We start from the raw sequence: 57,671 nt of genomic DNA on the forward strand, positions 1-57,671 counted from the left end.
TTGAAAGCGCTTATCCAGAACTGGCTTCCGGGCTGCATTTGCCGAAACTCGCCAGGGTTGAAGCCCCAAGCGAAGATGTTTCTGGGGGTGACATCGCAGACCCATTCCGCCCGCGTTACGCCGTGGATTTGCAACTGCTGGATGAAGACGGCAACGCGGCAGCCAATACACCGGTTTATTCTGCTGTGCCGCTGCCGGTGCCTATGGCGGGCAGTGAGTCGGGAATGTTCCAGTTCCCCCCCCCTGGGACACTGGTAGAGGTTGGATTCGTGGAGGGGCGGCAGGATAAGCCGTTCATACGTCAGATCATGCCACAGGGGCATAACCTGCCAGCGGTGAAACCAGGTGAACAGTTACAGCAACAGCGCGATGGTGTATCGCAGCGGGTGACAGTCGCCGGGGACTGGGTGCGCCAGACTGACCAGACGATCAGCGAAACTTCCATGACGCGGGAAGTGACCGCCGATGATGAAAAGCGGAAGCTGGTTGCCCGCGAAACGACAGTCCAGGCGACGGATAAAACAACCGTGCTGGGAACGGTCACGTTACTGGCTGGCGCGGTTGTTCATATTAGCGAGGGCGATTACAGCATAGGCACGTCCGGCAATCTGACGGTGACATGCAGCAAGGATAATTCTGTCAGTGTTGGTCAGAATGTGAAGCGCGACGTCGGCGGCAAGCTGGAAGACAACATCCGGGGTAATGTCGATCTCACTATTGCCGGGGCGCTAACCGAGAAAATTAACGGCATCCGTAAGAGCGCGGCCGCTGCGCAGGAATTGATCGGCGCATCCGTTAAGCTGGGTAGCGAGGACATCAACGTCCTGACGTTATTGACCGATACGCTGGACGTAATGCGCGAACTGGCGCAGATATGCGCCAGCCACACCCACCCCAACACCGGGGCCAGCGGACAGGCATCACAGTTCACCGGAACTGCCGAGAAAACAAACGCTTTGAAGGCAAAATACAGCCCCCTGATTGCCTGACATAACACACGCGAAACCCATCACGTCACCAGACGCCACAGAACGCCCCACAGCAAGCGCAGAAACATAAGGCCGACACCGTTCGGCCTTTTTTGCGTTCGTTTAACCACGCCCCAGAGACGAAGCGACAGAGTGCAGACGGAAGCGGATCCGAGACGGAAACGGCGCTACACCGCACCCGCCTGCGGTATTTGGATCATAAAAATTTTGCAAAAGAATTTTTGCGCAAAGCAACCCGCCAGCCAGCGCCGTCGCTGGGCTTGTGCGGTCTGCTGGCTCTTGCACGCCGCGCAAGGATTTGCAGCACTTCGCAAAAGTTGCCGCGTCGACAGCGCCTAACCGATTGGTTAACATGATGTTTTTAAAAGGATCGTTTTACTTTCCGTCACGATCAAACATGTGGAGCGGTCGTTATGGCTCGTTTGGCTGGATGGTCTGGAAGCCTTGCGGGGCAAGGCTTTGAACAGGATTTGTCTTGCTGTGGTTTTTGCAAAAAGATGCGACAAAAGATCAATCGGGCAGGCGGCCTTTTGTAACTTCGAAATCAACCAGCTTGTTTGTTTTGGTGTCCAGCGTGCAGGTATAGGTCATGTTAACTTTGGCGTTAAAACCGTTAGTAAATTTCAGTTTGTCACCAACATAGATAATCTGATTCTTTTCAGGCTTGTTGATGTAGCGGCTGAATATGTTCTCAAATGCGCCGTTGGTCCATTCGAAGTCGTACTTTGAAGCTTTCTCAATCGGGCTTTTGCAAACCATTAAAGCGTCCACTAGATGCGCATCAAAAATACACTGGCCGTCGTTCTTATCGCACACCTTCGTTTTCACCGGTTCTTTTGATGCCGGTTCATCGTCGCCGCTGAAATACCAGTAACCAATCCCCGCCAGCACTAACAGGACGATAAAGCCCCCAAAGGCATCGCTGGCTTTGACCCCTGGGTTTTTGACACCACATTGCGGGCATGTCTTCGCTTTGCTGGAGATCTCCTTTTTGCACTCTTTGCACTTCACCATTGCCATAAATAAACCTTCCTTTTCATCTGGTCATTAAAGAGGCTGAAGTCTAACGAGGGATCGCATTCAGGAAAAGAAAAAAAGCCCCGCAGTGTTGCGAGGCTTTGTCTTTGTAATGTGGACACTTTTGTCGAAGTGTGGACGCTATGTGGACGCTGATTTTAAAAATCCCTTTCAATCAGCAATTTAAATGCTTGACCTTCCCCTTGATGGAAGGTTTAACCTTTATAACAGTTAGTCGAGAAGTGTTATAGAGGTCAACAGCTGACCAAATCATTACACGGGAGTTTTGTTATGTCTCACACAATAGACCTGACGCTAGACGGCCTCTCCTGCGGCCACTGCGTCAAACGCGTAAAAGAAAGCCTGGAACAGCGCCCCGACGTTGAAAGCGCTGAAGTGACTATTGAGCACGCAGCCATCACCGGCAGCGCCAGCGCCGACGCGCTGATCGATACCATTAAGCAGGCCGGTTACGGGGCAGCGTTAAGCCACCCAAAGGCTAAACCGCTGGCAGAGTCATCACTCCCGTCGGAAGCACTGACAGCGGCCACTCCTGAGCTTCCGGTAGCGGATGATATTGACGACAGCCAACAACTGCTGATCAACGGCATGAGCTGCGCCAGCTGCGTTTCCCGGGTACAGAATGCCTTGCAGGCAGTACCCGGCGTCGCACAGGCACGGGTGAACCTTGCGGAGCGTACTGCGCTTATTATGGGCAGTGCCTCTGCGGAAGATTTAGTCCAGGCGGTAGAAAAAGCGGGCTACGGCGCGGAGGCTATCGAAGATGACGCCAAACGTCGCGAGCGCCAGCAGGAAACCGCTGTCGCCACCATGAAACGTTTCCGCTGGCAGGCCATTGTGGCGCTGCTGGTCGGTATTCCGGTGATGGTGTGGGGCATGATGGGCGACAACATGATGGTCACCGACGACAACCGCACGCTGTGGCTGGTGATTGGGGTAATTACCCTTGCCGTGATGATCTTTGCCGGCGGCCACTTCTATGCCAGCGCCTGGAAGAGCCTCAAAAATCGCACGGCGACGATGGATACGCTGGTCGCGCTCGGCACTGGTGCGGCGTGGCTCTACTCGATGAGCGTTAACGTCTGGCCGCAGTGGTTCCCGATGGAAGCCCGTCATCTCTATTACGAAGCGAGCACGATGATTATCGGCCTGATTAACCTGGGCCATATGCTCGAAGCACGGGCCCGTCAGCGCTCCTCAAAAGCGCTGGAAAGATTGCTCGATCTCACCCCGCCAACGGCGCGAGTCGTGACGGAGGACGGTGAAAAGAGCGTACCGCTGGCAGAGGTTAAGCCCGGCATGACGCTGCGCCTGACGACGGGCGACCGCGTTCCCGTCGACGGGAAGATTACCCAGGGTGAGGCCTGGCTTGACGAAGCCATGCTGACCGGTGAACCCATTCCGCAGCAAAAATCATCAGGCGATGCCGTGCATGCCGGTACGGTGGTGCAGGACGGCAGCGTGCTGTTCAGCGCCAGCGCGGTGGGCAGCCATACCACGCTGTCTCGCATTATTCGCATGGTACGTCAGGCGCAGAGCAGTAAGCCTGAAATCGGCCAGCTTGCCGATAAAATTTCCGCCATTTTTGTTCCCGTCGTGGTCTGTATTGCGCTGTTCAGCGCCGCTATCTGGTACTTCTTTGGTCCGGCACCGCAGATTGTCTATACCCTGGTGATAGCCACCACGGTGCTGATTATCGCCTGCCCTTGCGCGCTCGGCCTGGCGACGCCAATGTCGATCATCTCCGGCGTGGGTCGTGCCGCCGAGTTTGGCGTGCTGGTTCGAGATGCCGATGCCCTGCAGCGCGCCAGCGCGCTCGACACTCTGGTCTTTGATAAAACCGGTACCCTGACGGAGGGGAAACCGCAGGTCGTGGCGGTGACTGGCGTTGGCGTCTCTGACACTGACGCGCTGCGTCTTGCCGCCGCGCTGGAGCAAGGCTCCAGCCACCCGCTGGCGCGCGCCATTCTCGATAAAGCGAGTGATTCAGCCCTGCCGCAGGTCAACAATTTTCGCACGCTGCGCGGGCTGGGCGTCAGCGGTGAAGCCGAGGGACGCAGCCTGCTGCTGGGGAATCAAGCCCTGCTGAATGAAAATGGGATAGACACCTCCGCGCTGGAAAGCGAGCTGAACGCGCAGGCGTCACAAGGCGCAACCCCGGTGCTGCTCGCCATAGACGGCAAAATTGCCGCACTGTTTGCCGTTCGCGACCCGTTACGCCAGGACAGCGTGGATGCCTTAACGCGCCTGCATCGCGCGGGTTACCGGCTGGTGATGTTGACCGGAGATAACCCAACCACCGCTCACGCCATCGCCAAAGAGGCAGGCATTGATGAGGTGATTGCTGGCGTGCTGCCGGACGGCAAAGCGGACGCCATCAAGGCGCTACAGCGTCAGGGGCGACAGGTCGCGATGGTCGGTGACGGTATCAACGATGCGCCGGCACTGGCGCAGGCAGAGGTCGGTATTGCTATGGGTGGCGGGAGTGACGTCGCCATCGAGACGGCAGCCATTACGCTAATGCGCCACAGCCTGATGGGCGTTGCGGATGCGCTGGCGATTTCGAAAGCCACGTTGCGCAACATGAAGCAGAACCTGTTGGGGGCATTTATCTACAACGCGTTTGGCATCCCTATTGCCGCCGGGATTTTGTGGCCGCTGACCGGCACGCTGCTGAATCCGGTGGTCGCGGGTGCCGCCATGGCGCTCTCGTCTATCACCGTGGTCAGCAACGCCAACAGGCTGTTGCGGTATAAACCGAAGGATTGAACCTTCGTCTCCTACGCGCTAGCATAAACGTTTCCGCTTATGGAGCGCGTATGAGTTTGTTTCATCGTCTAAAAGCATCGTTTCGCGCCCTTTTCCCCCGCCGTTATGCCTGGCCCGGCATGGATATCTCACTGCCCGGTGGACAGCATCTCCACCTGGTCGGCAGTATTCATATGGGGACGCAGGATATGGCCCCTCTGCCATCCGGCCTGTTAAAACGGCTCAGAAATGCCGATGCCCTGGTCGTGGAAGCGGATATCTCAGGACATGAGTCGCCGTTTGCCGGGCTCGACGACGCGCTTCCGCTGGCGGAACGCCTGACTGAAACACAGCTTGCTGAACTGACGCGCATCGCGGATGAAACGGGCGTATCGCTATACATGCTGGATACGCTCCCGCTGTGGCAAATTGCCATGGTGCTACAGGCAACGCAGGCACAACGGCTTGGACTGCGCGGTGATTACGGCATCGACTACCAGCTGTTAAATGCGGCAAGGGCGCGCAGTCTGCCCATCATTGAGCTGGAAGGTACGGACAGCCAGATTGCCCTGCTTCGCCAGCTTCCCGACGATGGAATGATTCTGCTGGACGACACCCTGACGCACTGGCATACCAACGCCCGCCTGCTGCAAACCATGATCGGCTGGTGGCTGGACGCACCGCCGACGGACAGTAAGCTGTCTTTACCGTCAACCTTCAGTGAATCCTTGTATGATGTGCTCATGAATGCCCGTAACGAAGCCTGGCGACATACGCTGCATGCGTTACCTGCTGGGTACTATGTTGTCGCGGTTGGCGCGCTGCATTTGTACGGAGAAGGGAATTTGCCGTCGCTGCTGAGGTAAAAAAATGGCCAATATTTCTATTGGCCCGTCAAAGAGGAATTTCATCGTTTTTATTATGCCGAAGGAGACCTTCGGTTGAGCCGATTGTCGCTCAAAGTGACCATCACTGCCAATACTATTGCGCAAGATGGTGCTATTTTTTAGACAAACGTCAGGCGTATGCTGTCAGCATGAATTGTCTGTCGTGAGAAGGATAGCTATGACTCCCGCCGTTAAATTACTCGAAAAAAACAAAATTTCTTTCCGGATCCATACTTACGAGCACGATCCGAACGAGACCAACTTTGGTGATGAAGTGGTGCGCAAGCTGGGGCTGAACGCTGACCAGGTCTATAAAACCCTGCTGGTGGCGATGAACGGGGATATGAAGCATCTCGCCGTCGCGGTCACGCCCGTTGCCGGACAGCTGGATCTGAAGAAAGTCGCCAAAGCGCTGGGGGCAAAAAAGGTCGATATGGCCGATCCGATGGTTGCGCAACGTACCACAGGCTACCTTGTTGGTGGGATCAGTCCGCTGGGTCAGAAAAAACGCCTGCCAACGCTGATTGATGCCCCTTCCCAGGACTTTGAGACCATCTTTATTTCGGGCGGCAAGCGCGGGCTGGATATTGAGCTGGCGGCGAGCGATCTGGCCAACATGCTGGATGCGAAATTTGCGGATATCGCGCGGCGGGATTGAGGAATTTGCCCGGTAAGCGCAAGGCCACCGGGCAAAATAACGCGCTACTGCCAGCTCACCTCGCCTTTCGGCTCATACGCATTCACGTCGATTGGTGAATTCTGCTGGATGAACTGCTTAAGCACTTCCGCATCAATAAAGCCGGTATTCACATACCCCGGTTTGTTATCAAGATGCGGATACCCATCCCCGCCGGTGGCGTTAAAGCTTAAGGTTGCCAGACGGTAAGTTTTCGCAGGATCGACCGGCTCGCCTTTGATTTTCAGATCGTTAAGCTTACCGTCTTTCGCCACAAAGCTGACGTTGGCAAACTGCGGATAAGCGCCAGAATCCGGCTTCATCTGCGCAACGGCAGTCAGGTACTCAATCACCTCTTTCCCGCTCATGTCGGCATAGACCACCAGGTTGCCGAACGGCTGCACCTTGAGCACATCTTTGTACGTGATATTCCCACCTTCAATGGAGTCACGAATGCCGCCGCCGCTCATCACGCCAAAATCTGCGCCGGTGCGCGCCATTTGTGCCGCCAGCACCAGATGGCCCATATTGGTCTGCACAAAGCGAACTTTGCTGCGATCCCCTTCCAGACGCCCATTCAGCGTGCCGATTTTCACATCCAGCTGCGCTTTGCCTTTATTCTGGAAAGGCGTCAGCAGGGAGAGCATCTGCGCGTTCTCAGCGATCTCTGGGGTGTAAAGTACGCGCTCACTTTTCCCGTCAGGGTAAGTTACCTTTTTCTTCAGGTTGACCGGAATGAGCTGATAGTGCACCAGCTTCATCTCACCGTTACGGAACTCAAAGTCCGCACGACCTACGTATTTACCCCATTCGTGGGCCTGCACAATCCAGATCCCATTCTGGCGGTCTGGCGCACAGGGCGTGCCTGGCACGTAATCCACCTGCTTTTTATTCTCCGACGCCATGCACACCGGATCTTGTGAGTGACCACCCACAATCATAGCCAGTGAGCCTGCTGGCAGGCTGCGCGCCATCTCCACGTCGCCCGGCGCGTTAGACCCATGGTCACCGTTGTCATAGTGCCCCATGTGCGTGGTGGCAATAATAACGTCAGGTTTTTCATTCTGCTGCAGTTCCTGAATCACCAGCTTCGCTTCATCGGCGGGTTTACGAAATTCGATATCGGTGAAAAATTCAGGGTTGCCAATTTTGGCCGTGTCGTCGGTGGTTAAGCCAATCACCGCAATCTTCAGATCCTGACGTTTAAATAACGCCCAAGGTTTAAACAAGCGCTCGCCGGTGCTTTTCTGATAAATATTGGCGGAGAGGAACGGGAATTTAGACCACTTCTCCTGCTGACGCAGAACGGTCAGCGGATTATCAAACTCATGATTCCCGACGGCCATCGCGTCGTAACCAATCAGGTTCATACCGCGAAAGTCCGGTTCGGCATCCTGTAAATCAGATTCCGGCACCCCGGTATTAATATCTCCGCCCGACAACAGCAGCACGCTGCCACCTTCTGCGGAAACCTCTTTGCGGATCCCGTCCACCAGCGTTTTTTGCGCCGACAGGCCATATTCACCGTATTCGCTGCGCCAGAAATGTCCGTGATGGTCGTTAGTATGCAAAATGGTGATTTTATACGTTTTGTCTTTTTCATACGCCTGAACGGGCAGGCTTGCCAGTCCCCAGGCGGCTATCAGCGCCAGTGCGACGCCCCGCTTCATTAACTTCATCTTCTCTCTCCCTGACCAATAGACAAACGCAAAAATTACAGTGACTAATAAGAATAGACAAATAAGTTTTCAGAATTGCGACTTTCTTCAAATGTCACAGACGGGTATGTTAGTCGGATAATAATTACATCCTGCATTTCTAATAACAAACGACGTGGTAGTGATATTTATGGCAATCAGTGAATCTACTCAGCCCGTCTCGGGCGTTCCGGCGTCGCCGCCAGCATCGCGCACTTCTTTTAAAGTATTAGGCGCAATCAGTCTTTCTCACCTGCTCAATGACATGATCCAGTCGTTGATCCTGGCAATCTACCCGCTGCTACAGGCTGAATTCTCATTAACCTTCGTGCAAATCGGGATGATTACCCTAACCTTCCAACTGGCCTCCTCTCTGCTGCAACCGGTGGTCGGTTACTGGACGGATAAATATCCGATGCCGTGGTCGCTGCCCATTGGCATGTGCTTTACCCTGAGCGGGCTGGTTCTGCTGGCGATGGCGGGAAGTTTTGAAGCGGTACTGGTTGCCGCCGCGCTTGTCGGAACCGGTTCATCGGTTTTCCACCCGGAATCGTCACGCGTGGCACGCATGGCGTCCGGTGGCCGTCATGGGCTCGCACAGTCACTCTTTCAGGTCGGCGGTAACTTTGGGAGCTCTCTCGGTCCCCTGCTGGCGGCGGTGATCATCGCCCCTTACGGCAAAGGCAACGTGGCGTGGTTCGTGCTCGCAGCCCTGTTGGCCATTGTGGTGCTCGTACAAATCAGCCGCTGGTATGCCGCACAGCATCGCGTCAATAAAGGCAAACCTGTAGCGAAGGTAATCAATCCACTTCCTCGCAATAAGGTTATTCTGGCGGTGAGCGTGCTGCTGGTGCTGATTTTTTCGAAATACTTCTATATGGCGAGTATCAGCAGCTATTACACTTTTTATCTGATGCAAAAATTCGGATTATCCGTTCAGAATGCCCAGTTCCACCTGTTTGCGTTCCTGTTTGCTGTGGCGGCAGGCACAGTCATTGGCGGGCCTGTTGGCGATAAAATCGGGCGTAAATATGTTATTTGGGGCTCGATCCTCGGAGTAGCCCCCTTTACCCTCGTTTTACCTTATGCAAGCCTTGAATGGACAGGGATTTTGACCGTAATTATTGGTTTTATCCTCGCATCCGCCTTTTCTGCCATCCTGGTCTACGCACAGGAGCTGTTACCCGGGCGTATCGGTATGGTTTCTGGGCTCTTCTTCGGTTTCGCTTTTGGTATGGGTGGCCTCGGCGCTGCGGTGCTGGGGATGGTTGCGGACCATACCAGCATCTTCCTGGTCTACAAAATCTGTGCTTTCCTGCCACTTCTGGGGATGTTGACCATATTCCTGCCTGACAACCGTCATAAAGCGTGATTTAAGGGCTGCCAAAGTTTAACTTTGGCAGCCTGACTCCCTGATGCCATAAGGGTTTCTCCTTCTCCTCGCCGTCAATTTTATCAAAACCTGCTTTTTTAGACGCATATTGGCGTTTTATTCAAACTTCAACAATTTTTCATAAACATAAGCGTGAAAATTGTCATAAACTATTACTCGGTTTTTTTGGTTTTTAGCCAAAAATGGAACACCCACCATGAAAGGAGACGGAATGCACCACGCCACACCGCTTATCACCACCATTGTTGGTGGACTTGTTCTCGCTTTTATCCTTGGCATGATTGCCAACAAACTGCGTATTTCACCTCTTGTAGGCTATTTGTTAGCGGGTGTTCTGGCGGGTCCTTTTACGCCAGGTTTTGTGGCAGATACCAAACTGGCACCAGAACTGGCGGAATTAGGCGTGATTCTGCTGATGTTTGGCGTCGGTCTGCATTTCTCACTGAAGGATCTGATGGCGGTAAAGTCTATCGCCATACCGGGCGCGATTGCTCAGATAGGTGTGGCAACGCTGCTGGGCATGGCGCTTTCAGCAATGCTGGGCTGGTCGCTGATGACCGGTATCGTTTTTGGACTGTGTCTTTCTACCGCCAGCACCGTGGTCCTGCTGCGTGCGCTTGAAGAGAGGCAGTTAATCGACAGCCAGCGCGGACAAATCGCAATAGGCTGGCTGATAGTTGAAGATCTGGTGATGGTTCTGACGCTGGTACTTCTGCCTGCCGTCGCCGGAATGATGGAAAAAGACAACGTCGGCTTTGCCTCGCTGGCGCTGGATATGAGCATCACCATCGGTAAAGTCGTGGCGTTTATTGCCATCATGATGCTGGTGGGCCGCCGTCTGGTGCCGTGGATTTTGTCCCGTAGTGCAGCGACCGGCTCCCGCGAGCTGTTTACCCTTTCCGTCCTCGCGCTGGCGCTGGGTATCGCCTTCGGTGCCGTTGAGCTGTTTGACGTCTCCTTTGCGCTGGGTGCGTTCTTCGCCGGGATGGTGCTGAACGAATCTGAGCTGAGCCACCGCGCCGCTCACGATACTCTGCCGCTGCGTGACGCCTTTGCCGTCTTGTTCTTCGTTTCCGTCGGGATGCTGTTTGACCCGCTGGTCCTCATTCAGCAGCCGCTGGCCGTACTGGGCACGCTGGCGATCATCCTCTTTGGTAAATCCGCTGCCGCCTACTTCCTGGTGCGCATGTTTGGTCACTCGCCGCGAACGGCACTGACCATCGCCGCCAGCCTGGCGCAGATTGGTGAGTTTGCCTTTATTCTGGCGGGTCTGGGCATGGCGCTGAACCTGCTGCCGCAGGCCGGGCAGAATCTGGTGCTGGCAGGGGCGATCCTCTCGATTATGCTCAACCCGGTGCTGTTTGCCCTGCTGGAAAAATACCTCGATAAAACCGAAACCCTCGAAGAGCTGACGCTGGAAGAGGCAACGGAAGAAGAGAAACAGATCCCGGTGGATATCTGCAACCACGCCCTGCTGGTCGGCTTTGGTCGTGTGGGCAGCCTGCTCGGCGAGAAGCTGATGGCGCAGGGCATTCCGCTGGTAGTGATTGAAACCTCGCGCACGCGCGTCGACGAGCTGCGCGAACGCGGCATCCGTGCGGTGTTGGGCAATGCGGCGAACGAGGAAATTATGAATCTGGCGCATCTGGACTGCGCCCGCTGGCTGCTGCTGACCATCCCTAACGGCTATGAAGCCGGTGAGATTGTCGCGACTGCACGCGAGAAATGCCCAACGATTGAGATTATCGCCCGCGCGCATTATGACGACGAGGTAGAGTACATTACCGAGCGTGGTGCGAATCAGGTGGTGATGGGTGAACGAGAGATCGCAAACACGATGCTGACGCTGCTGGAGAAGCCGCCGGTCGAAGAGGCGGTGACGGGCTAAGTTTTGAGCGGCCTGATGCTTTCACCCTGACCCCAGCGAACAAACACTAAAAACGGCAACCTGGGTTGCCGTTTGCTTTTACCTGTCCCAGTATGCCTCTTCGAGGCTATCTTCCCTTTCCGGCAGGCCACGCGTTAAGCGCGGGGAGTGCTGATTTAGCACCTGATAGCTCACGCGGTTCGCGTACTTACACACCTGCGCCAGCGACGAATAGGTCAGCCAGCTGAACTTATGCTTGCTGGAATTCGGTACGTTAGTTTTGTGGTAGGCATTCGCGGTAATATCGTGCAGCAACGCTGCCAGCGCGCCGTCTCCCGCGCCGTTGGTGTTCATTATCTTCTCAGGCCCGCCCATATATGGGGCGATGTGAGAATAGATACGCAACGGGTTAACGCAGTCTTTGTGGCGCATACCGCGGCTGAACTCGTACTGGTTGAATTCTGCAATCGCGCCTGGCAGCAGCGGATGCTGGGTTTTGCGTTTGCTCTCTTCTTCCGTGAAGCCCGCCATGTACAGTCCAACCGGCCCGGCGGTGCAGAGCACCAGATCCACCCAGTCCAGGGCTTTATCGGACGCCAGCAGCGGATCGCTTTCGCCGGTTAAGGCTTCGGCCTCTTCTTCGTTCATTGCCAGAATCGAAACGTGTTCCTTGAGGAACGCCTGCCACCACTCCGGGTTATCCGCAATGACAAACTTCGTCCCCAGCGTTAACACGACCGGAACATTGTATTTCTTCGCATACTCAATCGCCTTCATGGTGGCTTCCGGCATCGGCTCGCCCGGCTTACAGCGCACCAGGTATGACGTCAGCACCAGCGCAGAGGCGCCCGCGATCACCTCTTCCGGAATACTCTCGGCGCGCAGCTTGTTCATGTGGCCGGGGCTGATGGCAAAAGTGCGTTCGCCGGATTCACCAATCAGCGTAAAGCAGCGGCCAATCGGCCCGTCGACGCCTTGCAGATAGTTGAGGTCAGTACGACTTGAGGTGTTGCACAGATAGCGGTAGGCATAACCACCGATTTCAATATTGCTGCACATCACGCCGAGCAGGACCGAGCGGTCGTCTGCCAGTACGGAGTAGTTGTGCATGGTGTTGCCGATAGTGCCGCCGGCAAACTGATGGGTGATCAGATCTTCGCGCACCAGCTCCTGATAGAGCGCTTCGGCAACGTCGTCCTCAATCACCAGCGAGTGCCCGGCGCTCAGACCGTAACGTGCGACAAACGCATCATCCACTTTCGCTTCGATGTCCACCAGCGTCTGATCGATACCTACCACCCATGCGGCGCTGGTTTCATTTTCCGGCTGAATTTGTTGAAGCAGCGGATCGCGGGCATTAACGGGGAAGTAGTGTTTGGATTTACGTTTACCGGGAAATTTCATGGTCTGAACTGTGCAAGGAATAGAAGCCGGGAATGGTAGCACAAACCCGGCTCTGAGTGCGATCAGCGGCTGTTTGTCACCAGCGACACCATCATGTCGATGTGCTCAGGAGAGTCGTTAAGTGCCGGAATGTACTCGTACTTCGTCCCACCCGCTTCCAGGAAGAACTCTTTATTCTGCACGGCAATTTCTTCCAGCGTTTCGAGGCAGTCCGCCGAGAAGCCCGGTGACATCACCTGAATATGCTTCACGCCCTTCTCGCCCAGCATTTTCAGCGTCTCATCGGTGTATGGCGTGAGCCATGGTTCGCGCCCAAAGCGCGACTGAAAGGTCATCATCACTTTTTCCGGCGGCAGGCCGAGCGCGGACACCAGCTCGCGGGTGGTATCGCGACAGCGCTGCGGATAATCATCCCCTTCGTTGGCGAAACGCTGCGGGATCCCGTGATACGACAGCAGCAGCAGGTCCGGCTCACCATGTTTTTCAAACGAGGCGCGCGCGCTGCTGGCAAGGGCTTTGATGTAGAGATCGTTATCGGCGTAGTCGCGAATAAAGGTCACGCCCGGAATGCGACGGCGAGTCGCCAGAATGCGTGCCAGCTCGTCCCAGACGGCTGCCACCGTCGAGCAAGAGTATTGCGGATACAGCGCCAGTACCACGATGTGGTCAACATCCTGCGCCAGCAGCGTTTCGACAGCGCTCTCCAGCGAAGGTTTTCCGTAGCTCATGCCGAGCGCAACGGGCATATCCGGCAGGCGAGCGGCCAGCGCTTTTTCCTGACGACGGCTGTAAACCATCAACGGTGAGCCCTCTTCCATCCACACGGATTGATAGAGCTTCGCCACGCGCGGGGAACGGATCGGCAGAATAACGCCGCGCAGCAGCGGCCACCACAGCACTCTCGGGGTATCAACGACGCGGGTGTCGCTTAAAAATTGTCGCAGATAGCGTTTTACCGCCGCTGGAGTAGGTGCTTCTGGGGTACCCAGATTGGCAAGCAGGATGCCGATTTTCGCCTGACTCATTCACGCCTCTTAACCATTTGATAGGTTGCCAATTGTAGCGGAAATGCGTTTAAACGGAACCCATTGCTGTAATAGATAAAAATGAGAATTTTTCTCACCCGGAGGCCCGGGTGAGAACGGTGCGATTAGCCGAGGATTTTTTCCAGCTCTGCACGAACGTCAGCAACGGCTTTGGTGCCGTCCACTTTTGCGTATTTGGTGTTACCCGCCTGCGCTTCTTTCGAGTAGTAACCGATCAGCGGCGCGGTCATCTGATGGTATTCCACCAGGCGCTTACGCACGGTTTCTTCCTGATCGTCTTTGCGGGTAGTCAGCTCTTCACCGGTCACATCGTCTTTACCTTCAACCTTCGGCGGGTTGAATTTGATGTGATAAACGCGGCCAGAGGCAGCGTGCACGCGACGGCCAATGATACGGTCAACAATCAGATCGTCTGGAACATCGAATTCCAGAACGTAGTCCACGTTGATGCCCGCTTCTTTCATGGCATCAGCCTGTGGAATGGTGCGCGGGAAGCCGTCCAGCAGGAAACCGTTGCGGCAGTCTTCCTGAGTAATGCGCTCTTTGACCAGCGCGATAACCAGTTCGTCGGTAACCAGCTTGCCTGCGTCCATGATGTCTTTCGCTTGCTTGCCCAGCTCGGAGCCAGATTTAACAGCGGCACGCAGCATGTCACCGGTAGAGATTTGCGGAATACCGTATTTCTCCATGATGAACTGAGCCTGAGTTCCTTTACCCGCGCCCGGAGCGCCAAGCAGAATAATACGCATTGCGAAAATCCCCTCAAAAGTTGGTTCAATTTTTCAAAAGCGCTAAACAATACCATCAGAACGGACGTGGCTCAAGAAAGGCGGGAAGGCTGAAACGGTTAACGGGGGAGATAATTTGGGATAGTGCGGTAGATTCCCCCTCACTTTACCCCTCCCCCTTTGGGGAGAGGGGTAGGTGAGGGGTAGGTGTTTAATTACGCCAGCAGCAACGCATTCACGCGCTTAATGAACAGGTTAGGATCTTCCAGCGTGCCGCGCTCGGCCAGCAGGGATTGATCCAGCAGCAACTCAACCCACTCGGAGAAGCGAGCCTCGTCCTGAGTGTCTGCCGCGCGTTTCACCAATGGGTGATCCGGGTTCAGCTCAAAGATATATTTAACCTCAGGCATCGCCTGGCCCGCAGCGGCAAACAGTTTTGCCATCTGAGTGCCCATTTCATCGGCATCCGTGGTCACAATCGCCGGGGTATCGGTCAGGCGGTGAGTGAAGCGTACCTCTTTCACACGGTCACCCAGCAGGGTTTTCACGCGCTCAACAAATGGCTCCAGCGCCTTCTCGGCTTCTTTCGCGCTTTCATCGACGTCGTCCGCCAGCTTATCGATAGACTCGTCGGCTTTCGCAACAGACTGGAAGGTTTTACCGTCGAACTCGGTCAGGTAGTTCATCATCCATTCGTCGATGCGATCGGAAAGCAGCAGCACTTCAATGCCTTTCTTACGCAGCAGCTCCAGGTGCGGGCTGCTCTTCGCTGCAGCGTAGCTGTCGGCGGTGATGTAATAGATCTTCTCCTGCCCTTCTTTCATGCGGGAGAGGTAATCTTCCAGCGACACGTTCTGCTCGGAGGAGTCAGTATGCGTGGAGGCGAAACGCAGCAGTTTCGCAATCGTTTCGACGTTAGCGGTGTCCTCCGCCGGGCCTTCTTTCAGCACCAGGCCGAACTGTTTCCAGAAGGTCTGGTATTTCTCGGCGTCGTCTTTCGCCAGTTTGTCCAGCATCTGCAGCGTACGCTTGGTCAGCGCGTTACGCAGGTTACGGGTGACGGTGCTGTCCTGTAGGATCTCACGCGAGACGTTCAGCGGCAGATCGTTGGAGTCGATAAGGCCACGGGTAAAACGCAGATAATTTGGCATGAACTGCTCGGCGTCATCCATGATGAACACGCGCTGTACGTACAGCTTCAGACCATGCTTGTGATCGCGGTTCCACATGTCCCACGGTGCCTGTGCCGGGATATACAGCAGGCTGGTGTACTCCTGCTTACCTTCCACACGGTTGTGGCTCCAGGTCAGCGGGTCAGTAAAGTCGTGGGCAATATGCTTGTAGAACTCGTTGTATTCGTCGTCTTTAATTTCAGACTTGTTGCGCGTCCACAGCGCCTGCGCCTTGTTGATTTTCTCCCAGGAGACAACGGTCTCACCGTCCTGTTCTTCCTGTTTTTCAATCTCTACCGGCAGCGCGATGTGATCCGAGTATTTGCTGATGATCGAGCGCACGCGCCAGTCGTTGAGGAAATCATCTTCGCCTTCGCGCAGGTGAAGGGTGATCTCGGTGCCGCGATCCGCTTTGGTGATATCGTCAACGGTGTACTCGCCTTCGCCGTGGGATTCCCACAGCACACCGTTTTCAGCGCTGTCGCCCGCAGCGCGAGTGCGCACGGTGACTTTATCTGCCACGATGAATGCCGAGTAGAAGCCCACGCCAAACTGACCAATCAGCTGGCTGTCTTTCGCCTGATCGGAGCCCATGGATTCGAGGAAGGATTTGGTTCCGGATTTAGCGATAGTCCCGAGGTGGTCGATGACTTCATCACGGTTCATACCAATGCCGTTATCCGCGATGGTCAGTGTACGGTTCTCTTTGTTGAAAGAGACGCGCACGCGCAGCTCACCGTCGCCTTCATACAGATCCGGGTTAGACAGCGCGCGGAAACGCAGCTTGTCCGCCGCATCGGAGGCGTTGGAAATCAGCTCACGCAGAAAGATTTCTTTATTGGAATACAGGGAATGGATCATCAGGTGCAGAAGCTGTTTTACTTCTGACTGGAAACCACGGGTTTCTTGTCCTTTCATTTAAGTCGACCTCAACAATGCCATTTAATGGGGTTTTTACACGTTGAGTGAGAGATGGGGATACGGGGGGATATTTTCAAGCGGAGGCGGCGAATGCCCCCTCCGTTTGGTCAGAAAATAATCTTATGGCGCCCTGCCAGAGAGTGGGACAGCGTGGTGCCATCAACCATCTCCAGCTCGCCGCCAACCGGCACGCCATGCGCGATACGGCTGGCATCAACGCCATACTGTGAGCACAGTTCAGCGATATAGTTAGCCGTTGCCTCGCCTTCCACCGTGGGGTTGGTGGCCAGAATCACCTCTTTAATCGTTTCCGATTCAAGACGCTGCTCCAGTCGGTCAAGGCCGATATCGTCCGGGCCAATACCGTCCAGCGGCGAGAGATGCCCCATCAGCACAAAATAACGGCCAGAAAACTGCCCGGTTTGTTCGATGGCATAGATGTCCGCAGGACTCTCCACCACGCAAATCTGACCGTTTTCCTGACGCCGCGGGTTCGTACAGATATTGCATACGTCCTGCTCGGTGAACGTACGGCAATCCGCACAGTGACCAATTTCTGACATGGCGCGGGTCAATGCCTGCGCCAGGCGCATCCCGCCGCTGCGGTCGCGCTGCAGGAGCGTGAACGCCATGCGCTGCGCCGACTTCGGGCCAACGCCCGGCAGGCAGCGCAGTGCTTCCATTAACTGCGTGAGCAGCGGACTGGTTTGCATCAGAATGGCATCTTAAAGCCCGGCGGCAGTTGCATACCGCTGGAAACAGAGGCCATTTTCTCTTTCTGAGTTTCATCGATACGGCGAGCAGCATCGTTAAACGCGGCTGCAACCAGATCTTCCAGCATATCTTTGTCGTCTTCGAGCAGGCTTGGGTCGATCTCAACGCGGCGGCAGTTGTGCGCACCGTTGATGGTCACTTTGACCAGACCGGCACCGGATTCACCCGTGACTTCCAGCTGAGCGATCTCTTCCTGCATCTTCTGCATTTTTTCCTGCATCTGCTGAGCCTGCTTCATCAGGCCACCCAGACCGCCTTTTCCACCAAACATAGGCTTCTCTCTCTTTCACGTTTTACGATTAAAACCGCAAGTCAGACTCACGATCAAATGGGGCGAATACTCTCTTCATCCAGATCGGCGTCGAAGAACCGGCGCAGGGTCTGGATGTTGTTATCCGCAATAATCGACTCACGCGCCTGCGTGAGTTTTTCTTCATAAATGGCCTGTCGCCACTCAAGTGGCGTTCGCACCGTCGGATTATCATCTTCAATGATAGTCAATTCAACCGGCATCCCCTGTAATGCAGCGAGCGCTTCAGCCAGCGCCTTTTGTGCACCAGGGGAATTAAGATGCCGTTGACCCGGGCGAAGATGTAGCCGCACCTGATTACCGTCCTGCTCTTTCCAGGCGTTGAGTGCAACCTGCTCTACCAGCTTCGGCAACTGCAGCTTGCTGACCTCAGCGGCCCAAGCGTCCCGTTCAATGGACTCTTCCGCGAGTTTTGCGGAAAGCTCCGGCGTCTTTTCATGCTCCAGCGCCTTTTTCAGCGCTTTTGGCGTGGCAACCTCTTCCTTCACCTCTTCAACGAGAGTGGTTGCCTTCCAGCGGTAAGCCTCTTCTTTCACCGGGGCTTTTTGCTCGAGCGCGGACGGCGCAGGGCGCGACTGAACGCGCTCCGTAACCGAAGCCAGTCGTTCAAGCGCGGCGTTATTTACCGGCCGCGCTCTTCCTGGCGCTGCCGGTTCACTCTTTTTTGGTTTGGTTACTCCCTGCGCACGTTGCAACTGGCTTCGTGCGGCAAGCACCGAACTGGTGGTATCCGACAGCGGCACATTTTGCGGTGGCGGCGGAGTCGGCTGCGGTGGCACCTGCTGCGGCGACATGACAGCCGTAGGGGCGACAGGCGCGAAGGACTGCCGGGGCACCTCCGGCTCGGGCAGCGGCATTCGCGGGTGGAACGCCAGCGCGCGCAGCAGCGTCATTTCGACGCCCATTCTGCGATCCGGTGCGAACGGCAGCTCTTTGCGGCCAATCAGCAGCGTCTGGTAGTAAAGCTGAACGTCAGCAGGCGGCACGGTGCGGGCAAGTTCGCGCATCCGCTGTTCGATGGCCGCCATATCCGCACCGATGGCCGACGGCGAAAGCTGCAGCATCGCTACGCGGTGCAGCAGGCTGAGCATCTCAACCAGCAGCGCTTCCCATTCGACGCCGCGGGCAGCGGCCGCGTTGACCTGCGCCATCACCCGTTCGCCGTTGGCGGCAATCATCGCTTCAATCAGCGAAAGCGCCTGGTCATCATCCAGGGTACCGAGCATGGTGCTAACCGCGTCGGTCGAGAGTTTCCCATCACCGCTAGCAATCGCCTGATCGGTAAGGCTTAACGCATCACGCAGGCTACCGTCAGCCGCGCGCGCCAGCAGCTGCAGGGCACGCGGTTCGTGAACAATTTTCTCTTCATCGAGAATATGCTCGAGCTGAGCGCGGATCTGTTCAACGTCCAGCGCCTTCAGATGGAACTGCAGGCAGCGCGACAAAATCGTGACCGGCAGTTTTTGCGGATCGGTGGTCGCCAGCAAGAATTTCACATGCGAAGGCGGCTCTTCCAGGGTTTTCAGCAGGGCGTTGAAGCTGTGACGCGACAGCATGTGGACTTCATCGATCAGGTAGACCTTGAAGCGGCCACGCGCCGGGGCGTACTGCACGTTATCCAGCAGATCGCGGGTATCTTCAACTTTGGTACGCGAGGCAGCATCGATTTCGATCAGATCGACAAAACGCCCCTGTTCAATTTCTCGACAGTTATCACACACGCCGCAAGGGGTGGCGGTGATCCCGGTTTCGCAGTTCAACCCTTTTGCCAGCAAACGGGCAATAGAGGTTTTCCCGACGCCGCGGGTGCCGGAAAAAAGATAGGCGTGATGGATACGACCTAGCGACAAGCCGTTCGCCAGGGCCGTCAGCACATGTTCCTGACCGACAACGTCAGCAAAGGTTTGTGGTCGCCATTTACGGGCTAACACCTGATAACTCATGGGCAGGCTCTGCAACGCTGGAAGGTGAATTTATGGAGGGGAATGCTATCACAACCTCACCCATTGAGCGAGGTTGTGAAAACCGGGATTAATGACCCGGGAAAGGCACCAGGCTGTAGCTGGTGATGCCCTGTTTTGCCAGACGCTGTTCGCCACCCAGATCGAACAGGTTGATGATGAATGCCGCATCGGACACGTCACCACCCAAGCGACGGATCAGCTTCACGGTGGCTTCGATGGTGCCGCCGGTCGCCAGCAGATCGTCCACTACCAGTACTTTATCGCCAGGTTTAATGGCATCAACATGGATTTCCAGCTGATCGGTGCCGTATTCCAGCTCGTAGCTTTCGGCGATGGTTTCACGCGGCAGCTTGCGGGGTTTACGCACTGGCACAAAACCCACGCCCATTGCCAGCGCAACCGGCGCGCCGAACAGGAAGCCACGGGCTTCGGTACCTACTACTTTGGTGATCCCGGCGTTTTTATAACGATCTACCAGCAGTTCAATGCTGAGCGCGTACGCTTTCGGGTCTTCCAGCAAGCTGGTGACATCACGGAAAAGAATGCCAGGCTTTGGATAGTCCTGGATGCTTTTGATGCTGTTTTTCAGATATTCAAGCTGCTGTGCAGTTGCGGTCATCGGTTTGTGCCTAAATGAAACAGTGTTACTCACAGCGCGCAAAGAGTCGGCCAAGGCAACAATTGTTTAACCTTTGACCAGGCGCACCTGTGCTCGAAAACGGTCGAATTTACTGGCTGCGGACAATAATTGCAACCGTCATGATAAGGCTTCAGTGCTTTTGTTGCTTTTCATCAACCACGGGGATCCGCCACATAAAGATAAGCAGGCAGGAGAGGATCGCCAGCAGCAGGATGCGCACCCACATCATCTTCACCAGCCATAATGAAATGGCGAAGGTAACCAGGATAACGGCAATCGCGCGCGGCTTGGCCCCGGGGGGCATTGCCCGGTGTTTTTGCCAGTGGCGCAGGTAGCCGCCAAACCATGAGCGATACAGCAGCCAATGGTGAAAGCGCGGCGACGAGCGGGCAAAGCACCAGGCCGCCAGCAGGATAAACGGCGTGGTTGGCAATAAGGGTAAAACAACGCCTATTGTGCCAAGCACTACCGCGAGCCAGCCAATGATGATTAAAATAGTACGCTGCATAATGCGAATCGTTATCAAACTGAACGGCTACTTTACCACTGGAGAGTGTATTGAAAACAGCCTTGCTTCTGGAGACGCTGCAAAATCAGCTGATCGCCCTGCGGGCGCAGGCTACGCCGCTGATGGGGCACGCCACGCTGAAGCCCCGCTTTGATCGGCAGCTTTTTCGTACCCGCAGCACGCGCATACAGGATTATCTTGGTGAAGCGCAGGCAAACCTTGATGAGTTACGCCATGCGGTAGAGAACGAGCAGCAGGAACAGGCGGCGTGGCTTGCTGAGCATCTCACTGAGCAGATGACCGCCCTGCATCGCGAAATCATCGCCTGGCCACTGCGCGCCTGGGATACTGCGTCGCCCGGTCTCGGCAAATGGCAGCGCAAGCGGCTGGAGAATCAGGAGTTCGAACGCCGGCTGTTTGAGATGAAGCGTGAGCGAGAAGCGCGGCTGAAAAACAGCGAAACGCTGGAAGAACAGCAGTTATTGATGCGCGAAATTAGCGCGCTGGAAGGACGTATCGTTCGCTGCCGTCAGGCGCTGGACGAGATTGAGCGCGTAATTGAACGCCTGACCCGCTAAAAAAGGAGTCCCGTATGTCACTGGAAAATGCACCCGATGAGGTCAAGCTGGCCGTCGATTTGATTATGCTGTTGGAAAACCATGAACTCCCGGCGACGACGGTGCTGAAGGCGCTGGAAATTGTTAAGCGGGACTTTGAGGGAAAGGTGAAAGCCTGTTGCCCTCTCCCTAAGGGAGAGGGCAACTAGATTAGGCTGGCGTGGGATCGTCACCCTTAATCTCGCGCTTCACTTCCGTATGCTCTTCACCTTTCTCGTTTCTCAGGTGAACCTCAAGCTGGTTGAAGGCAATATTGATGTCGTTTTCGCGGCACAGACGATCGATAGCGCGGTTCAGCTCATCCACGGTGTAGCTGCGATCGCGTAATTCACGCACGTACAGGCGCAGCTCGTGATCCAGCGTGCTCGGGCCGAAGGTGGTGAAGAATACCGCCGGCGCCGGATCGTGCATCACTTTCGGATGTTCGGATGCCGCCTGCAGCAGCACCTCTTTCACCTTATCCAGATCGGATCCATAGGCCACACCGAGTCGGATCACGACGCGCGTCGTGGTATCAGAAAGCGACCAGTTGATTAAACGCTCGGTCACGAACGCTTTGTTCGGGATGATCACCTCTTTCCGATCGAAGTCGGTAATGGTGGTCGCGCGAATTCGGATCTTGCTGACGGTGCCGGAGAAGGTCCCGATGGTGACCGTATCGCCGATACGCACCGGACGTTCAAACAGGATAATCAGGCCGGAGACGAAGTTACCGAAGATCTCCTGCAAGCCAAAACCCAGACCGACGGAGAGCGCGGCCGCCAGCCACTGCAGTTTATCCCACGAAACGCCCAGCGAACCAAAGACCGTCATCGCGCCAACGATAATGATCACGTAGTTGAGGATGGTGGTAATCGCGTAGGATGCCCCCTGGCGAAGGTTCAGGCGGGACAGCACCAATACTTCCAGCAGGCCAGGCAAGTTACGTATCAGCGCCCAGGCGACCACCAGCGACACCAGAGCAAAGAGCAGGCTGCCCATGGTCACGCTTTTCATTACCGTCGCACCCGCTTCGGTGCCGCTGTACTGCCAGAGGGTAACGCTGTCGAGGTAGGCGAATACGGTGATCAGATCGGACCAAATGGCCCAGAACATCACCCCGAACAGCGCCACCATCACCAGCATAGTGATACGCATTGTTTGCTGGTTGACCTGCTCCAGGGCAATGGTCGGCTCTTCCTGCGGCTCGGCCCCTTCGGCCCCCTCTTTCACCTGATGTTGGCGACGGGCAATGGCGCGGCGGTAAGCAATACGACGCGCTGCCACGCTCAGACCACGCAGAACGGTCTGGAAAAGCAGGTTCCAGACAATCACCAGGTAAACCGTTTCAATCCAGCGGCCGGACAGACGCAGCGTGGTATAGAAGTAGCCCGTTGCGGTCAGCACCATCAGAGCCAGCGGAATGATCGCCAGCACCGTCACGGTGACCAGACGAAGATTATGCGATTCTTTATCGCGCCAGCTGTCGCGACACATCGGCCACATCAGGACGGCAATCAGCAGCAGGTTGAGCATGATAACCAGCTGTCCCAGCACGTCATCCATCAGATGAAGGGGAGAGAGTTCGGCAACCACCGACCAGAAGTGCAGCGGTAACAGCGCGAGGCTGATACGCACAATCTGGCGACGCCAGTGGCTGGTAATCTGCTCCGGCATATTGAAGTGGCGTACCGCAACGCCATCTTTTTCCAGCACTTTCCAGCACAGGCCAAAGACCAGCCAGAACAGCGCCAGCTTTTTACTGAATGCCCAAAGGAGATCGCTGATATTGAGTTGCATGGTCAGCAGGATCAGCCCGGCAGCCAGAATAAGCAGACAAACCGGCAGCGCGCGGATCAGATCAATCAGGATTGCTTTTGGCGTGTGGAGCTGGCTGTCGTTACGTAATTGCCCCACTTCACCTGCCAGCTTCGCCTGGTATTTCTTAAGCCAGCCCAGACGCCAGCGAATTAAGCCGGCAATCAGCAACAGCGGTAGCCCTGCCAGGAAGGCAATCATCACCGCAGGCCAAGCTTTCTCCCAGTTAACGGTGATTTTCATGCTTTTAATTTGGGTTTTTAGCGTTTCAGGGAAAGATTTGATCCAGTCCCAGTCCATCGGCTTGTTGCTGTTCACCCAGAAAATCTGCTGAGTCAGGATTTCCTGCAGGCTTTTAGAGACGCTTACAAGCTGCTGCTGGTTGATCTGCAGGTTAATCGCCATCATCAGCTGGTTACCCAGCTGTTTATTGAGCTGGTCAAGCAGCTCGCGGCGCATATCCACCACCTGCAGCAGCGCATCGTGAACTTCAGGGTTCACTTCACTGGAATGGCCCTCTTCCACCTTGGCAACAAAGTTATCGCTCTGGAAAAGGGCGTCGCGCTGCTGGTTTACATCAAATTGTTCGAGACGCAAATCGGCAATGCGGTTGGTCATGTCCTCCAGCTCATCGGCAGACGGCAGCGTCTGCTGTTGCTGATAGAGAATACGCGATAGCAGCAGGCTGCCTTTCAGAACCGCAATCTGCTCTTTAATGTTACGCTCGGACTGCAGCGCGCGATCCAACCAGTTTTTGACTTTGATGTTTTGCTGAACCAGCGAGTTGCCGCTTTCGGTTGCCTGAATTAAACGCTGGCTCAGCTGATGGTTAATCTCCAGCTCTTGTTTAACCAGCGGGTTGGCCTGAATGCGGGCGGTTTCATCTGGCGATACGGCCTCCTGAGCGGTTTTTTCCGTCAGGGTGAGGCGTTTGCTGTTCACCGCTTCCTGCAGCAGCTGAAGCTGGTGTTCCAGACGATTGATATTCGCGTTGACGTAATCACGCTGTTTTTGCAGCGTGTCCTGCAGCACCGTATTCCCTTCCAGGCTTTTACGCTGCTGTTCAATTTGCGCATTCAATAACGACTGCTGAACCAACAGCAGCGTTTGCTGGGTCGGGCGTAACGCGCCTTCCCCCACCGTCGTACCGTTAAGGCGATTACGGATCTGCTGGAGCTGCTGGGACGCCGCGTACATTGCGTTTTGCACGCGCTCGGGCTGGGTTTGCAGGGAGACGAGCTGGCTGTTATAGGTCGCCAGATCGGACTGGGCCGTTTGTAGGTCGTCCAGCAGCTGAGCGACACGCGACTCCAGCTGGCGCAGTGAGAGCGTGGCGAGCGTTTTGCGCGTTTCGTCATCGCTATCGACGTCGCTCAGCGCACTCAGCGCTTCCGTTGCCTTACGCATATTCTCTGGCGCTTGCGCGACCTTCTGGCGAAGCTGAGCCGTTTCGGCTTTAACACGCTCAATTTTATCAAGCGATTCCAGCGTTTCCATCAAATCCTGCTGGATAAACTTATCCTGAGGAGAGAGATCTTTTTGTTTGTTTAGGGTGTCAAGTTGCGACTGAACCTCGGCACGCGTGGGGATATCATTACTGCTATCGGCGCGCGCCCAGGAAAGCGGTGCTGTTGCAAAGAAAAACAGCATCGCAAAGAGCAATGCAAGAACAGGATGTTGCGAGCGATTGGAGTGCAGCATAGTTGTGAGTGATGTCAGAAGATGACCGAAAATAGTCCGGCGTGCAGGATATCACGCTCGCCTGAAGCAGAATAGCGAGAACATTCGTCTCTGAGATAATTCCTGGAACTGGTTCAGCGGCTTAGCGGAGTGACGTCGCTGCGCAGCGTCGGGCATAACTGAAACATTTCCAGCAGAATCGCCACATAGCTGCGCGCCTCCTCTCTGAGATCGAAAGATTGTGGCGCGAAAAGCCAGTTTTCCATCAGGCCAGAAATGTAGCTGCGCATAAGGATTGCCGCCCGGCGGGTCAGTAAATTTGCCGGCAACATATTTGCCTGCATGCACTGATTCAGGGTCAATTCGATGCGGTCATAGCTCTCCAGACTCAGGCTGCGCTGCGCTTCCTGGACCACCGCCATTTCCCCTACGAACTCGCATTTATGGAATATGATTTCCATCATTAACCTGCGACGTTCTTCAATTACCGTTGCTTCAAGGATATATACTAATATTTCTCTTAATACTGAGAGTGGATCGTCAGGGAATTTTGCCCGATACTCACTCTCAAGATCGCTAATGCTGGACTCTGATAATTGCCAGATTTCACTGAACAGATCTGACTTGTCTTTAAAATGCCAGTAAATCGCTCCCCGCGTGACGCCCGCGGCCTGAGCAATCTGCGCCAGCGAGGTTGACGACACACCTTGCTGAGAAAATAAACGCATTGCCACATCAAGGATGTGTTGACGGGTTTCCAGCGCTTGTTGTTTGGTTTTTCGTGCCATACGTCGGTGAATTTACAGGAGTCAGATTTACATACATTTATGAATGTATGTACCATAGCATGACGATAATATAAACGCAGCAATGGGTTTTTGGACTCAGGACCATTGATCAATTTGAAATCGGACACTCGAGGTTTACATATGAACAAAAACAGAGGGTTAACGCCTCTGGCGGTCGTTCTGATGCTCTCAGGCAGCTTAGCGCTTACAGGATGTGACGACAAACAGGCTCAGCAAGGCGCTCAGCAGATGCCAGAAGTTGGTGTCGTGACGCTCAAATCCGAACCTCTTCAAATCACCACGGAATTACCAGGTCGTACCAGCGCTTACCGCATTGCGGAAGTTCGTCCTCAGGTGAATGGGATCATCCTGAAACGTAACTTCACCGAGGGCGGTGACGTCAAAGCCGGTGAGTCTCTGTATCAGATTGATCCAGCAACCTATCAGGCCTCATATGAGAGCGCGAAAGGCGATCTGGCCAAAGCGGAAGCCGCAGCCAAAATTTCTCAGCTGACGCTTAACCGCTACAAAAAACTGCTCGGCACGCAGTACATCAGCCAACAGGATTACGATACCGCCCTGGCAGATGCACAGCAGGCTAACGCCGCCGTCGTGGCAGCAAAAGCAGCGGTTGAAACCGCCCGCATTAACCTGGCCTATACGAAAGTGACCTCACCTATCAGCGGTCGCATCGGTAAATCTTCCGTGACGGAAGGGGCGCTGGTACAAAACGGTCAGGCCACTGCGCTGGCCACCGTTCAGCAGCTGGATCCGATCTACGTTGACGTGACTCAGTCCAGCAATGATTTCCTGCGACTGAAACAAGAGTTAGCAAACGGCACGCTGAAGCAGGAAAACGGTAAAGCCAAAGTTGAGCTTGTGACGAATGACGGTATCAAGTTCCCGCAGGCAGGCACACTGGAATTTTCTGATGTGACGGTCGATCAGACTACCGGTTCCATCACCTTACGTGCCATTTTCCCGAACCCTGACAAAAATCTGCTGCCAGGTATGTTCGTTCGCGCGCGTCTGGAAGAAGGGACTAACCCAACCGCACTTCTGGTGCCTCAGCAGGGTGTGACCCGTACGCCGCGTGGCGATGCGAGCGCGCTGGTTGTGGGAGCTGATGATAAAGTCGAAATTCGCAATATCACCGCAACGCAGGCGATTGGCGATAAATGGCTGGTGACGGAAGGTCTGAAAGATGGCGATCGCGTAATTATTACTGGTTTGCAAAAAGTTCGTCCTGGCGCGCAGGTTAAAGCACAGGAAGTGAAATCTGACGAGAAACAACAAGCTTCGGCCGCGGGCCAGTCAGAACAAACCAAGTCTTAACTTAAACAGGAGCCGTTAAGACATGCCTAATTTCTTTATCGATCGCCCCATATTTGCGTGGGTGATCGCCATAATCATCATGTTAGCTGGGGGACTTGCGATCCTGAAGCTGCCTGTCGCGCAATATCCAACGATTGCGCCGCCGGCGGTGACGATCTCCGCAACCTACCCAGGGGCTGATGCAAAAACGGTGCAGGATACCGTTACACAGGTTATCGAACAGAACATGAACGGTATCGATAACCTGATGTACATGTCCTCAAACAGTGACTCCACCGGTACGGTTCAGATCACCCTGACCTTCCAGTCAGGTACTGATGCCGACATCGCGCAGGTTCAGGTGCAGAACAAACTGCAGCTGGCGATGCCTTTGCTGCCGCAGGAAGTCCAACAACAGGGCGTGAGCGTCGAGAAATCGTCCAGTAGCTTCCTGATGGTTGTCGGCGTTATCAACACCAACGGCACCATGACGCAGGAGGATATTTCCGACTACGTAGGCGCCAACATGAAGGACGCTATCAGCCGTACTTCCGGTGTGGGTGACGTGCAGCTGTTCGGTTCCCAATACGCCATGCGTATCTGGATGGATCCGAACAAACTGAACAACTTCCAGCTGACGCCGGTTGACGTCATCAGCGCCATCAAAGCCCAGAACGCCCAGGTTGCAGCCGGTCAGTTAGGGGGTACGCCACCGGTGAAAGGCCAGCAGCTTAACGCCTCGATCATCGCGCAGACCCGTCTGACCTCCGCCGATGAATTCAGCAAAATTCTGCTGAAGGTGAATCAGGACGGTTCTCAGGTTCGTCTGCGTGACGTCGCGAAAGTGGAACTGGGTGGTGAGAACTACGACATCATTGCGAAGTTTAACGGTAAACCCGCGTCCGGTTTGGGTATCAAACTGGCGACCGGCGCTAACGCCCTGGACACCGCCACGGCTATCCGTGCAGAGCTGAAGAAGATGGAACCGTTCTTCCCATCAGGTCTGAAAATCGTTTACCCGTACGACACCACGCCGTTCGTCAAAATCTCGATTCACGAAGTGGTTAAAACGCTGGTTGAGGCGATCATCCTCGTCTTCCTGGTGATGTACCTGTTCCTGCAAAACTTCCGTGCGACGCTGATTCCAACGATCGCGGTGCCGGTCGTGCTGCTCGGCACCTTTGCGATTCTGTCGATATTTGGTTACTCGATAAACACCCTGACGATGTTCGGGATGGTGCTCGCCATCGGCTTGCTGGTGGATGACGCCATCGTGGTGGTCGAAAACGTCGAGCGTGTGATGGCAGAAGAAGGCCTGCCGCCGAAGGAGGCGACCCGTAAGTCAATGGGTCAGATCCAGGGCGCGCTGGTCGGTATCGCGATGGTGCTGTCTGCGGTATTTATCCCAATGGCCTTCTTCGGCGGCTCTACGGGTGCGATATACCGTCAGTTCTCCATCACTATCGTTTCGGCGATGGCCCTGTCGGTGCTGGTTGCGTTGATTCTGACGCCAGCGCTGTGTGCAACCATGCTGAAGCCGATTCAGAAAGGTGGTCACGGCGAGCACAAAGGGTTCTTCGGCTGGTTTAACCGCATGTTTGATAAGAGCACGCACCACTACACCGACAGCGTGGGTAACATCCTGCGCAGCACCGGTCGTTACCTGCTGCTGTATATCATCATCGTGGTGGGCATGGCCTATCTGTTCGTTCGTCTGCCAAGCTCGTTCCTGCCGGATGAAGACCAGGGCGTGTTCCTGACAATGGCACAGCTTCCAGCGGGTGCATCGCAAGAGCGTACCCAGAAAGTGCTGGATGAAGTGACCGATTACTACCTCACCAAAGAAAAAGCGAACGTTGAATCCGTGTTTGCGGTTAACGGCTTTGGCTTTGCAGGTCGTGGTCAGAACACCGGTATCGCCTTCGTCTCTCTGAAGGACTGGGCAGATCGTCCGGGCGAGGAGAACAAAGTTGAAGCGATTACCGGCCGTGCGATGGGTACGTTCTCGCAGATTAAAGATGCGATGGTCTTCGCCTTTAACCTGCCAGCGATCGTTGAACTGGGTACGGCTACCGGCTTTGACTTCCAGCTGATCGACCAGGGCGGTCTGGGTCATGAAAAACTGACGCAGGCGCGTAACCAGCTATTCGGCGAAGTGGCAAAACACCCAGACCTGCTGGTGGGTGTACGTCCTAACGGCCTGGAAGATACCCCGCAGTACAAGATCGACATCGATCAGGAAAAAGCCCAGGCGCTGGGTGTTTCCATCAGTGACATCAATACCACGCTGGGTGCGGCCTGGGGCGGTAGCTACGTTAACGACTTCATCGACCGCGGTCGCGTGAAGAAAGTCTACGTAATGTCAGAGGCGCAATACCGTATGTTGCCGAACGATATCAACACCTGGTACGTTCGCGGCAGTAACGGGCAGATGGTGCCGTTCTCAGCCTTCTCTACGTCACGCTGGGAATACGGTTCACCGCGTCTGGAGCGCTATAACGGTCTGCCATCAATGGAAATCCTCGGTCAGGCTGCTCCGGGCCGAAGCACCGGTGAAGCCATGAACCTGATGGAAGAGCTGGCCGGGAAGCTGCCTGCAGGTATTGGTTACGACTGGACGGGGATGTCCTATCAGGAACGTCTGTCCGGTAACCAGGCCCCTGCCCTGTATGCCATCTCACTGATTGTGGTGTTCCTGTGTCTGGCAGCCTTGTACGAGAGTTGGTCGATTCCGTTCTCCGTTATGCTGGTGGTTCCATTGGGGGTTATCGGTGCGCTGCTTGCCGCAACCTTCCGTGGACTGACCAACGACGTTTACTTCCAGGTGGGCCTGCTGACAACCATTGGCTTGTCGGCGAAGAATGCGATACTTATCGTTGAATTCGCCAAAGATCTGATGGAGAAAGAGGGTAAAGGCCTGATTGAGGCGACGCTTGACGCGGTTCGTATGCGTTTACGCCCAATCCTGATGACGTCTCTGGCGTTTATCCTCGGGGTTATGCCGCTGGTTATCAGTACGGGCGCAGGTTCCGGTGCACAGAACGCAGTAGGTACGGGCGTAATGGGTGGGATGGTCACCGCGACCGTTCTCGCTATCTTCTTCGTCCCGGTATTCTTCGTGGTGGTTCGTCGCCGCTTCAGTCGCAAGAATGAAGATATTGAGCACAATCATTCGGTAGAACATCACTGATACCGGTTTCATCTGATAAAAAGGCCGCATTTGCGGCCTTTTTTATTACCTTAAAAATCATAAATTACGCTTATTGTCGTTTTCTTTATTTTCTGCCATCGTAATAAGGCATATCATAATTATCGTTAAACTTAATCCTCGAACTTATCCTTTTTTTAATTTCATATCCTCGCTTAAATGTTTAGGAATATTCCTAACCAAGGAACAGCAGGATAAGTTGTCTGAATCTGGACACCATTAGAACCTAAATGCTAACTCAATGAAATGTAAGGAAGGGGCAATGTGCAAGGCAGAATTAGGATTAAAATAGCCACCAAAGGATGAACCGTTGCGTAGCGGATCGCAGAGGGGCGTTTTAATTGTAATTTTTCGTAATAGCGCGGTGAAATCTTGATCAGAGTGGCTTATAGTTAGAGATATCAGGAACACAGCACCCGTGTGGCTAAGTAAGTTGTATCCATCCCGACAATGATGTTCGGTGAGTAAGAAATCACTCAAAAGGGGATGCGCTATGGACGAGTACTCGCCAAAAAGGCATGATATCGCGCAGTTGAAATTTCTCTGCGAATCCTTGTACCATGACTGCCTTGCCAATCTTGATGAAAGTAATCATGGCTGGGTGAACGATCCAACGTCTGCAATCAATTTACAGCTAAACGAGTTGATAGAGCATATCGCGACCTTCGCACTTAATTATAAAATTAAGTACAATGAAGATAATAAGCTGATTGAGCAAATTGACGAATACCTGGATGACACCTTTATGTTGTTCAGCAGTTACGGCATTAACGCGCAGGATTTGCAGAAATGGCGTAAATCAGGAAACCGTCTATTCCGCTGCTTTACCAACGTGAGCAGAGCTAATCCTGTTAGCCTTTCCTGTTAAAATTATTACAATTACTAAGGTGAATTTATGTCTGATAAACCATTAACCAAAATCGATTATTTGATGCGCTTGCGACGTTGTCAGTCACTCGACACGCTCGAACGTGTTATTGAAAAAAATAAATACGAGCTGTCTGATAATGAACTGGCTGTATTTTATTCAGCGGCAGATCACCGCCTCGCAGAGTTAACAATGAATAAGCTGTATGACAAAATTCCTTCTTCTGTGTGGAAATTTGTCCGTTAATCTTTGAAGCGTGTCTGTAGAGGTTCTACGTCACTTTTTTAAGCTGAACTCACCTTTCATTTACGATCCCTGCGTGAAAGCCAGGTCCCCGTGTAAACGTGCTCATCAGCAACAAATGTTGTGACTATTGTCACACAGACCTTTCGGGAACGTTCCCTTTCTGAGTCTTCCCCTTTACCCTGCGGGTATGAATGATTCCAGAGAGGTTCTCCATGAGTGAAGAAAAAAGAAAGATGATTGCGGGTGAACATTACCGCCCTGGTGATGAGACATTACGTGCAGATCGTTTGCGTGCCCGTCATCTGGTACATCGTTATAACCACACTGCGCCTGATGAAAAACCCGAACGCCAGACGATCCTGGCGGAGCTTCTGGGGCAAAGCGAGGGGGCTTATATTGAGCCGAGCTTCCGCTGCGATTACGGGTATAACATTTATCTGGGAAAAGCGTTTTACGCCAACTTCGATTGCGTGATGCTGGATGTCTGCCCTATTCATATTGGCGATAACTGCATGCTCGCGCCAGGCGTCCATATCTACACGGCAACCCACCCACTGGATGCTGAGGAACGTAACAGCGGCGTGGAATTTGGTAAACCTGTGAGTATTGGCAATAATGTTTGGATCGGCGGGCGCGCCGTCATTAACCCTGGCGTCACCATTGGTGATAATGTGGTGGTGGCTTCAGGCGCCGTCGTCACAAAAGATGTTCCGGCCAACGTCGTGGTCGGTGGGAATCCGGCAAAAATCATCAAAACCCTGTAAGCCGGGAGTAAACTGTTATGGTCTTTCGGCGCTTAACTGTTACTTTTTTCCACCCTATGGCTCCCCTAAAATAGGCAGATCCCCTGTATTGTCAACATTCATGAAGGCAAAAAATGACCGAGATACAGCGCCTGCTTACCGCCACCATCGACGATCTTAACATCCGCGAAAAGCGCGACAATCGCCCGCGCTTTAGCATTAGCTTTATCCGTAAACATCCCGGCCTGTTTCTTGCCATGTATGCAGCCTTGCTGGCTACGCTGGTGGTGATGCTGACCTCCGAAACGCTGGTCGACTCCGTCTGGCTTCTGGTTGTGCTGTTTGTGGTGTTTAATGCGTTTTTCTTTTTCGACGTTAATCCCCGCTATCGCTACGAGGATATCGACGTGCTTGATTTTCGCGTTTGCTACAACGGCGAGTGGTACAACACGCGTTATGTGCCCACGGAGCTAATTGACACTATTTTGAATTCACCGGCAGTTGACGCCGCTCAGAAAGAGAAGCTGCAGAAAATGGTATCAACCAAAGGCGAGCTCTCTTTCTATGATGTCTTTACGCTTTCCCGCCCCGCTGCTGCGTAATGAGTGCCTGAATGCGCCGGATCCCCGGCGCAAACTGAGAGGCTGAGGTATTACCGTAGCCCAATACCAGACCCGTTTGCCCCTGCTTCGTGTCAAGGTAATAACCGCTCAGTGCCGCAGGCGCCAGCTGGAAGGCTCTGGCTTGCTCAACAATCGCGCGATCGTCAATCCCGTCAATGGCTATCGTCAGATGCATCCCCCCTTCTCCCGCCAGCACCCGATGCGCAACATGCAGTTCAGCACTGAGCGCCTCGCGGAGCTGTCGGTAGCGTTTACGATACAGTCGACGCATGGCGGCAAGGTGGCGCGCGTAATGCCCCTCCTCAATAAACAGCGCCAGCGCGCGCTGCTCGGCACGATGCCCACCACGCAGTAATGCGCCGATTGCCGGGCGTGTCGCTTTCGCCAGCGCAGGAGGGAGCACCATAAAACCCATTCTGAGTGAGGGAAACAGCGTTTTGCTGAAGGTTCCAAGATAGACCACGGGGGCATTTTTTATCATCCCGAGCATCGCCGGAACCGGTTCGCCGACGTAGCGAAATTCGCTGTCGTAATCATCCTCGATGATCCAGGCCTTCCGTTGCTGTGCCAGCGCCAGCAACGCCAGACGCCGACGCGCGCTGAGCACGCTCCCGTGAGGAAACTGATGAGAAGGCGAGGTAAAAATGAGCGAAGGCGAGGCGGCATTCTTTTCTTCCCAGCGCATCCCCTCATCGTCCACCGGCATACCTACCATCGTCAGGCCATATTTTACAAACGCGCTTTTTGCCCCGGCATATCCCGGATCCTCCACCCAGGCAATATCTCCCGGCTCGCTCAACAACATCGTGCACAGATTTACGCCCTCAAGCGCGCCTTCGGTGATCACAATCTGGCTGGCGTCGCAGTCAATGCCGCGTGAAAGCGCTAGATGACGAGCAATCGCCACCCGCAATGACGGCTCTCCGGCCGGATCGCCATAACCTAATAGCGCACTCCCCTCTTCCCGCAGCACGCGATCGTACAATCGACGCCACAGCGGCAGGGGAAAATAGTTGATTGCAGGCATACCGGGCGTAAAGGCCGGAACAGGCGTGTTTCTGGGGACAGGCGCAGGCAGCTGCGATACCCGTTTTGCAAGCGTGACCGCAGGCTCAGGCGCCTTCTCAGCAGCATGACGCTGAACCCGCTGCGCGACCCGCGTTCCCTGGCGGTTTCGTAACAAATACCCTTCGAGCGTGAGCTGTTCCAGCGCGGCATTGACGGTGTTCCGGGAAAAATTGAGCTGCTGAGCCAGCACGCGCGAACCGGACAACCGGCATCCCGACAGCAGCCTGCCGCAGAGTATCGCCTCCCGCAACGCCAGATAAAGCGCACGCTGCAGGGTCTCTTCTCCACGGTGATTCAACGCCGCAGCGAGTAAGGTATAAAATTCGTCGCCAGGAATATTCATCGCTTCTCCTCGTGGTACCACCAGAACATAACTTAATGGTTCTTTTTAAGGAACCAGTAAATGGATAGTCTGACGTTCTAACACGCCACAAGGAAATTAAAATGAATACATTCAATCAGTTTGGGCAACCAATAGGTGACGCCATTATTGACTGGCAGCCTCGTCAGCATCCTTCCCGGGTGACGCTTCAGGGGCGTTACTGTCGCCTTGAACCACTGCAGGTCGAGCATGCTGACGCCCTGTTTTCCGCCTATTCTCTGGCAAAAGATACGCGGAGTTGGACGTGGCTATTGCGTGAACCCGATGCTAACGCGCGTGAGTTTGCCGGATGGGTCGACAGCGTGCGTGAGTTAGCGGATCCGATACATTTCACCGTCATTGATAACCAGACGCAGGCTCCGGTTGGGACGCTGGCGCTGATGCGGATCGATCCGAAAAATGGCGTTATGGAGGTGGGACACGTGCATTTCTCCCCTCTGCTAAGCCGCACGCCGATGTCGACAGAGGCGCAATACCTGCTGATGAAATACGCGTTTGATACCCTCGGCTACCGGCGTTACGAGTGGAAGTGCAATAGCCTGAATGAGCCTTCCCGTAAGGCCGCATTGCGTCTGGGCTTTCAGTTCGAAGGACGTTTTCGCCAGGCGCTGGTCACCAAGGGCCATAATCGGGATACCGACTGGTTTTCGATCATCGACAAAGAGTGGCCAGCGCTGGCTGAGGCCTTTGAAAACTGGCTTGCCAGCGACAATTTTACCGCCGATGGCAAGCAGAGAAGATCCCTGGAAAGCTGGCGTGAAATGCGCCTCTAGCGTCTTTTTTTACGACCCTGCACCGCTTTAAAACGCGGATTGGATTTACATATTACGTACAAGCGTCCTTTGCGTTTGACTATCTGGCAATCCGGATGACGCTGTTTTGCGCTGCGCAGCGAGTTAAGCACCTGCATGATTAACCTCGCTTCGCATCAAGAAAGCCGCCAAAACGCTTGCGGAAACGCGCCGTGCTGCCATCTGTTGAGAACGTCTTCTGCTTGCCGGTATAGAACGGATGCGATTTTGAAGAGACCTCTATGGTGATGTAAGGATAGCTTTTACCGTCGAGTTCAATTTCGCGATCGGTCTTAATAGTCGAACCGACTTTAAAGTATTCATTAGCACTCGTGTCATGGAACACCACGGTGCGATAGGCTGGATGGATATCAGGTTTCATCGTAGACTCTTCATGTTTTGTTATAACATAACAAAATAATATCCGAGCTACGCTGCAAAAACAACCCCTCTAGCATGTCGCCTTTTCCGGCAATATTTTCTGATTTGCCAGGTCAGAATGAAACTCATGACTGCCGCGTGCTATAACTATATCATTTCGCGGTGAAAATCTTTCCCCACTGACGAGCGAACTCAATGCTCCGGGAGCGGGCATATGAGGAAGGAAACGGCAGCATGAAAACCCGACATCTGGTCAGCCTGGTAACAGGCGTACTGATTTTTTCAGTGCTGGTGCCCATTTGCCTCAGCATCTGGCTGGCTCATCGCCAGGCAGAAGAGAAATTTGTTGATGCGTTAGACAGGTATGCATCCCGCGTGTTGCTGCGCACAGACCGGGTTGTTGATCAGGCAAAAGAAGCCCTCACTCAACTGCAGACCTTTGAAGGACCGCCCTGTAGCCATCTGCATTTACGGGAAATGCGCCGGGTCGCCTTTTCATGGCGCTACGTTCAGGAAGTTATCTACATCGACAACCTGAAGCCGCTTTGCTCCTCCCTTGAACAAAACAGCCATTCTCCCTCTTTTCCACCGCCCATGCGCATCACGACAGATGGCTACAGCGCATGGTTAACCACGCAAAACGATCTTGGTTTTAACCGCTACATGGCAGTGCTGGGGAAAGGGAATTACCTTGTGATGATTGATCCAGCCTCGCTGGTCGATGTGATCCCCTTTGGGGATCTCGCGATTGATGCAGCACTTGTCGGTAGCGCAACCCACCTCGTGTTTGCCAGCAGCAATATTCTCGACGCTCACATTCGCAAGAGCATTAAGCCGCAGGAGATCTCCAGCATTCAGTACAACGGCTCAATGTACGTGATCAAGCCTGTTCCTGAACTGGGATTTAACGTGGTCGCCTGGGCGCCGTTGAAACCGCTGGCCGAGACCTGGCACCGCCAACTTCTCTTCTGGCTCCCGTTTGGCATACTGGTCAGCCTGCTCGCCGCGCTCTTCGTCTTACGTATACTGCGCCGCATACAGTCTCCGCGTAATCGCCTGCTGGATGCGATTAACAGCCGTGAACTGGAGGTTCACTACCAGCCCATCGTCGAACTGTGCAGCGGAAAAATGGTAGGTGCAGAGGCACTGGCCCGCTGGCCGCAGCCGGATGGCAGCCATCTATCACCCGATATTTTTGTGCCGCTGGCGGAACAGACGGGCCTGATTTCACTGCTTACCCGGCTGGTGATTGAAAAAGTCTTTGAGGATATGGGGAGCTGGTTACATCTCCATCCTGAACAGCATATTTCGATTAACCTCGCGCCGGCCGATCTGCTATCGGGTAAGCTGCCGCCGCTGCTGAGCCAGTTGCTGAACAAATGGCAGGTCAATCCTTCACAGATCGCGCTTGAATTAACCGAGCGCGGTTTTGCCGATCCTAAGATCAGCGCGCCAGCCATTGCCGCATTTCGCCGTTCGGGCCACGCCATTTACATTGATGATTTCGGGACGGGCTATTCCAGCCTCAGCTATCTGCAAGATCTGGATGTCGACACGCTAAAAATCGATAAATCATTCGTGGACGCGCTGGAATACAAGAACGTGACGCCGCACATCGTTGAAATGGCGAAATCGCTGAAGCTGGCGATGGTGGCGGAGGGCATTGAAACGCAGGGGCAGCTCGCCTGGTTACATCGCCACGGCGTGCAGTACGGTCAAGGCTGGTTCTACAGTAAAGCACTGCCAAAGGGGGAGTTTATTTTGTGGGCCGAGCACAATCTCGAAAACGTGACGCCTTGAATTCATCGGTAAGGCGTGGCCACCCGCGGTGGCCACATCTTCAGATCACGCGTTTTGCTGCCAGCTAAAGGTGTACCGGAGTTCGCGGTTTTGCAGAATAAATTCCGGTGAAACGCTAGGACTCCACGAGTCATCACCGCCCACGCCCATGTGGAACGCATCAAGATTAAGCCAACATCCCGGTTCTTCGCGCAGCAGATGATGATGGGTAGTCTCATTCAGCTGCTGCTGGCTATAGCGACTCGCGGAAAAATGGAATTGCCCCTGCAGCTGATGCGACCCCACTATCAGTTCACGGGTATCGCAGCGCAGCCCGTTTTCCGTTGGGAATAGGTAAGGCGTGTGCATTTCCTCCAGCGGCAGTTCCCAACGCCCCTGCTGGGCTGCCAGTTTTCTGTCCGGATAGTTTTCATGCGGCCCCAGTCCCAGCCAGTTGACCGTTTCCGGCGCCTGGGCGAGATTCACGCTGAGCCCAATACGCGCGGGCTCCGGGATATCAGACGCAACCTGTACCTGAACATCGGCGTGCAGCACGCCTCGCGCGTCGATTCGCCAGGCTTTGCGGCTCAGGAACAGTGCTTTTCCGCGATATTCCCAGACGTGCAGCGTATTTACCACCGCATCGCCTGCATGTTGCTCTCCGTCACACAGCAGCACCCGCGAGGTTAAATCGTACATGCCCGCCGCTTTCCAGCGCTCGACCCAGGCATTCGGATCGATACGGGTGGCCTCGCTCACGCCAATATCATTATCCAGCGGCGCGCGGCTAAAGTTATCCCTCACTGGCGAGAGCAGCGTTTCAACGCCATCACGCCACCACTGGGTCAGGTTTCCTGAGGTGCGGTCAAACTGCCAGCGCTGATGCTGATGGCTCACCTCAAGCATGCTCTCATGCTGTGTTAAGATCGGCGGCTCGCTGTTTTTCTCCGGTGGTGCGATAAACAGCGGTGCCGGAAGCGGCCACTGCGCCCACGCACAGCGATGCTGTGCCGATGACCATGCCGTCGCCTGCGGCTGGAGCACTTCAACGTTCAGCCAAACCTCGCCGGGTTCAGCCGCGAGCGCCGGCAGCGGGATCTCAATACGCTGTATGCCCTGAGGCGTAATGGAAAGCGGAATATCGCCAGAGGTTAACACCTTCCCGTCGCGGGAAATTGACCACCTCAGCAGCTCGTTATCGGTATGGCGGAACAGGTAATCACTTTGAACATCCACCACCAGCGGATCGCTGCTCACCTGCGTAAAGGTGAAGAATTGCTGCGCGCGCTGCGCCTCGAACAATGCCGGATGCGGAGTACGATCGGGAAATACCAGCCCGTTGAGGCAGAACTGACGATCGTTGGGCGTATCACCAAAGTCGCCGCCATAAGCCCAGAATGGGTTGCCGTTTTCGTCTTTCTTCGTCAGCGCCTGATCGACCCAGTCCCAGACAAACCCACCCTGCAGGCGCGGATGACTGCGAAACGCCTGCCAGTATTTGGCAAAACCGCCGAAACTGTTGCCCATCGCATGGGCGTATTCACACAGGATGAGCGGGCGCGTTTCATCCGGCATGCCGACCCATTTTTTAATTGACCATTTCGGTACGGCAGGGAAGGGTTGATCCTGATCCACGCGAGCATACATGGGGCAAACAATGTCTGTTGCTGCGGTATTCGCACCGCCGCCTTCATATTGCACCGGACGCGTCGGATCGGTGGTTTTTAGCCAGCGGTACAGCGCATCGTGGTTAGCCCCGTGACCGGACTCATTTCCCAGTGACCAAATGATGATAGAAGGATGGTTACGATCGCGCTGCACCATGCGGGTCACTCGCTCGCTCATCGCAGGCAGCCAGCGCGGATCGTCAGAGAGACGGCTCATCGGCACCATGCCGTGCGTTTCGATATTGGCTTCGTCAATCACATACAGGCCGTAACGATCGCAAAGTCGGTACCATAGCGGATGATTTGGGTAGTGCGAACAGCGCACCGCATTAAAATTGTGCTGCTTCATTAATTCGATGTCGCGACGCATCGTTGCTTCATCCATCACCTGGCCGTTTTCAGGGTGATGCTCATGGCGGTTCACCCCACGGATCAGCAGCGGTTTACCGTTGAGCTTCAGCAGACCATTGCTGATTTCAACCCGGCGGAAGCCGACATCGCAGGCTTCCACCTCCAGCAGGTTGCCCTCAGCATCCAGAAGCACAATCGTCAGGCGATACAGCTCCGGTGTTTCCGCACTCCATAGCGCAGGCGCATCAACGGGAATCACCAGCGTTAACCGTTCGGCCCAGCACCCACGCTCATCCACAATGGCAGAGCCTGGGCGCTGCACGGCACTGGCGCATTTTTCGCCATTGCGCCACAGCGTGAGCGCCACCTCGCACTCAGCAAAACGCGCACCAGCCAGCGCAACGTCAACCTTCAGCATGGCCCGATCTAACTCGGTATTCAGCTCCGTCACGAGGTGATAGTCCGCAATTTGCGTCTCGGGCTTATGCAGAAGCGATACGTCGCGGAAAATACCGCTCATGCGCCACATGTCCTGATCTTCCAGATAGCTGCCGTCGCACCAGCGCAAGACCATTACCGCCAGGCGGTTCTGGCCAGAGTGCAGTACCGCTGAGAGATCGAATTCAGCGGGCAGTCTGCTGTCCTGCGAATAGCCGATCCACTGCCCGTTGCACCACAGGTGAAACGCTGAATTCACGCCATCGAAGACAATACGCGTCTGGCCGCTTTGCAGCCAGTCATCATCCATCTCAAATGTGAGCGAGTAACAGCCCGTTGGATTTTCTGCCGGAACGAAGGGAGGATTTACGGCAATCGGATACGTCACATTGGTGTAGATGGGCGTATCGAAGCCCTGCATCTGCCAGTTTGACGGCACGGGCATCGCGACGGCATCGGCGCACTCTTCAGCTAGCCATGCCTGCGGAACCTCGTCTGGGGCAGAATAAAGGTTAAAACGCCACATCCCATTGAGAGAGCGCTTACGCAAGGAACCCTCTTCATCCCGGGCGGCGCGTTCATCACGCCAGCTGTGAAAAGGCGCATGTGCCGCCAGACGGTTCCACTGCGTCACGCCGGGGTTTTCCCAGTCCCGACGAGCCAGAAGTGCGCTGAGAGTCAGCGGTGATGTAATGGACATAGTAACCTCTTTGCGAAGCGCTCACAATTTTAGTCAACATGCCCTGGTATAGTTCAGCGGTAAAGCGTCCAAGCGCAATGTAGCGAGTCCGATCACAAAAGAATCAGCCCCGCGCTATTTTCTCGGCAAGTAACGCAAGCTTTCTCAGCTGCTGCGCCAGATCCTCACAATCGGCCCGATCTGCCACACAAGGCGCGCTTGAATGACGGGCAATCAACGTGACGGGGAGCTGGACCTGCCAGCACCGATCGGCCTGAGTGGGCGCGAGCAGCCATTCCACGCTTTGTGCGCCTGCATCGCGGAAGGCCTGACGAACGGTAGTAAGCGGAGGAGAAAACCAGGCGCTGTCGGCGGTGTCATCAAACCCCACTACCGAAATCTGGCCCGGTATCGTCATCCCCTTCTCGTCACAGGCACGCATCACCCCCAGCGCCATCTGATCGTTTGCAACCAGTATGGCGTCAGGTAATGGCGAGACAGATAAAAGCTGATGGCCTTTTTCATACCCGGAGGCCGCACTCCAGTCTCCGTGCGCCACGGCAACCGCCTCAAGCCCGGCCTTTGCCAACGTCGCTTTCCAGCCCGCCAGACGCGCACGCGCAGAGACGGAGCTTGCCGGTCCGCTGAGCAATGCAATCCGCCTGTGGCCTAGCGAGAGCAGATGTTCAGCCCCAAGGCTGGCACCCTGCCCGGCATTAAAGACCAGGCTATTGACCTGTGCAGAAGGCGACACATCGAGAAACAGCACCGGGACCGGTGCCGCCAACGCTTTTAGCTGCTCCGCGTGAGGATCGTCCAGCGGAACATTCACCAGTAAGGCTTCTACGCGCTGCGCCAGTAACTCCTGCAGTGCAGCCTGGCACTGTTGCGGATGCTCAACCATTGAGATCAACACGCTCGCCCCCTGTTCGACTGCGCGGGATTTTACCGCTGAAGCGACTTGTGAAGGAGCATGCAGAGCCAGATCGGTGGTGATCAGCCCCAGCGTGCGGGTGCGTTTGCCCGCCAGCTGCTGCGCGCCACGGTTAGGCACGTAGTGCAGCTCTGCCATTGCCTGCTGTACTTTTTCCCGCGTGCGGGCGGAAACATGCTCCGCGTCGTTAATCACGCGGGACACGGTCTGGTAGGAAACCCCCGCAAGGAGGGCGACATCATAAAGGGTGATCGCTTTCATGCATTCTGGCATCGCTGCAAATGGGGACACTATTCTGGCACAGCGATGCCATTAATACTTGTGAGCGCTTCGCAAAATTAAACAACCTGCTCAGGCTGCGGGATATTAGCGATACGTGGTTTCTGACGGAACCACGGTAAACAAATCTGGATAAGCGGGCCAATGGTCAGGGCGTAAAGTACCGTCCCCACACCGAATGAGCCCCCCAGCACGCAGCCAATCAGCAGGACAGACACTTCAATTGAGGTACGGACGCTGCGGATTGACCACCCCAGCCGGGCATGAATACCGGTCATCAGACCATCGCGCGGGCCAGCCCCAAAACCGGCACCGATATACATCCCGGTCGCTATCGCATTCATCATAATGCCCGCCACCAGCAACGCAATGCGAAGAGGGAGTGAGGTCAATTCAGGAATGAGCGCCATGGAGGCATCCGCCGCCAGGCCAATACAGATAACGTTACTGATGGTACCCAGCCCGGGCATTTGACGCAGTGGGATCCACAGCAGCAGCACCGCCGCGCCGGTCAAAATGATCACCGTGCCGATGCTCATTCCCAGCTGTAATCCCACCCCAAGGTGAAACACATCCCAGGGATCAACCCCCAGATCCGAGCGAATAAACATCGCGGTTGACAGACCATACAGCCCTAATCCGACATAAAGTTGTAGCAGACGACGTATCATTTTAATCTTCTCCAGTGAACCAGACTTTCATCCTGACCTAAAATGGCACTATGATTAATGTCCAGTTTTCAAATAGTGGACTGCATATGTCATCACGCCGTTTCGGAAGCCAGTCTTTGGTGCGCCTTTTAGGTCACTGGCAACAACCTACGTCCCGTAACCCGCTCTGGCGTCAACTGGCTGATGCCCTACGCCTGCTGATTCTTGATGGCAGACTCGCACTCAATACGCGATTACCGGGCGAAAGAGAGCTTGCGTCAGCGCTGGAGGTGAGTCGAACCACCGTCAGCAGCGCGCTGACTCACCTGCGGGAAGCGGGGTACCTGGAAAGCCGTCATGGCAGCGGTTCACGGGTGATCCTGCCGGATAGCCGCGCCGTACCTACGCTTTCTGCAGCCAGTGCTGAGCTGGATCTGTCCACCGCCGCGCTCAATGCCGGACCCGAAATCCACCAGGCCTACACCCATGCGCTCACGGCAATCGCCCAACACCTTTCACTGACGGGCTACGACCAGCTTGGTTTACTCACGCTGCGCGAAGCCATTGCCGCGCGCTATACCGCACGCGGGCTTCCGACCCGGGCTGACGAAGTGATGGTGGTGAATGGTGCGGTCAGCGGCTTTGCGCTGGTGCTGAGGATGATGACCGGCCCGGGAGATCGTGTCGTAGTTGACCATCCCACCTACCCACTCGCCATTGCCGCCATTCAGGGGGCGCAGTGTCGACCTGTGGGCGTCTCGCTGCCGGAAATGGGCTGGGACATAGATGGCTTCGCGGCAACGCTTGCCCAGACGGCGCCACGCCTGGCGTATCTGATGCCAGATTTTCATAATCCAACAGGGCGATGCATGAATATCGCCACCCGTCAGGCGATAACCGATCTGGCCGCGCAAACCCGCACCACGCTGGTCGTTGACGAAACCATGGTGGATTTGTGGTTTGACTCCCCGCCGCCGCCGCCACTGGCATCGTTTAACCCGCAGGCAGCCGTAATAACCCTGGGCTCCGCCGGCAAAAGCTTCTGGGGCGGCCTACGCCTCGGCTGGATCCGCGCCTCGTCGCGCACCATTGCGACACTCGCCCAGACGCGGGATACCCTTGACCTGGGCTCGCCCCTCCTTGAACAGCTAGCAATGCAGTGGCTTATTGAGAACAGCGATACGTTCCTGCCCGCACGTCGGAAAATGCTGGTGGAACGTCGCGATCGATGCGGAGAGTTGTTGCGTGAACATTTCCCGGAATGGACCTTCCAGGAAGCGGAGGGCGGCCTTTCCTACTGGATAGCGTTGCCGGGCATGCTGGCGACGCAGCTTGCCGCACGGGCAGAAACGCTGGGCATCAATTTGGGGACCGGTACGCGATTTGGTTTATCGGGGGCATTTGACCGGTATTTACGTATGCCCTTCTCACTCGAGCCGGCAGAACTTGAGCAGGCATTACTGAGAATTAAGCCGCTGTGGCTGGCAATGAATAAGAGCACACCGTCAATTAAACGAAGCCTGGTATAATTAAAATAATAAAAACTGCTGACTGTAATGCATGCAGTCAGCAGTTTTCACCAGTCAGGATTCAGTGCTGAGGAGGAATAGGGAAACCTTTCAGTGAAATAACGAAATTTTCACCTTCTTTCTTTATTTTTGCGCCGGTATCACACCAGTCAGACGCAATGCGAAAGAACTCATCACTTCCTACATTCCAGCCTAGACGTACATGCTTCACGTAGCCTGAACGCAACAAATCGCAGGCCTCATTGTAGTCGTTGGCAGTAGACAGTTGTTGTTTCATTTTCTCTTCTTCAGAATTTTACGTAGAGCCTTGATTTCTTTAGGAGTAAATGGAGAAACACTCTCTTCTTCCGTATGCTGATTATCAATATCCTCTTCCGATACTCCCGCCTCTTCTACTGCTTCGAATGCCAGCAGCAGCAGTTTTTCAGTGGTCACGCTGAGATTCTCGTTATTGACTTCAGCGTAGTGGCGAAGTCTTTCTTTTAGCGCATCATTAATTTTAACGTTTAATACCGCAGTAGCCATGATGATCACATCCCTTCGGAATAAGTTATTTATTTAATACACGAAGTTAGGAATGTTATCCAGAGTTATATTTTTTAGTTATGACAGCAAAAAGACGCTCCAATAATAAAATGACAGTCTATTATTACAGGTTGATGACAGTAATATTTCAAAGATATGAAAGATATATTACGCCAGAGGTAATTACCCTTTATTTATAAAGGTTATGTTTTATAAGGATATGCAGAGTAAGTAAAAAAGGGGAGGATTTTTGAGAGACAGAAATGGGTGGGGGCCCTGCCAGCTACATCCCGGCACACACGTCGTCTGCCCTGGCTGCTTCCTTCCGGACCTGACCTGGTGAACAGAGTAGCGTTGCGGGAGAACCAACAGAGCCCCCATTGAGAGCGTTGTTACCCAACGCGCTGGCGCATTATCCCCATGCAGCCCTTCAATTGCAAGCTATCGCGAACTGGATGATGGTTTATTGCGCAAGCAAGCGCAGTAATTCGGTTTATCTTCGTTTAACATTGTCCATCGTATACCTAACTAATTCGGGTTGCATGAGAACGAATGGATAAACACGACTCCTTTGCGCAACGCGTATGGCAAATAGTGGCTTCAATTCCTGAAGGCTATGTCACAACCTATGGCGACGTGGCGCAACTCGCTGGCTCTCCCCGCGCGGCACGTCAGGTAGGCGGTGTACTAAAGCGGCTTCCGGAAGGCAGTTCGCTGCCCTGGCATCGGGTGGTGAATCGTCATGGGGCTATCTCATTGACGGGGCCGGATTTGCAGCGTCAGCGTCAGGCGCTACTTTCAGAGGGTGTAGTGGTGTCGGGATCGGGTGAGATTGATATGCAGAAGTATCGCTGGGTGTACTGAACCCCTCTCCCGCAGGAGAGGGATAAGACACGCTATTACAACTGAGTCGGCGCGGTGGGTACCGCAGGCTGATTGGTTTGAGGCGCAATCGGGACTTCCGTCTGCTGCACCGGAACCAGATTCAGGTCGACCTTAGTCCCACCGTTGTTAATCGCTTCCTGCACCGTGTCGGTGATAAAGACCAGCTTATCGTTGATCGTTACCGCGGCACTCAGAAGGATACGCGCGTTAGGCTGCACCTCTGATGGGTTATACGGCAGCACAAAGCTGAACGGAGCCTGTTTGCCCTCTGTGCGAACGGCACGCTGCGCAAGCACTTTGGATGGCGCATCAGCCAGGGAAGCATCAGACAGCGTCACGGTTAATACCGCATCCGGCGGTAAAGCGACTCTCTGTTTGATCCAGATGGTCCCAGACACATTTGGCTGCTGAATAGCCTGCTGTGAAAGCGTATTAATCCCGTTCGGATCTGCCGCTGGCACCGGGACCTGAGCGCTCTTACCTGCACAGGCGGACAACGCCACCGCAATAGCTACACCACTTAGCATTGGCACGAGTTTCATTGAAGTCTCCTTATCATCAATGCACCAGCGGGATCGATCCCATCCGATGTCGTTTTATTCACATTACATAAACAAGTGTGGCACAAATCACTGATTAATGCCTGAATTCGTCCCGATATTCAGATTATTCTACCCATCGGACCACTTTCATTTCTGCGTTATACTCTGCGTATCTTTCGCTACGGCGTTTATTGAGGACGACTATGAGTCAGGCACTGAACAATCTGCTGACATTACTGAATCTGGAAAAAATTGAGGAAGGACTCTATCGCGGGCAGAGCGAAGATTTAGGCTTACGCCAGGTCTTTGGGGGGCAAGTTGTGGGACAGGCGCTTTACGCGGCTAAGGAAACCGTCCCCACGGATCGTTTGGTGCACTCCTTCCACAGCTACTTTTTACGGCCTGGCGATAGCGCAAAACCGATTGTTTACGATGTAGAAGTCCTGAGAGACGGCAACAGCTTTAGCGCGCGCCGCGTGGCGGCCATTCAAAATGGCAAACCGATCTTTTACATGACCGCCTCTTTCCAGGCGCCTGAACCGGGCTATGAGCACCAGAAAATAATGCCGCCCGCACCGTCGCCGGACGATCTTAAATCAGAAACGGACATTGCCCGTGCGCTGGCGCACTTACTGCCGCCGCAGGTGAAAGAGAAGTTTCTGTGCGACAAGCCGCTGGAGATCCGCCCTGTCGAATTCCATAATCCAATGAAAGGCCATACCGCCGAGCCGAAACGTCAGGTCTGGATCCGCGCTAACGGCACGGTTCCGGAGGATTTTCGCGTTCATCAATATCTGCTGGGCTATGCATCCGACTTCAACTTCCTGCCGGTGGCACTACAGCCGCACGGCGTGGGGTTCCTGGAAAAAGGGATGCAGGTTGCGACGATTGACCACTCCATGTGGTTCCACCGCCCGTTTGATATGAATCAGTGGCTGCTGTACAGCGTGGAGAGCACCTCGGCGTCAAGCGCGCGCGGATTTGTTCGCGGAGAGTTTTATACCCAGGATGGCGCACTGGTGGCCTCGACGGTGCAGGAAGGCGTGATGCGGAATAGAGGATAACATCCGGTGCGGTCTGATGCCCTCTCCCCGTGGGAGAGGAATTAACCCAGAAAAACGGCAACCATAGGTTGCCGTTTTTCTGTTTATTATGCGTTATACGCATTCTCGCCGTGGCTGTTGACGTCCAGACCTTCGCGCTCCTGCTCTTCCGGCACGCGCAGTCCAACGGTCATGTCAGCCAGCTTGTAGCCAATAAAGGCAACAACGCCGGACCAGACGACGGTAATCGCGATACTCTCCAGCTGCACCAGTACCTGGTGAACCATGGTGACGCCTTCTGCGTAGCCCACGCCACCCAGTGATTTCGCAGCAAAGATCCCGGTCATAATACACCCAACGATACCGCAGACGCCGTGGACGCCAAACACGTCGCAAGGATCGTCAACGCGCAGAACACGTTTCAGGGCAGTCACACCCCACAGACCGGCCAGACCCGCAACCAGACCGACGAGCAGCGCGCCGCCGACGCCAACGTAACCGCAGGCTGGCGTGATACCGACCAGGCCAGCAATCGCACCAGAGCAAGCCCCCAGCAGGGAAGGTTTACCACGAACCGCCCACTCGCCAAACACCCAAGAGAGAATGGCACCCGCCGTTGCGACAACCGTGTTCACGAAGGCCAGCGCAGCGATTTCGTTAGCCGCGCTTGCGGAACCGGCGTTGAAGCCGAACCAGCCAAAGTAGAGGATAGCGGTACCGGTAAACACCATTGGCAGGTTGTGCGGTTTGAACGCTTCTTTACCAAAGCCCACGCGTTTGCCAATCAGATAAGCCCCCACCAGACCCGCGACTGCGGCGTTAATATGCACAACGGTGCCGCCTGCAAAGTCCAGCGCGCCGTGAGCCGCCAGCAGGCCGCCACCCCAGACCATGTGCGCAATCGGCACGTAGGAGAGCGTCATCCAGACCACCACGAAGATCAGTACCGCCGAGAAGCGAATACGTTCCGCCAGCGCGCCGACAATCAGGCCAACGGTAATTGCCGCGAACGATCCCTGGAAAGCGACATGGATATACTGATAGAAACTGCCCATTAAGGCGGTCAGTTCGATATTTTTCAGCATCACCCAGTTAAAGTTGCCGAAGAAGGCATTGCCTTCCCCGAAGGCCAGCGAGTAGCCGTAAACCACCCACAGCACGCAGACCAGCGCAAAGGTCACGGCAACCTGCGTCAGCATGGAGAGAACGTTTTTACCGCGGATCAAGCCGCCGTAGAACAGCGCAATCCCCGGAATGGTCATGAAGAGCACCAGCGCGGTGCAGATCATCATAAAAGCGTTATCGGCTTTGTCTGCCACCGCAGGGGCAGCCATTGCCAGGCCCGGCAGCAGTGCCAGCGAACCCAGACCCGTTTTGAGTGTTGCTATCTTCATTTTCTCGATCCCTATCACTGTGTGCCAGGAGTTACTTACAGTGCCGCTTCGTCGGATTCGCCGGTACGGATGCGAATGACGCGCTGCAGTTCGGCAACGAAAATTTTGCCGTCGCCAATTTTGCCGGTGTAGGCTGCTTTGCTAATGACATCAATGACTTCATCAAGCTGATCGTCCGCAATAGCCACATCAATTTTCACTTTCGGCAGGAAGTTAACGCTGTATTCCGCCCCGCGATAAAGCTCGGCATGACCCTTCTGACGACCAAAGCCTTTCACTTCGGTGACAGTCAGTCCCTGAATACCCATAGAAGACAACGCTTCACGCACGTCTTCGAGTTTGAATGGTTTGATTACAACCGTAACCAGCTTCATAAATCCCCTCCAGTCAGAATTCGGTAATGTCCGCAGCTAACACCAAGGGGATGTTGCAAGGGGTGTGCCAGAATTGAAAACAGAGGAAAAAAGGGGCGTAACGAGCCCGGGAAGGGGGACAGAAATCTCTTGATGAAAAAAAACGCACCATGACGGTGCATGGCGCGTTTCCGTTTTGCACCAACAGCTGCAGCTGTTAGCGCATTGCCTGATTTTGGTGCGTCAGGCGCTCAGCGACTCTTCTTCTCGCGCGCTGGCCGCCAGTTCTTCGCCCGCAAGCTGCAGTTGATACATCTGCCAGTAGCGTCCTTTGGCCTCCAGCAGCTGTCGGTGAGTGCCACGTTCAACGGCCTGCCCACGGTGCAGCACCAGAATAGTATCCGCCTCGACAATGGTAGACAGCCGATGGGCGATGACGACCAGCGTGGTGTGGTCGCGCACGGCCGCCAGCGCCAGCTGAATGGCCTGCTCGGTCCCGGAGTCGATACTGGCCGTCGCTTCGTCCAGAATCAGCACCTGAGGCGTTTCAATCAGCACGCGCGCCAGCGCCAGGAGCTGTTTCTGCCCAACGGAGAGGTTATTCCCCTGCTCGCCCAGCTTGGTGTTGATCCCGTCGCTAAATCCGCGCGCCAGTTCGGCCAGTTGGACTTTTTCCAGCACCTCCCACACCTGCTCTTGGGTATACGGCCGCCCGAGCGTGACGTTGGCAAAAAACGTATCGGCCAGCACAACCGGATCTTGCTGCACCATTGCAACGCCCTTGCGCAACACGTTGTGGCTAAGCGAGGCAAGCGGACGTCCATCCAGGCGGATGTCGCCCTTCGTTAACGGGTAATACCCCATCAGCAAACTCGCAAGCGTACTCTTACCGCTACCCGTATGCCCAACCAGCGCCACAAAGCCGCGGGACGGAATATCAAGAGTAATGTCCTGTAACACCAGTCGATCGTCCCGGTAGGCAAACGAGACGTTATCGAACGCAATCGCACCACTTTGCAGCGGGCGTTCATCATTGCCGTAGGTCTGACGCGGCCTGTCCATCAGCTCAAACACGCGCTCGCCCGCCACGACAGCCTGTTGCAGCATCGATTGCTGAGTGGTGAGCTCAATCAACGGTTCGTTAAGACGACCAAGATAGCTGATGAAGGCGTACAACACCCCAACCTCAATGGAGCCACGGGTTGTCAGGCCAAACAGCATCAGCAGACCACACAACACCAGCGTCGAGAAAAGGCTCAAAAGCGGGCGCAACAGAAAACCGTCGAGGCGTAACGTCTGCATACGCGCCATATAGTGCGACCGGCTGGCCTCGCCCATACGTTCGCCGAAGCGCGCCTGCTGGCGGAACTGCTGGATGACGCTCATCCCGTTAATCACTTCGTTGAAGCCATCGTTGATATCAGCCAGGTAAGCGCGCACCCGGCGAACAATCGGCGTGCTGTAACGCTGATAGATGACCATCACAATGAGCACTGCCGGGAAGATGGCGATCGCGACCAGCGCCATGCGCCAGTCGAGGCTGAACATCGCCACCAGCATCGCGCTAATCAGCGCGGCACTGCGCAGCACGGTGGCCACAACGGTGACGTACAGATCGCGAATCACTTCGGTATCGTTGGTCACGCGCGATATTACCTGCCCGACGGGCTGGGTATCGAATTCGCTCAGCGGCTGACGCAGTGCAGCGTCCATTACGTCAGTACGTAGCTGCTGCACTACGCCAACGGCAGCGCGGTTAAACAGCAGCGATTGTGCATAATGCAGCCCGGCTGCCGTCAGCTGTAGTCCGACGTAAGCGACACCCAAACCCGCCACCAGACCTAACGGCAGATAGTTTTTGGCGACCATATTGTCGATAAAATAGCTGATGAGGAGCGGGCCGCTCACCTCCGCAATTGCCGCTATCCACAGCAGAAGCACGGCAATCGACAGCGGTTTGCGCCACGGAGAACCGTAGGCAAGCAGTCGCTTAAGGGTCGGCCACATTGTCCCGATCTTACGCATTTGCGGCCTCCTCGTCCTGTTCAGGTACATCATCCAGCGCCGCTTCAAGCTGCTGATAACGATACATATCGCGATACCAGCCCGGTTGCTCAGCAAGCTGCTCATGCTCGCCGCGTTGGGCGATATGTCCATGCTGCAAGACGAGGATTTCACTGGCTTCCGTCAGCGCCGACAGGCGGTGAGCGCTGATGATCACGGTGCGTCCTTCACCCCACTGGCGTAGATTATGCAAAATCTGGTGCTCAGTGCGGCCATCAACCGCCGAGAGCGCATCATCCAGAATCAGGATTTCAGCGTTAAGCAACAGCGCTCGGGCAATGGAGATTCGCTGCTTTTGCCCGCCCGACAGCATGACACCGCGCTCACCTACTTCGGTTTCATAGCCCTGAGGCAGCCTAAGGATATCCTCATGCACGCTGGCTAAACGCGCCACGTGCTCGATCTCGTCCTGAGTGGCAGAAGGGCAACCCAGGGCAATATTATTGGCGATAGTATCCGAGAATAAAAACGGCGTCTGGCTGACCACGGCCAGACGACCGCGCCAGCTGTCCAGCAGCAGGTTTGTCAGCGGAACATCATGGAAACGAATGTCGCCCTGCGTCACGTCAAAGTGGCGCTGGAGAAGCGATAAAATGGTGCTTTTTCCCGATCCGGTAGGCCCACAAATCCCCAGCATCTGGCCGGGATGCAGCATAAAGCTCACATTTTCGAGCACCGGCCGTTCGCTTTGCGGGTAATGGAAAGTACGAATATCCGCTTTCACTACCCCGCGCCCTTCCGGTACCGGCTCGCTGCCATCATTCACCACTGGCGCTTCTGCCAGCATGGCGCGAATACGGCTATAGGCCGCGCTGCCACGCTCAACGATGTTAAACATCCACGCCAGCGCCAGCATCGGCCAAATCATCAGACCCAGATACATCGCAAAGCTGGTTAACTGGCCGAGGGTCATCGAGCCCTGCACCACCATCCAGCTCCCACCGCCAATGGCCAGCAGGTTAGCTATGCCAATTGCGATATAAATTGTCGGGTCGAAACGGGCATCAATACGCGCGACGCGCATGTTTTTCGCGCCGGTGTCCGCCGCGTCGGCGGCAAACAGCGCCGACTGTCGGTCTTCCAGACCAAAGGCTTTGATCATGCGGATGCTGGTCATGCTCTCCTGAGTGCGATCGTTTAGCGACGAAAACGCGGCCTGCGCCAACTTGAAGCGCTCATGCAATTTTTCTCCGTAGCGATTGATCGCCAGCGCCATGACAGGCATTGGAAGAAGCGCCAGCAGGGTTAACTGCCAGCTGATCTGGGTCGACATGACAATTAACACTGCACAGCCCATCACCAGAGAATCCACCAGCGTTAAGACGCCCTCCCCGGCGGCAAAGACCACGCGATCGACATCGTTCGTCGCACGGGCAATCAGATCGCCGGTGCGATGGCGCAGGTAAAATTCGGGATGTTGCCGGCTTAGCTGGCGATAAAAATCCTCACGCAGCTCAACGGCCAGCTGATAGGACGCGCCAAACAAGAGCACGCGCCAGACATAGCGCAGCAGATAAACAATCACCGCCGTCAGCACCAGCGTGCCAACCCACATCAGCACCCGTGCGGTGGTGTAATGCTGCTCGGTGACGCCGTCCACGACGTATCCCACCACTCTTGGCGGGATAAGCTGCAGAATAGCAATGATGATAAGCAGGAATACTGCGCCAAGGTAGCGTTGCCACTCCCGACGAAAGTACCAGCTTAATTGGCCAAATAATCGCACGCGGTTTGTTCCTGAAGGTATTTTACGAAGTTATTCAATGGGTAATGCCGTGGTGTACTTAATCTGTTCCATGGCGAAGCTCGAGGTAACGTCCGACAAGCCCGGCACGCTGTTGACCAGCCGCTTGTAAAAATCGTCATACCGCTTCATGTCTGCCACCTGAACTCGCATCAGATAGTCGTATTCACCCGCCATACGCCAGAAGCCGAGCACCTCCGGCATTTCAGAGACCTGAGTGACGAAGCGGCAATACCAGTCGCTGCTGTGGTGCTGTGTTTTTATCAGCACAAAGGCGGTCAATCCAAGCCCCAGTTTTTCGGGATCCAGCAGCGCGACGCGGCCCAGCAAAATGCCGTCGTCCTCCAGCTTTTTGAGACGTTTCCAACAGGGTGTGGTGGTCAGATTAACGGCATCCGCCAACGCCTGCAAAGAGAGGGTGCAGTCGGTTTGCAGCAATGAAAGCAGCTTGCGGTCAATTTTATCTAGCATACCCACCTCACAGAGAAAATTTTTCTCCCTGCATTCTATTTTAAAGGTTAGATAGCAACAATTTTTTCTGTGCTTTTCGCTATGCTGGGCACAAAATGACAAACGGATAAACACGATGAATAGCACCTGGGTTAAACATGCCATCAGCGAAATCAATGCCGACTACCAGCGCTCGGCGGACACCCATTTGATCCGCCTGGCGCTGCCGGGTTTCGCGGGTATTCAACTCTACCTGAAGGATGAAAGCACGCATCCTACGGGGAGCTTGAAGCATCGCCTGGCACGCTCGCTATTCTTATACGGTTTATGTAACGGTTGGATTAAAGAAGGCACCACCATCATTGAATCGTCATCCGGTTCAACGGCAGTATCAGAAGCCTACTTTGCCCGCCTGCTTGGGCTACCGTTTATCGCCGTGATGCCGTCCTGCACCGCGAAGCGCAAAATCGAGCAGATTGAATTCTACGGCGGACGCTGCCACTTTGTGGAGAGCGCCTGCGAAATCTACGCGGCCTCTGAAATGCTGGCGCGCGAGCTGAGCGGCCATTATATGGACCAGTTCACGTTCGCAGAGCGGGCCACCGACTGGCGCGGCAATAACAACATCGCCGACAGCATTTTCCGCCAGATGACCCATGAGCCGCACCCGGTTCCGTCTTACGTTGTGATGAGTGCCGGAACGGGCGGGACGTCTGCCACCATCGGACGCTATATCCGCTGCCAGGGTTATGACACCAAACTGATGGTGGTCGATCCGCAGAACTCGGTCTTCCTCGACTACTGGCAGAGCCGCGATGCCGGCTTGCGCAGCCCGGTCGGAAGCAAGATCGAAGGGATTGGCCGTCCGCGCGTTGAGCCATCATTCATCCCTGACGTTGTTGACGAGATGCTGCGCGTGCCGGATGCCGCAAGCGTTGCGACTGCGCACTGGCTAGAGACGCAGCTTGGCCGCAAGGTTGGCGCATCGACCGGCACCAATATGTGGGGGGCGCTGCAGCTTGCCGCGCGCATGCGTGAAGAGGGCCAGACCGGCTCTATCGTCACGCTGCTGTGCGACAGCGGTGAACGCTACCTGGAGACCTATTACAATGCGGAATGGGTGCGGGCCAACATCGGCGACATAGAGCCGTGGAAAGCGCAGATTGCACAGCTTGTGAAATAAAAAAAACCAGGCCGAAGCCTGGCTTGCTGGAAGGGTCTCACTATTCGGGGGAATATGGGAGGTTGTTTTTGTCCAGCCAATGCGTCAAAAAGTGGGACACCGCTTCATTACGGCAGTGACCAATAACCGGCAGATGAGGTAGCTCCGCAATCAGCTGCGGCATCGCATTCCCCATAATCAGACCGCGACCGACGCTACCCAGCATCTCGCGGTCGTTCATGGCATCGCCAAATGCCATACACTCCTGCATCGTCAACCCCAGATGGTCACTCAGTACCGCCAGGGCAGACCCTTTGTTGCAGCCAACCGGCAGCACCTCCAGACAATCTACTGCCGAGAAGGTCAGATGAGCCCGATCGCCCAACGCGTCGTTTAGCTGAATGCGTAGGCGACAGAGATCGTCATGATCGCCACAGAAACAGATCTTGGTTACCGCATGGGCAGGAATTCGACGTAAATCGATAAGCTGATATTTAAATCCGCTGTAGACGTGAGCGTGTAATAAGTCAGGGATTTCTCGCCCGGTAAACCAGCCTTCATCGTTAAAAACATGTACGCTGGCCTGAGTGTCCCAGGTGCTGTGAAGCACGATATCCGCCACGTCCGGAGTGAGATCCTGACGGTGCAACACCTCCCCTTCAACGGAATGGATCCGCGTCCCGTTACCGGTGATCAAAAATGCATCAAGGGATAATGCCCCCAGGAGATGACGCATCTCCAGCACGTGTCGGCCAGTGGCAAACGTCAGGGTGACATCACGTTCATGCAGGCGCTTCAACGTGTTCAGGGTTTTCTCCCCTAAACGGTGATCCGGCATTAATAACGTGCCGTCCATATCAAACGCAGCGAGCCTGGCCATGATTACTCCCGAAAATGTGATGCAATTAACTTGTGCATCAATATTACGTGGGATATACGGATGTAATAGTGAATAGATGATAATTATTGTTCCGGGTTTATCATGCGCCAGCTAAACCGTCTTAACCAGTATCACCGTCTATGGTTGCCTTCTGAGGGAGCCCCCCAGCGGGCTACCATCACCGAGCTTGCCAGCCGCTGTTTTTGCAGCGAACGGCATGTCCGTACATTGCTTCGCCAGGCGCAGGACGCAGGCTGGCTAAGCTGGCATGCCCAGTCTGGCCGCGGCAAGCGCGGCGAGCTGATATTCCACGTAACCCCAGACTCGCTGCGCAATGCGATGATGGAAGAGGCGCTAAAAAGCGGGCAGCAGCACAACGCCCTTGAGCTGGCTCAACTGGCCCCAGGGGAGTTACGCACGTTACTGCATCCTTTTTTAGGCGGGCACTGGCAAAACGACACCCCGACGCTGCGTATCCCCTATTACCGTTCGCTGGATCCTCTTGAGCCAGGCTTTTTACCTGGCCGGGCCGAGCAACATCTGGCAGGGCACGTTTTCTCCGGGCTGACGCGCTTTAAAGGCAATAGCAACGAACCCACGGGCGATTTAGCACATCATTGGGAGGTGTCCCCAGACGGGTTGCGCTGGCATTTTTATATTCGCTCCACGCTGCACTGGCATAACGGCGATAAAATCGAGACGGTACAGCTTCAGCAAGCCTTGATGGCGCTGCTGGCGCTCCCGGCCCTGCGAAAACTGTTCCAGAGCGTCTTACGCATTGACGTCACCCATCCGCAGTGCCTGACGTTTATTTTGCATCAGCCGGATTACTGGCTGGCGCACCGGCTTGCAACTTACTGCAGCCGTCTTGCCCACCCAGATCAGCCCATGACCGGCAGCGGCCCTTTCAGGCTGAGCGCGTTCGATCCCGATTTGGTGCGGCTGGAAAGCCACGAGCAGTACCATCTTAGCCACCCGCTGTTAAAGGCGATTGAGTACTGGATCACGCCAACGCTGTTTGACTACGGGCTGGGAACAAGCTGTCGCCATCCGGTACAAATCGCCATCGGCGAGCCTGATGAACTTGAGAGCCTGCGGCAGGTGAGCAATAGCATTAGCCTGGGTTTTTGTTACCTTACGCTGAAGCAGAGCGTGCGTCTGAGTGAAATGCAGGCACAGCGGCTGATCAACATTATTCACCTCTCGGCGCTGCTGCACACGCTGCCGCTAAACGAAGGACTCATCACCCCAACCGAGGAACTGCTCCCCGGCTGGAAAATCCCTCAGTGGCCAGATTTAACGGAGGTGGCTTTACCTGATAAGTTGACGCTAATTTATCATTTGCCCGTTGAATTACACACCATGGCAGATCAGCTAAAGCAGTATCTTGCGAAGCAGGATTGCGATCTCACCGTTATCTTTCACGACGCCAAAACCTGGGATGGATGCCAGCGGCTTGCTGACGCAGACATCATGATGGGTGACAGGCTGATAGGTGAAGCGCCGGAATATACGCTCGAACAGTGGCTACGCTGCGATACGCTTTGGCCGCACCTGCTGAGCGCGTCGCAATACGCCCATCTACAGGCCACCCTGGACGCTGTTCAGACCCAGGCCGATGAACTGGTCCGGCATGCGGGTCTAAAAGCCATCTTCACCCGGCTCATGGAAAATGCGGTGCTGACACCGCTATTTAACTATCAGTATCAAATCAGCGCCCCGCCGGGCGTAAACGGCATAAGACTGAACACCCGCGGCTGGTTTGATTTCACCGAAGCCTGGATCCCCGCCCCCAAATCGTGAAGAAGCTGGTCGCCGTCGGAGTCAGACGGTAACATGGCGTTTTTACCGTAACTGTTGAGATGATTTATGAAACGTGCCGTCGTCGTGTTCAGCGGAGGACAAGATTCCACTACCTGCCTGGTCCAGGCCCTTCATCAATATGATGAAGTTCACTGCGTCACTTTCGATTATGGCCAGCGCCATCGCGCTGAAATCGATGTAGCCCGTGAACTGGCCCTGAAACTGGGTGCCCGCGCGCACAAGGTGCTGGACGTTACGCTGTTAAACGAACTGGCCGTCAGCAGCCTCACCCGCGACAGTATTCCGGTTCCTGACTACGAGCCCGATGCCAGTGGTATTCCGAATACCTTTGTGCCGGGCCGTAACATTCTCTTTCTGACCCTGACGGCGATTTACGCCTACCAGGTAAAAGCCGAAGCGGTCATCACCGGCGTGTGTGAAACCGACTTCTCCGGCTATCCGGACTGCCGTGATGAGTTTGTGAAAGCGCTAAATCATGCGGTCAATCTGGGGATGGCGAAAGAGACGCGCTTCGAAACGCCGCTGATGTGGCTGGATAAAGCGGAAACCTGGGCGCTCGCAGACTACTGGGGCAAGCTGGACCTGGTCCGCAGCGAAACCCTGACCTGCTACAACGGGATTAAAGGCGACGGGTGCGGTCAGTGTGCCGCGTGTAATCTGCGCGCTAACGGCTTAAATCACTATCTGGCCGATAAAGCTGGCGTGATGGCTGCGATGCAGACAAAGACCGGGCTGAATTAACGTTACTTCACCGTGCTGTCGAACAGTTTTACGCCGGCAGCACGCGTAACTTTCATGAGAGTCGTCAGCGTTGGATTCCCGTTGTCGGATAACGTTCGGTATAGCTGCTGTCGCGACAACCCGGCTTTAGCGGAGGTCTCGCCGATGCCACCCCGGGCTTCAATAACGCGCAACCACATCATCCCTGTCCATTATTCAATCTCTGAAAATGCCTTTTGTCATTTATAAAAGACAAATATCTATACGATCATCAGCTCCAGCTTTTCGCGCAACTCCCCTTCCAGCGGCAGCGCCTTCTGGGTTTTCAGATCGATACAGACAAAAGTGATCAGCGCATCGGCTACCGCCTGCCCCTCAGGATCCAGCGTCACGACCTGACTCAGTATGCCGCTCTTACCGTTCAGCTGTTGTACCTGACTGGTCACGGTTAGGACATCCCCCAACACGGCCGGGCGACGATAGTTGATGTTGATATTGACGACCACGAACG

General features: G+C 55.0%; 50 protein-coding genes, 1 other RNA gene, 2 pseudogenes and 1 other annotated feature (2 of these 54 only partly in view). Of the genes and pseudogenes, 22 read left to right on the forward strand and 31 right to left on the reverse strand.

The genetic code is table 11. The features are described from left to right. Window positions 1-989: the 3' portion of a hypothetical protein gene (locus V5P19_RS11285; RefSeq protein ID WP_334403228.1), read on the forward strand. The gene continues 736 nt to the left of window position 1, outside the view; only the last 989 of its 1,725 coding nucleotides appear in the window; the start codon falls outside the window, past its left edge; the stop codon is at window positions 987-989. 510 nt (window positions 990-1,499) lie between these two features. Here the strand turns inward: V5P19_RS11285 and V5P19_RS11290 are convergent. Then, on the reverse strand, window positions 1,500-2,009 hold the full coding sequence (locus tag V5P19_RS11290) for a hypothetical protein (protein WP_334403230.1): 510 nt from the start codon (window positions 2,007-2,009) through the stop codon (window positions 1,500-1,502). Between the two features lie 288 nt (window positions 2,010-2,297). Between V5P19_RS11290 and copA the strand changes: the two genes are divergently transcribed. The 3 genes from copA (at window position 2,298) to ybaK (ending at window position 6,320) form a co-directional block, all read left to right on the forward strand. Beyond that, window positions 2,298-4,796 (forward strand): copper-exporting P-type ATPase CopA, encoded by a 2,499-nt coding sequence (gene copA / locus V5P19_RS11295; RefSeq protein WP_334403232.1) that lies wholly within the window; start codon window positions 2,298-2,300, stop codon window positions 4,794-4,796. Between the two features lie 50 nt (window positions 4,797-4,846). Next, on the forward strand, window positions 4,847-5,641 hold the full coding sequence (locus V5P19_RS11300; RefSeq protein WP_334403234.1) for a TraB/GumN family protein: 795 nt from the start codon (window positions 4,847-4,849) through the stop codon (window positions 5,639-5,641). A 199-nt stretch (window positions 5,642-5,840) separates the two neighbouring features. Further along, on the forward strand, window positions 5,841-6,320 hold the full coding sequence (gene ybaK / locus V5P19_RS11305) for a Cys-tRNA(Pro)/Cys-tRNA(Cys) deacylase YbaK (RefSeq protein WP_334403236.1): 480 nt from the start codon (window positions 5,841-5,843) through the stop codon (window positions 6,318-6,320). Between the two features lie 44 nt (window positions 6,321-6,364). Here ybaK and ushA read toward each other — a convergent pair whose 3' ends face one another. Then, window positions 6,365-8,017 carry a bifunctional UDP-sugar hydrolase/5'-nucleotidase UshA gene (ushA, locus tag V5P19_RS11310; RefSeq protein WP_334403238.1) on the reverse strand — a complete coding sequence of 551 codons (1,653 nt, stop codon included), beginning with the start codon at window positions 8,015-8,017 and terminating at the stop codon, window positions 6,365-6,367. Window positions 8,018-8,186: 169 nt separating this feature from the next. Between ushA and V5P19_RS11315 the strand changes: the two genes are divergently transcribed. Then, on the forward strand, window positions 8,187-9,407 hold the full coding sequence (locus tag V5P19_RS11315) for an MFS transporter (RefSeq protein WP_334403240.1): 1,221 nt from the start codon (window positions 8,187-8,189) through the stop codon (window positions 9,405-9,407). Between the two features lie 232 nt (window positions 9,408-9,639). Next, window positions 9,640-11,316, forward strand: a complete 1,677-nt coding sequence (gene ybaL / locus V5P19_RS11320) for a YbaL family putative K(+) efflux transporter (RefSeq protein WP_334403242.1) — start codon at window positions 9,640-9,642, stop codon at window positions 11,314-11,316. Between the two features lie 78 nt (window positions 11,317-11,394). On the opposite strand, the gene V5P19_RS11325 is transcribed toward ybaL, so the two are convergent. From V5P19_RS11325 to V5P19_RS11365, 9 genes are all read right to left on the reverse strand, one after another. Beyond that, on the reverse strand, window positions 11,395-12,699 hold the full coding sequence (locus V5P19_RS11325) for an inosine/guanosine kinase (protein WP_334403244.1): 1,305 nt from the start codon (window positions 12,697-12,699) through the stop codon (window positions 11,395-11,397). 62 nt (window positions 12,700-12,761) lie between these two features. Continuing rightward, a complete protein-coding gene (hemH, locus tag V5P19_RS11330; protein ID WP_334403246.1) occupies window positions 12,762-13,724 on the reverse strand; it encodes a ferrochelatase in 963 nt (320 codons plus the stop codon). 125 nt (window positions 13,725-13,849) lie between these two features. Then, window positions 13,850-14,494 carry an adenylate kinase gene (adk, locus tag V5P19_RS11335; protein ID WP_334403248.1) on the reverse strand — a complete coding sequence of 215 codons (645 nt, stop codon included), beginning with the start codon at window positions 14,492-14,494 and terminating at the stop codon, window positions 13,850-13,852. A 194-nt stretch (window positions 14,495-14,688) separates the two neighbouring features. Continuing rightward, window positions 14,689-16,563, reverse strand: coding sequence for a molecular chaperone HtpG (gene htpG, locus V5P19_RS11340; RefSeq protein ID WP_334403250.1), 1,875 nt, complete (start codon window positions 16,561-16,563; stop codon window positions 14,689-14,691). Between the two features lie 110 nt (window positions 16,564-16,673). After that, the gene (recR, locus tag V5P19_RS11345; RefSeq protein WP_008499298.1) at window positions 16,674-17,279 is read right to left on the reverse strand and encodes a recombination mediator RecR; all 606 of its coding nucleotides are present in this window, start codon (window positions 17,277-17,279) and stop codon (window positions 16,674-16,676) included. Next, the gene (locus V5P19_RS11350; protein ID WP_010428194.1) at window positions 17,279-17,611 is read right to left on the reverse strand and encodes a YbaB/EbfC family nucleoid-associated protein; all 333 of its coding nucleotides are present in this window, start codon (window positions 17,609-17,611) and stop codon (window positions 17,279-17,281) included. Before V5P19_RS11350 ends, recR begins: the two co-directional genes overlap by 1 nt. Before the next feature lie 53 nt (window positions 17,612-17,664). Next, window positions 17,665-19,593 (reverse strand): DNA polymerase III subunit gamma/tau, encoded by a 1,929-nt coding sequence (gene dnaX / locus V5P19_RS11355; RefSeq protein WP_334403254.1) that lies wholly within the window; start codon window positions 19,591-19,593, stop codon window positions 17,665-17,667. Further along, window positions 18,271-18,335, reverse strand: a sequence feature (DnaX frameshifting element). Its footprint overlaps the gene before it by 65 nt. Before the next feature lie 88 nt (window positions 19,594-19,681). After that, on the reverse strand, window positions 19,682-20,233 hold the full coding sequence (apt, locus tag V5P19_RS11360; protein WP_334403256.1) for an adenine phosphoribosyltransferase: 552 nt from the start codon (window positions 20,231-20,233) through the stop codon (window positions 19,682-19,684). 151 nt (window positions 20,234-20,384) lie between these two features. Next, window positions 20,385-20,762, reverse strand: a complete 378-nt coding sequence (locus tag V5P19_RS11365; protein ID WP_334403258.1) for a DUF454 family protein — start codon at window positions 20,760-20,762, stop codon at window positions 20,385-20,387. Window positions 20,763-20,812: 50 nt separating this feature from the next. Here V5P19_RS11365 and priC point away from each other — a divergent pair, with 50 nt between their 5' ends. Both priC and rsmS read left to right on the forward strand, forming a co-directional pair. Further along, window positions 20,813-21,340, forward strand: coding sequence for a primosomal replication protein N'' (priC, locus tag V5P19_RS11370; protein WP_334403260.1), 528 nt, complete (start codon window positions 20,813-20,815; stop codon window positions 21,338-21,340). Window positions 21,341-21,354: 14 nt separating this feature from the next. Next, window positions 21,355-21,528 (forward strand): pleiotropic regulatory protein RsmS, encoded by a 174-nt coding sequence (rsmS, locus tag V5P19_RS11375; RefSeq protein WP_334403262.1) that lies wholly within the window; start codon window positions 21,355-21,357, stop codon window positions 21,526-21,528. Window position 21,529: 1 nt separating this feature from the next. Here rsmS and mscK read toward each other — a convergent pair whose 3' ends face one another. Further along, window positions 21,530-24,877, reverse strand: a complete 3,348-nt coding sequence (mscK, locus tag V5P19_RS11380) for a mechanosensitive channel MscK (protein ID WP_334403264.1) — start codon at window positions 24,875-24,877, stop codon at window positions 21,530-21,532. 113 nt (window positions 24,878-24,990) lie between these two features. Beyond that, window positions 24,991-25,644: a multidrug efflux transporter transcriptional repressor AcrR gene (gene acrR, locus V5P19_RS11385; protein ID WP_334403266.1), complete on the reverse strand. Its 654-nt coding sequence runs from the start codon at window positions 25,642-25,644 to the stop codon at window positions 24,991-24,993. Window positions 25,645-25,785: 141 nt separating this feature from the next. Here acrR and acrA point away from each other — a divergent pair, with 141 nt between their 5' ends. The 6 genes from acrA (at window position 25,786) to V5P19_RS11415 (ending at window position 32,625) form a co-directional block, all read left to right on the forward strand. Further along, window positions 25,786-26,979, forward strand: coding sequence for a multidrug efflux RND transporter periplasmic adaptor subunit AcrA (gene acrA, locus V5P19_RS11390; RefSeq protein WP_334403268.1), 1,194 nt, complete (start codon window positions 25,786-25,788; stop codon window positions 26,977-26,979). Between the two features lie 22 nt (window positions 26,980-27,001). Beyond that, window positions 27,002-30,148, forward strand: coding sequence for a multidrug efflux RND transporter permease subunit AcrB (gene acrB / locus V5P19_RS11395; RefSeq protein ID WP_334403270.1), 3,147 nt, complete (start codon window positions 27,002-27,004; stop codon window positions 30,146-30,148). Window positions 30,149-30,659: 511 nt separating this feature from the next. Then, a complete protein-coding gene (gene tomB / locus V5P19_RS11400; RefSeq protein ID WP_176611029.1) occupies window positions 30,660-31,034 on the forward strand; it encodes an Hha toxicity modulator TomB in 375 nt (124 codons plus the stop codon). 27 nt (window positions 31,035-31,061) lie between these two features. Continuing rightward, window positions 31,062-31,280 carry an HHA domain-containing protein gene (locus tag V5P19_RS11405; RefSeq protein ID WP_334403273.1) on the forward strand — a complete coding sequence of 73 codons (219 nt, stop codon included), beginning with the start codon at window positions 31,062-31,064 and terminating at the stop codon, window positions 31,278-31,280. 212 nt (window positions 31,281-31,492) lie between these two features. Beyond that, on the forward strand, window positions 31,493-32,044 hold the full coding sequence (gene maa / locus V5P19_RS11410) for a maltose O-acetyltransferase (protein ID WP_334403275.1): 552 nt from the start codon (window positions 31,493-31,495) through the stop codon (window positions 32,042-32,044). Window positions 32,045-32,157: 113 nt separating this feature from the next. Continuing rightward, window positions 32,158-32,625 carry a YlaC family protein gene (locus tag V5P19_RS11415; RefSeq protein ID WP_334403277.1) on the forward strand — a complete coding sequence of 156 codons (468 nt, stop codon included), beginning with the start codon at window positions 32,158-32,160 and terminating at the stop codon, window positions 32,623-32,625. Here V5P19_RS11415 and V5P19_RS11420 read toward each other — a convergent pair. After that, entirely contained in the window at window positions 32,597-34,057 is a 1,461-nt protein-coding gene (locus V5P19_RS11420; RefSeq protein ID WP_334403280.1) for a PLP-dependent aminotransferase family protein, read from the reverse strand. The genes V5P19_RS11415 and V5P19_RS11420 overlap by 29 nt on opposite strands. A 101-nt stretch (window positions 34,058-34,158) precedes the next feature. On the opposite strand from V5P19_RS11420, the gene V5P19_RS11425 reads away from it, so the two are divergent. Beyond that, window positions 34,159-34,869, forward strand: coding sequence for a GNAT family protein (locus V5P19_RS11425; RefSeq protein WP_334403282.1), 711 nt, complete (start codon window positions 34,159-34,161; stop codon window positions 34,867-34,869). On the opposite strand, the gene ykgO is transcribed toward V5P19_RS11425, so the two are convergent. Together ykgO and V5P19_RS11435 are read right to left on the reverse strand one after the other, a co-directional pair. Further along, window positions 34,866-35,006: a type B 50S ribosomal protein L36 gene (gene ykgO, locus V5P19_RS11430; protein WP_003859006.1), complete on the reverse strand. Its 141-nt coding sequence runs from the start codon at window positions 35,004-35,006 to the stop codon at window positions 34,866-34,868. The genes V5P19_RS11425 and ykgO overlap by 4 nt on opposite strands. 2 nt (window positions 35,007-35,008) lie before the next feature. Continuing rightward, window positions 35,009-35,269, reverse strand: coding sequence for a type B 50S ribosomal protein L31 (locus tag V5P19_RS11435; protein WP_334403284.1), 261 nt, complete (start codon window positions 35,267-35,269; stop codon window positions 35,009-35,011). A gap of 233 nt (window positions 35,270-35,502) precedes the next feature. Between V5P19_RS11435 and V5P19_RS11440 the strand changes: the two genes are divergently transcribed. After that, window positions 35,503-37,068: an EAL domain-containing protein gene (locus tag V5P19_RS11440; RefSeq protein WP_334403286.1), complete on the forward strand. Its 1,566-nt coding sequence runs from the start codon at window positions 35,503-35,505 to the stop codon at window positions 37,066-37,068. A gap of 45 nt (window positions 37,069-37,113) precedes the next feature. On the opposite strand, the gene V5P19_RS11445 is transcribed toward V5P19_RS11440, so the two are convergent. The 3 genes from V5P19_RS11445 to V5P19_RS11455 form a co-directional block, all read right to left on the reverse strand. After that, window positions 37,114-40,203 carry a beta-galactosidase gene (locus V5P19_RS11445; protein ID WP_334403288.1) on the reverse strand — a complete coding sequence of 1,030 codons (3,090 nt, stop codon included), beginning with the start codon at window positions 40,201-40,203 and terminating at the stop codon, window positions 37,114-37,116. 103 nt (window positions 40,204-40,306) lie between these two features. Then, on the reverse strand, window positions 40,307-41,377 hold the full coding sequence (locus V5P19_RS11450) for a LacI family DNA-binding transcriptional regulator (protein WP_334403290.1): 1,071 nt from the start codon (window positions 41,375-41,377) through the stop codon (window positions 40,307-40,309). A 77-nt stretch (window positions 41,378-41,454) separates the two neighbouring features. Further along, a complete protein-coding gene (locus V5P19_RS11455; protein ID WP_334403292.1) occupies window positions 41,455-42,066 on the reverse strand; it encodes a hypothetical protein in 612 nt (203 codons plus the stop codon). A gap of 86 nt (window positions 42,067-42,152) precedes the next feature. Here V5P19_RS11455 and V5P19_RS11460 point away from each other — a divergent pair, with 86 nt between their 5' ends. Beyond that, window positions 42,153-43,574, forward strand: a complete 1,422-nt coding sequence (locus tag V5P19_RS11460; RefSeq protein ID WP_334403294.1) for a PLP-dependent aminotransferase family protein — start codon at window positions 42,153-42,155, stop codon at window positions 43,572-43,574. A 61-nt stretch (window positions 43,575-43,635) separates the two neighbouring features. On the opposite strand, the gene V5P19_RS11465 is transcribed toward V5P19_RS11460, so the two are convergent. The 3 genes from V5P19_RS11465 to ffs form a co-directional block, all read right to left on the reverse strand. Next, window positions 43,636-43,851: a hypothetical protein gene (locus V5P19_RS11465; protein ID WP_334403296.1), complete on the reverse strand. Its 216-nt coding sequence runs from the start codon at window positions 43,849-43,851 to the stop codon at window positions 43,636-43,638. After that, a complete protein-coding gene (locus tag V5P19_RS11470) occupies window positions 43,848-44,099 on the reverse strand; it encodes a hypothetical protein (protein ID WP_334403298.1) in 252 nt (83 codons plus the stop codon). The genes V5P19_RS11465 and V5P19_RS11470 overlap by 4 nt, the downstream gene beginning before the upstream one ends. 274 nt (window positions 44,100-44,373) lie before the next feature. Then, an RNA gene (gene ffs / locus V5P19_RS11475) (signal recognition particle sRNA small type) lies at window positions 44,374-44,470 on the reverse strand. A gap of 84 nt (window positions 44,471-44,554) precedes the next feature. On the opposite strand from ffs, the pseudogene V5P19_RS11480 reads away from it, so the two are divergent. Beyond that, window positions 44,555-44,963 (forward strand): annotated as a pseudogene (locus tag V5P19_RS11480) (MGMT family protein). Window positions 44,964-44,998: 35 nt separating this feature from the next. Here the strand turns inward: V5P19_RS11480 and V5P19_RS11485 are convergent. Then, the gene (locus tag V5P19_RS11485) at window positions 44,999-45,526 is read right to left on the reverse strand and encodes a YbaY family lipoprotein (RefSeq protein ID WP_334403300.1); all 528 of its coding nucleotides are present in this window, start codon (window positions 45,524-45,526) and stop codon (window positions 44,999-45,001) included. Between the two features lie 203 nt (window positions 45,527-45,729). On the opposite strand from V5P19_RS11485, the gene tesB reads away from it, so the two are divergent. Then, a complete protein-coding gene (tesB, locus tag V5P19_RS11490) occupies window positions 45,730-46,590 on the forward strand; it encodes an acyl-CoA thioesterase II (protein WP_334403302.1) in 861 nt (286 codons plus the stop codon). 86 nt (window positions 46,591-46,676) lie between these two features. On the opposite strand, the gene amtB is transcribed toward tesB, so the two are convergent. The 5 genes from amtB to V5P19_RS11515 all read right to left on the reverse strand — a co-directional run bounded on the left by amtB (window position 46,677) and on the right by V5P19_RS11515 (window position 52,595). Next, window positions 46,677-47,963, reverse strand: coding sequence for an ammonium transporter AmtB (gene amtB / locus V5P19_RS11495; protein ID WP_334403304.1), 1,287 nt, complete (start codon window positions 47,961-47,963; stop codon window positions 46,677-46,679). Between the two features lie 35 nt (window positions 47,964-47,998). Further along, complete coding sequence (gene glnK, locus V5P19_RS11500; RefSeq protein ID WP_008503304.1) at window positions 47,999-48,337, reverse strand: P-II family nitrogen regulator; 339 nt, start codon at window positions 48,335-48,337, stop codon at window positions 47,999-48,001. 222 nt (window positions 48,338-48,559) lie between these two features. Continuing rightward, a complete protein-coding gene (locus V5P19_RS11505) occupies window positions 48,560-50,341 on the reverse strand; it encodes a SmdB family multidrug efflux ABC transporter permease/ATP-binding protein (RefSeq protein ID WP_334403306.1) in 1,782 nt (593 codons plus the stop codon). Next, a complete protein-coding gene (locus V5P19_RS11510; protein WP_334403309.1) occupies window positions 50,334-52,106 on the reverse strand; it encodes a SmdA family multidrug ABC transporter permease/ATP-binding protein in 1,773 nt (590 codons plus the stop codon). The genes V5P19_RS11505 and V5P19_RS11510 overlap by 8 nt, the downstream gene beginning before the upstream one ends. Window positions 52,107-52,136: 30 nt before the next feature. Next, on the reverse strand, window positions 52,137-52,595 hold the full coding sequence (locus V5P19_RS11515) for an Lrp/AsnC family transcriptional regulator (RefSeq protein ID WP_334403311.1): 459 nt from the start codon (window positions 52,593-52,595) through the stop codon (window positions 52,137-52,139). A gap of 115 nt (window positions 52,596-52,710) precedes the next feature. Here V5P19_RS11515 and V5P19_RS11520 point away from each other — a divergent pair, with 115 nt between their 5' ends. After that, window positions 52,711-53,757: a PLP-dependent cysteine synthase family protein gene (locus V5P19_RS11520; protein WP_334403313.1), complete on the forward strand. Its 1,047-nt coding sequence runs from the start codon at window positions 52,711-52,713 to the stop codon at window positions 53,755-53,757. Window positions 53,758-53,797: 40 nt separating this feature from the next. Here V5P19_RS11520 and cof read toward each other — a convergent pair whose 3' ends face one another. Continuing rightward, on the reverse strand, window positions 53,798-54,616 hold the full coding sequence (gene cof, locus V5P19_RS11525) for an HMP-PP phosphatase (protein ID WP_334403315.1): 819 nt from the start codon (window positions 54,614-54,616) through the stop codon (window positions 53,798-53,800). 102 nt (window positions 54,617-54,718) lie between these two features. Between cof and V5P19_RS11530 the strand changes: the two genes are divergently transcribed. Next, window positions 54,719-56,419 carry an SgrR family transcriptional regulator gene (locus V5P19_RS11530; RefSeq protein WP_334403317.1) on the forward strand — a complete coding sequence of 567 codons (1,701 nt, stop codon included), beginning with the start codon at window positions 54,719-54,721 and terminating at the stop codon, window positions 56,417-56,419. 66 nt (window positions 56,420-56,485) lie between these two features. Beyond that, window positions 56,486-57,181 (forward strand): 7-cyano-7-deazaguanine synthase QueC, encoded by a 696-nt coding sequence (gene queC / locus V5P19_RS11535; RefSeq protein ID WP_334403319.1) that lies wholly within the window; start codon window positions 56,486-56,488, stop codon window positions 57,179-57,181. 2 nt (window positions 57,182-57,183) lie between these two features. Here queC and V5P19_RS11540 read toward each other — a convergent pair. Together V5P19_RS11540 and V5P19_RS11545 are read right to left on the reverse strand one after the other, a co-directional pair. After that, window positions 57,184-57,351: pseudogene (locus tag V5P19_RS11540) on the reverse strand (DNA-binding protein); the annotation flags it as partial. Window positions 57,352-57,420: 69 nt separating this feature from the next. Beyond that, window positions 57,421-57,671 carry the 3' portion of a YbgC/FadM family acyl-CoA thioesterase gene (locus V5P19_RS11545; protein WP_334403321.1) on the reverse strand. It continues 148 nt past the right edge of the window, so the window shows 251 of its 399 coding nt (coding positions 149-399); its start codon lies off the right edge, out of view; it ends in the stop codon at window positions 57,421-57,423.

Source organism: Enterobacter sp. UNJFSC 003 (genome assembly GCF_036903355.1).
Taxonomy (GTDB): domain Bacteria; phylum Pseudomonadota; class Gammaproteobacteria; order Enterobacterales; family Enterobacteriaceae; genus Enterobacter.

What these genes read in the sequence shown, in the direction of transcription:
- V5P19_RS11290 (WP_334403230.1), bottom strand. Translation starts at nt 2,009, where the DNA reads ATGGCAATGGTGAAGTGCAAAGAGTGCAAAAAGGAGATCTCCAGCAAA.
- copA (WP_334403232.1), top strand. Translation starts at nt 2,298, where the DNA reads ATGTCTCACACAATAGACCTGACGCTAGACGGCCTCTCCTGCGGCCAC.
- V5P19_RS11300 (WP_334403234.1), top strand. Translation starts at nt 4,847, where the DNA reads ATGAGTTTGTTTCATCGTCTAAAAGCATCGTTTCGCGCCCTTTTCCCC.
- ybaK (WP_334403236.1), top strand. Translation starts at nt 5,841, where the DNA reads ATGACTCCCGCCGTTAAATTACTCGAAAAAAACAAAATTTCTTTCCGG.
- ushA (WP_334403238.1), bottom strand. Translation starts at nt 8,017, where the DNA reads ATGAAGTTAATGAAGCGGGGCGTCGCACTGGCGCTGATAGCCGCCTGG.
- V5P19_RS11315 (WP_334403240.1), top strand. Translation starts at nt 8,187, where the DNA reads ATGGCAATCAGTGAATCTACTCAGCCCGTCTCGGGCGTTCCGGCGTCG.
- ybaL (WP_334403242.1), top strand. Translation starts at nt 9,640, where the DNA reads ATGCACCACGCCACACCGCTTATCACCACCATTGTTGGTGGACTTGTT.
- V5P19_RS11325 (WP_334403244.1), bottom strand. Translation starts at nt 12,699, where the DNA reads ATGAAATTTCCCGGTAAACGTAAATCCAAACACTACTTCCCCGTTAAT.
- hemH (WP_334403246.1), bottom strand. Translation starts at nt 13,724, where the DNA reads ATGAGTCAGGCGAAAATCGGCATCCTGCTTGCCAATCTGGGTACCCCA.
- adk (WP_334403248.1), bottom strand. Translation starts at nt 14,494, where the DNA reads ATGCGTATTATTCTGCTTGGCGCTCCGGGCGCGGGTAAAGGAACTCAG.
- htpG (WP_334403250.1), bottom strand. Translation starts at nt 16,563, where the DNA reads ATGAAAGGACAAGAAACCCGTGGTTTCCAGTCAGAAGTAAAACAGCTT.
- recR (WP_008499298.1), bottom strand. Translation starts at nt 17,279, where the DNA reads ATGCAAACCAGTCCGCTGCTCACGCAGTTAATGGAAGCACTGCGCTGC.
- V5P19_RS11350 (WP_010428194.1), bottom strand. Translation starts at nt 17,611, where the DNA reads ATGTTTGGTGGAAAAGGCGGTCTGGGTGGCCTGATGAAGCAGGCTCAG.
- dnaX (WP_334403254.1), bottom strand. Translation starts at nt 19,593, where the DNA reads ATGAGTTATCAGGTGTTAGCCCGTAAATGGCGACCACAAACCTTTGCT.
- apt (WP_334403256.1), bottom strand. Translation starts at nt 20,233, where the DNA reads ATGACCGCAACTGCACAGCAGCTTGAATATCTGAAAAACAGCATCAAA.
- V5P19_RS11365 (WP_334403258.1), bottom strand. Translation starts at nt 20,762, where the DNA reads ATGCAGCGTACTATTTTAATCATCATTGGCTGGCTCGCGGTAGTGCTT.
- rsmS (WP_334403262.1), top strand. Translation starts at nt 21,355, where the DNA reads ATGTCACTGGAAAATGCACCCGATGAGGTCAAGCTGGCCGTCGATTTG.
- mscK (WP_334403264.1), bottom strand. Translation starts at nt 24,877, where the DNA reads ATGCTGCACTCCAATCGCTCGCAACATCCTGTTCTTGCATTGCTCTTT.
- acrR (WP_334403266.1), bottom strand. Translation starts at nt 25,644, where the DNA reads ATGGCACGAAAAACCAAACAACAAGCGCTGGAAACCCGTCAACACATC.
- acrA (WP_334403268.1), top strand. Translation starts at nt 25,786, where the DNA reads ATGAACAAAAACAGAGGGTTAACGCCTCTGGCGGTCGTTCTGATGCTC.
- acrB (WP_334403270.1), top strand. Translation starts at nt 27,002, where the DNA reads ATGCCTAATTTCTTTATCGATCGCCCCATATTTGCGTGGGTGATCGCC.
- tomB (WP_176611029.1), top strand. Translation starts at nt 30,660, where the DNA reads ATGGACGAGTACTCGCCAAAAAGGCATGATATCGCGCAGTTGAAATTT.
- V5P19_RS11405 (WP_334403273.1), top strand. Translation starts at nt 31,062, where the DNA reads ATGTCTGATAAACCATTAACCAAAATCGATTATTTGATGCGCTTGCGA.
- maa (WP_334403275.1), top strand. Translation starts at nt 31,493, where the DNA reads ATGAGTGAAGAAAAAAGAAAGATGATTGCGGGTGAACATTACCGCCCT.
- V5P19_RS11415 (WP_334403277.1), top strand. Translation starts at nt 32,158, where the DNA reads ATGACCGAGATACAGCGCCTGCTTACCGCCACCATCGACGATCTTAAC.
- V5P19_RS11420 (WP_334403280.1), bottom strand. Translation starts at nt 34,057, where the DNA reads ATGAATATTCCTGGCGACGAATTTTATACCTTACTCGCTGCGGCGTTG.
- V5P19_RS11425 (WP_334403282.1), top strand. Translation starts at nt 34,159, where the DNA reads ATGAATACATTCAATCAGTTTGGGCAACCAATAGGTGACGCCATTATT.
- ykgO (WP_003859006.1), bottom strand. Translation starts at nt 35,006, where the DNA reads ATGCAGGTGCTTAACTCGCTGCGCAGCGCAAAACAGCGTCATCCGGAT.
- V5P19_RS11435 (WP_334403284.1), bottom strand. Translation starts at nt 35,269, where the DNA reads ATGAAACCTGATATCCATCCAGCCTATCGCACCGTGGTGTTCCATGAC.
- V5P19_RS11440 (WP_334403286.1), top strand. Translation starts at nt 35,503, where the DNA reads ATGAAAACCCGACATCTGGTCAGCCTGGTAACAGGCGTACTGATTTTT.
- V5P19_RS11445 (WP_334403288.1), bottom strand. Translation starts at nt 40,203, where the DNA reads ATGTCCATTACATCACCGCTGACTCTCAGCGCACTTCTGGCTCGTCGG.
- V5P19_RS11450 (WP_334403290.1), bottom strand. Translation starts at nt 41,377, where the DNA reads ATGAAAGCGATCACCCTTTATGATGTCGCCCTCCTTGCGGGGGTTTCC.
- V5P19_RS11455 (WP_334403292.1), bottom strand. Translation starts at nt 42,066, where the DNA reads ATGATACGTCGTCTGCTACAACTTTATGTCGGATTAGGGCTGTATGGT.
- V5P19_RS11460 (WP_334403294.1), top strand. Translation starts at nt 42,153, where the DNA reads ATGTCATCACGCCGTTTCGGAAGCCAGTCTTTGGTGCGCCTTTTAGGT.
- V5P19_RS11465 (WP_334403296.1), bottom strand. Translation starts at nt 43,851, where the DNA reads ATGAAACAACAACTGTCTACTGCCAACGACTACAATGAGGCCTGCGAT.
- V5P19_RS11470 (WP_334403298.1), bottom strand. Translation starts at nt 44,099, where the DNA reads ATGGCTACTGCGGTATTAAACGTTAAAATTAATGATGCGCTAAAAGAA.
- V5P19_RS11485 (WP_334403300.1), bottom strand. Translation starts at nt 45,526, where the DNA reads ATGAAACTCGTGCCAATGCTAAGTGGTGTAGCTATTGCGGTGGCGTTG.
- tesB (WP_334403302.1), top strand. Translation starts at nt 45,730, where the DNA reads ATGAGTCAGGCACTGAACAATCTGCTGACATTACTGAATCTGGAAAAA.
- amtB (WP_334403304.1), bottom strand. Translation starts at nt 47,963, where the DNA reads ATGAAGATAGCAACACTCAAAACGGGTCTGGGTTCGCTGGCACTGCTG.
- glnK (WP_008503304.1), bottom strand. Translation starts at nt 48,337, where the DNA reads ATGAAGCTGGTTACGGTTGTAATCAAACCATTCAAACTCGAAGACGTG.
- V5P19_RS11505 (WP_334403306.1), bottom strand. Translation starts at nt 50,341, where the DNA reads ATGCGTAAGATCGGGACAATGTGGCCGACCCTTAAGCGACTGCTTGCC.
- V5P19_RS11515 (WP_334403311.1), bottom strand. Translation starts at nt 52,595, where the DNA reads ATGCTAGATAAAATTGACCGCAAGCTGCTTTCATTGCTGCAAACCGAC.
- V5P19_RS11520 (WP_334403313.1), top strand. Translation starts at nt 52,711, where the DNA reads ATGAATAGCACCTGGGTTAAACATGCCATCAGCGAAATCAATGCCGAC.
- cof (WP_334403315.1), bottom strand. Translation starts at nt 54,616, where the DNA reads ATGGCCAGGCTCGCTGCGTTTGATATGGACGGCACGTTATTAATGCCG.
- V5P19_RS11530 (WP_334403317.1), top strand. Translation starts at nt 54,719, where the DNA reads ATGCGCCAGCTAAACCGTCTTAACCAGTATCACCGTCTATGGTTGCCT.
- queC (WP_334403319.1), top strand. Translation starts at nt 56,486, where the DNA reads ATGAAACGTGCCGTCGTCGTGTTCAGCGGAGGACAAGATTCCACTACC.